Raw genomic sequence first — 57,671 nt, 5'->3', positions numbered from 1 at the left:
CAGGCACTGAACTTACTACAGGTTTCTCCTGATCCTCTACAGTGATATCGAAGCTTATGCTAGTTTGATTACCCGCCGCATCGCTAGCGGTATACGTAACGGTCGTAGTTCCAATAGCGAAGAAATCGCCGGAATTATGACTACTGCTAAAGGTGCTTACCGTACAGTTATCCGTAGCATTAGGAGCGGTCCAATTTACATTGGCCCCACATTGACCGGCATCATTGGCTTGTACAATATCGGCGGGTACATTGCTAAACTGGGGTGCAATCGCATCAGTAACGGTTACATCAAAGCTTACACTACGACTATTACCATCGGCATCGGTGGCGGTGTACACAATTGTTGTGGTACCCACCGGCAAGGTGGCACCCGGAGCATAATTACTCGTAAGGGTAGCGGTTCCGCAATTATCGCTAGCCACCGGAGGAATCCAGTTTACACCAGCGTCACAAGATGCGGCATTAGGTAATACCGTATACACCTGCGGTACATTGCTAATTAGAGGAGCAATGGTATCCAAAACATTAATGCTAAAGCTTCCGCTTTGACTATTGCCATTGGCATCCTGCACCAAGACATTCACGGTTGTTAAACCTTTCGCGAAAAGTCCGCCATTGGTTTGCGAGGTACTTACCGTAGCACTGCCACAATTATCGCTACCCAAAATGGCTGGCCATTGTACAATGGTTCCGCATTGATTGGCATCGGTATAAGCCGTGATATTGGCCGGAAGATTTACAATGCTGGGGCTGATGGTATCCTTAACCGTGATAATCACATTTTGCGAAGCGGCATTGCCATTCACATCCGTGGCGGTAAAGTTCACCAGGTTTTGACCTAAATCAGCACAGTCGAAGGTATCGATATCCAGCACCCGACTGGCAATCGAACAATTGTCGCTGCTGCCATTATCTACTTCCGTGGCGGCCACTGCTCGCATGCCATTGACATTGAGGTAAACAGTAATATTTTGAAGGTTTAAGACCGGAGCTAAAACATCCTCTACCAGAATAGTATAATTGGTAGTTTGGCTGTTGCCTGATGCGTCAGTAGCAGTGAGACTCACTGTATTAGAACCCACATCAGCACAAGAGAAGCTAGTCTGGCTTAGGCTCCAGGATATAACCCCACAATTATCACTGGCATTGCTATTAATGTCAGCTGGACTTAAACTTGCCGCTCCATTGGCATCCAAATTCAAGGTGAAGCTTCCGCCAGGAACAACGGGCGAAACTGTATCCAGAACGGTAATTCCTACCTGGGTACTACGCTGGTTGCCATTTACATCTACGGCCGTGAAAGTAAGGGTCTGATTACCCAAATCACTGCAATCGAAACTGCTTTGGCTGATTTGTAAATCTTGAATCGCGCAATTATCTGTGCTACCATTATCCAAATCAGTAGCACTAATCGTAGCCTGACCATTGGCATCCAAATACACATTAATAGACTGGGTACTTAGTACCGGAGCCATAGTATCTAATACCGCAGCTACAAAATTGGCGCTGGCCATATTGCCACTGGCATCATCCGCCGTAAGGCTGAGGCTGAGGGTACCAATATCGCTGCAGTTGAAAGAACTTTGACTTAAGCTTAGATTTTGAATGCCGCAATTATCATAAGAGCCAGCATCAACCTGGCTGGTGCTTAAGCTAGCATTGCCATTGGCATCCAGATAGAGCGTTTGGTTTTGAGCCAGTACTGTGGGTGCGGCATTATCTACAATGCTAATAGTCCAATCGGCAGATGTACTATTACCCGAAGCATCTGTACCCGTTAAACTAATGGTATTAGAACCCAGGTTGCTGCAATCAAAGCTAGTCTGACTTAGACTCCACTGGCTGATTCCGCAATTATCAGAGCTGCCTGCATTGATATCGCCGGCCGTAAGACTAGCCTGGCCATTGGCATCGAGGTTTAAGCTTAAACTTCCTCCAACTACCTGAGGTGAAATGGTATCCAGAACGGTAATTCCTACTTGGGCACTACGCTGGTTACCATTAACATCTACTGCGGTGAAAGTAAGGGTCTGATTACCCAAATCACTGCAATCGAAACTACTTTGGCTGATTTGTAAATCTTGAATCGCGCAATTATCTGTGCTGCCATTATCCAAATCAGTAGCACTAATCGTAGCCTGACCATTGGCATCTAAGTACACATTGATGGATTGGGTACTCAACACTGGAGCCATAGTATCTAATACGGTAGCTACAAAATTGGTACTGGCCATATTGCCACTGGCGTCATCCGCCGAAAGGCTAAGGTTGAGGGTACCAATATCGCTGCAGTCGAAAGTACTTTGACTTAAGCTTAGATTTTGAATACCGCAATTATCAGAGGAGCCGGCATCAACCTGACTAGCGCTTAAGCTGGCACTGCCATTGGCATCCAGATAAAGTGTTTGGTTTTGAGCTAGTACTGTGGGTGCGGCATTATCTACAATGCTAATAGTCCAATCTGCAGATGTACTATTGCCGGAAGCATCGGTACCGGTTAAACTAATGGTATTAGAACCCAAGTTTGTGCAATCAAAGCTAGTTTGACTTAGACTCCACTGGCTGATTCCGCAATTATCAGAGCTACTTGCATTGATATCAGCAGCGCTAATACTAGCCTGACCAATGGCATCGAGGTTTAAGCTTAAGCTTCCTCCAACTACGATAGGTGAAATGGTATCCAGCACCATCACATTTAGCATTTGGCTGCGGCTATTGCCGGAAGCATCGCTGGCAGTAAATTGAATCGCCACCTGACCTAAATCGCCACAATCAAAGCTTGTTTGACTGATCTGTAAACTTTGGATGGCGCAATTATCGGTACTACCATTATCCAGATCATTGGCTGTAATGCTAGCCTGACCGTTAGCATCGAGATACACATTAATGGATTGGGTATTCAAGACCGGAGCCATGGTATCGATAACCGTAATGATGGCATTGGTACTATTGGAATTTCCACTTTGGTCGAAAGCTTGGAAACTAATGGTATTCTGACCTAAATCTGCACAGTTAAAATCGCTTTGCGAAAGGGCTAAGGAATCGATGCTACAGTTATCAGTGCTGCCATTATCAAGCATGCCGGTTGTGATGCTCGCCATTCCGTTGGCATCCAAATAAAGGCTTAGGTTACGTGAGCGCACGACAGGCAGAATATTGTCTTCTACCAAAATCTGAGCTTGAGCAGTAGTGCTATTACCCTGACCATCGGTAGCGGTTAAGCTTACCGTATTTAGACCCAGATTATTACAATTGAAACTACTCTTACTAATGGAGTAGAACAATTGATTGGAGCAGTTATCATAACTGGCGCTATCTACCTGAGAAGCAGCCACACTAACCTGACCGGTTGCTCCTAATTGAACGGTGATATTACGTGGAATAACCACTGGACTAATGGTATCGCGCACTTCTACCAGGAAGGTCGCAGAATCTTGATTTCCGGCCAAGTCTGTGATATAGAAGGTTTCTAAGTTTAGTCCTTCATCGGCACAAGTGAAGGTCGATTGACTTAGCGCATAGCTCACATTACAATTGGAAACAGAGGCGCGGTTTACCGATTGAGGGTCGAGACTTACGCTTCCATCCGCCCCTAAATACAGGACTCTGTTACGGGCATCTGCCACCGGCTTAATGGTATCGCGAATTTCTACGCTAAAGGAAATGCTGTCCGAATTTCCAGATGCATCACTGGCAATTAGGTAGTAATTCTGAATTCCCAGATCATCACAATCAAACTGGGTTTTGGAAATGCTAATTTGCTGGATAGCGCAGTTATCGGTACTGGCATTATTCACTTCATTAACACTTAAACCTGCCTGTCCAGCATTATCAAGGTATAGGATCTGATTGAGGGCCTGTAATTGAGGGGCAAGAGTATCTAGAACCAGTACTTGAGCGCTAGCACTATCCCGATTCCCTAATCCATCATCGGCGAAAAGCCAAACCGTATTGCTTCCTAGATCAGCGCAACTAAAGTTATTTTGGGAAATATCAAGATTGAGATTCGCACAGAGTTTAGTACTAGCAGAATCAATATCGGCCGGCACTATAGCAGCCTGACCATTGGCATCCAGATAAATTTGAATATCTCGTGTCCGAACATCCGGCTTCACCGTATCCAGAACCGAAATGGCAACCAGGCTACTGTCTTTATTACCCGAATTGTCTATCCCGATAAGGTAAACCGTTGGAGTCCCCAGGTCGGAGCATGTAAATTCCGTCTGGCTCAGATACAAAGTATCCAGGCTGCAATTAGGATCATAGGAATTGGAATCAACTTCGGAGGCTGAAACCGAAGCTTGACCGCTTGCATCTAAAAAAAGATCTATGCCTTTAGCATAAACGGCTGGCGCAATGCTATCCAGTAAAGTTAATTGGGCGACGCTGGTTCGACTGTTTCCATAAATATCGCTCGCCGTGATCTGAATCTCGTTTAAGCCGAGGTCAGCACAGGTTAAAGTATCCGCATTCCAGAATACCGTATCTAGCTCACAAGCTTCCCAAACATTGGAAATCACCGAATTATAATCGACGATAAATTGAGCATTGCTATCTAAATAATAGCCAGCATTCAGCACCTGAATACTAGGTGCTATGGTATCGATAACATCAATAGGAAGATTTACCGGCGTACGGTTTCCGGCCTCATCTTGCACATAAACCAATAAGGTATCGCTCACATTATGCCAGGCTGAATCCACATCGAAGTTGTGCAGCTGCCCATGGTAGGCACCGGGTCCCTGATCAAACAATACTGAATCGCCAGCTTGGTTAAATCCAAAGGATGCGAGAATATGACTGGGATCGGGACTCGTTAAGCCATCGGCAAGGGTATCGTATATGATAAAATCATCCAGGTCTACATTACTTAAAGGACTAAAACTGGGATTCGTAGTCCCTGCCTTTCCCAATACCAGATTTAGGTTTGAAACCTTAGACGAATCGATGGCATAATTTGCAGTGATAATCAAATTATCATCGAGATAGACTTTAAGATCAGGCTTAGCATAACTGAAGGTGAATTTATGCCAAACATTAAAAGGCATATGGGCACTCACTACACCTGCTCCTCTTACAGTAGGTCCAGTGGTCACCAAGGTGAAGAAATTCGAAAAACTATATCCTAATATTTCCTCGGTACCGCTTCGTAAGCTAAAAACTCCGCCAATTAGCTGAGAATAGGGTCTATTGACAATATCTTGCCGGTGGTAATACTGAATGGAGAAGGTATCAATTTGATCAATCACACCATCCAGGTCGATCGTAACCGTATCATTTATTCCATCAAAGCTGAGATAGGAAGCGGTGGCCCCTTCCGAAAAGTAAGAATCCACATCGCGACAAGTAAATACATTGTCGGTCAAAACAATACTGTCGACTAAACCGCAATTATCGGTCGATCCACTATCGAGGCTCCATGAGTCGATAGAGCCCAGTCCATTAGAATCCAGATAAACTTGAACATTGGATACCAATTGCGCATCCGGACTACTTAGATCTTTTACGGTAAGTCGCAGATAGGAAGTATCGGAAACATTACCATAAGTATCATAAACAAGATAGCTATTCACCGTGGTACCTAATGGATAAATGGTATCCAAGGGCAATCCGCTTAATTGAACTACTGTATCCAAATTGCACTCGGTAAAGTAATTCTCAATTGGCCCCCAATTGTATTGCGCATCACAGGTAGTATCGCTGGTAGCCACTTCTCTTGAAATGTCAAAATCAGTTGCAGCAGATGAATCATTGAGCGTGAAGCTATAGGAGCAGCTATCGCGGTTACCACTACCATCTTCTATGTAATAGCCAATATCAGTTTTACCGAAGGGTAAATAAGTCCCTGATTCGGGTCCGGCATATTGAACCGTTTTTAAATTGATATACTCCTCACCTTCCAGGGCAATAATCGGAACAACTCCTGAGCGGTTAGCTGGGTTAATCGTGGCATATCCATCATTTCGGCCCCAATAGCCCGGCACAGTTTGGTTATTTAAGTCGGTATTTCCAGCGAAGGAGCCCGCCACTCCAGGACCTAAAATCTCAACGATGATTTTATCCGAAGGGATTAATTGCAAATCAACAGGCACAGTTTGTAAACCGAAACTTTGATTGTGAGTATAATGATTGGTCCTGATGATGGTCGGGTGATAACGATTTAAATCGATTCGATTCTCGTCAGAGAGGAAGTCAAATACGCTATCACCATGGGTAACTTCGCTGAAACGATAGATACGCACTTCATATACATTTCCATCTGGAACAGCACCTATTCCAAAGGTGATTCCCTTCAAATGATAATTGTTTTGAATACCATCCTGATCTAAATCAAAAAAGCGAACGATCCCGGTTGGCTCTGGACCAAACTTATTGGAGGCATTAAAAGAAAAGGCAGTGGTTAAACTACTTTGGGTAATCTGGTGATCAACCTTAGCTGCGCAGGCTGTATCAAAATTAGGTGCTTGGAATCTTTGCTCAAAATCGCAGGTATGAAAGTAATCATCAAAATTTCGATCTTGAGGACAAGTCAGAAATTGAGGGGCGATAGTATCGGTAACCAAAACTTCAAAACTGCAGGTTTCGGCATTTCCGCTACTATCTCTAAACTCATAGGTTACAATGGTTTTTCCTTCCGGAAATACACTTCCACTGGCATAACCGGAAACAAGGTTTAAACTGGCTAAAGCACAATTATCGCTGGCTTGTGGCAGGCTATAATTTACAATGGCGCCGCAGGAATTACTATCAGCTTGTACTGAAATATTAGCTGGAACAAAGGTAATTTGAGGCTTAATGGTGTCTTTTGCAAAAATCCAGGTGCGAGCAGAATCGATTAAACCATTGTGATCCTCAGCATACACCCACAATTCTTTGGCATTAAATTGACGATCACTAGAGTTCCAATTCACAAAGAGTCCATCGTAAGCATTTGGACCATAATCTTTTAATACCGTGCCTGTTTCTAAAAGAGGATAATAGGCTACTAGGTGAGGGATTTCAGTTAAAGAATCCTGAGCCCATAAGAGGTTCATATCAGAAGGGCTAAGCAGGCTATCATATAGCGCCACATTAGCAATACTTCCTTTAAAGAATTCGCCAAAACTATTGGAGGAGCCTAAGACAAAGTTTTCATTGCTAATATCAAAATTGATGTTAACCGTGAAGCTGCCTATGTTTTCTCCATTTATCCAAACCTCAGGATTAGCGGTAGTGCCCTTAATCACTATTACTATGTGGTACCATTGACCGGCATCAAAGCCTTTGGAATAATCTAAAGTGCTATAGGAAATGTTATTCCACAATCCCAGCTGATTAGCATTCTGATTTAAGTGGAAAGAATAGCGACTGGTATTACCACGCATCGCGATAATTCCGGCATTACTATTATAAGAATCGGGCTTCACCCACAGTGAGATAATCCCTTGATCAAAATTTAAAGAAGGATTATTGCTTACCCAGGCAAAGTCATTAATTCCGTCGAAGTAGGCGGAGGCAGGCACCGGCCCGCTGCTTATCACCGAACAATCGAGGCTATCGATGGAAAGCCAAAGAGAGTCTAATTTGCAATTATCGGAGGCGTAGCTCAGGAAATCAGAACCTTGAATATTCAGCCTTCCCGCGGCATCGAGATACTTAGTTGTAAAGCCCGGTAAATTAAAATTGGGGGCGATACTGTCTGATGCGTTTAGGCTAAAACTTCCATTTAAGGTATCTCCCAGAGCATCGATAGCATGGTAGGAATAGCTTCCAGCCGCTAATCCAGTCCTTTGCAAACTAGTATCTCCATCCCCCCAGCTAAACTGGTAAGGCGCAGCTCCACCATTGATATATGCTTGAATGGATCCGATGCTGTCGCTTGGGCAGAATGGATTTTGATTAGCTAGCACATCGACCGTCAAAGCAGGGTAAAATGCTCTTAAAATGGGAAAGCCATTATTTACCAATGGCGTGATTCCCCATACATTCGAAAAATCCCAATTGTTATAATTGTTAAACTGCTTCATTTGAGCAGTGGTTAATGGCAATCCTTGACTGGAAGATGCTACGCTATCACTATTGTAATAGCTTTCCGTAGCCACTACTCCGCCTGTACCACCGGCTAAGGCCCGGGTTCCGGAAACTGCGCCACTGGCATATACTTGATTCAGGTTGGCACTGCCAATTACATTCCCAATTAGGGCACCGGAGCCATCTGCACTTTGAGTTTGGGCGGTAGAATAAGCATAATTTAGACTAAGGCTCTTGGCTATTTCTACCTCGCCAAATAAGGCTCCTACCGAATTCTGACCTTCAATACTTCCGGTTACAGCTATGATATCGTTGGAGTAGTTACTTGCTGAGCTACCAGCAATGGCACCAACTTTATCTTTCCCCTTAATATCAACCTCTTCCAAGGCTAGATTCCGAACATAAGAAGCGCCTGCTAATTCTTGAAAAATTCCGACTTCATCTTCGTTGGGTCGATTTATATAAAGGCCTTTAATCGTGTGATTTCCACCTTCCAAATAAATTCCAACTTGATCCGGCTTAAAATCCGGACTCATGCCTAGACCATTGAAACGACGGTAAAGAGGCTCCCAGCCTTTGCCATTATTCCAGGTTTGGGTTTCGCTGGCATCTATATCATTCTCTAGGCTTACACTGGATTCTACAACAAAATCCAGGAATTTCAAATCCTTGATATCCTTTATCAGAATGCGATCCAAGGTTCCATCCGCGGTATCAGTTTCTACCTGAAGGAGATGGTTTTTAGTGCTTTCTGAGGTATTCAAAGCGGTAACAATACCAATGGAAGCCAGATTTAATTTAAAGCCTAAAAGAAAGGTATTAACGGTTCCTATCACACTATTACTAGCGGCCATATTATTGAAGTTCAAGGAACTGCAAGTGAATCTAAAATGATCTGGACTTAAACCTGAACCGGGAGGATAGGCCGCGGATCCTTGAACATTTATATAGCCACTTAAATCAACCAATTTCACATGCTGCGAGTCGGTGCTCTTCTTGCTGTAAAAGGACAGATCAAATTTATACACACAGCCAAATCCACTATTGTAATAGCCATAAGCTCTTTGTGATGAATTGGTAGAAAAAGGCTCAATAAAGCCATAGATATATACGTCATCACCATTGGGATAAGCCCCAGACATTTGAGGAATTAATACTCCTAGTGAAGCGGTATTGAGCTGAAAAGGTGCATTAGAAGGAATATCACCCGGACTTAAACGGAAGGCATAAGGGGCTGTCATCCCTGGAGAGCTTAAAAAGAACTCAAGTGGATTATAGACAATCCCATAAGTAGCGGTTCTGATTTCAGCTCCGGTATAATAACCACCTTGAGGAAAAACTCCCAATTGGATAAACTTGGCGGTATCCGCTTCCCGGAGAATATAAGCACTGTCGGTTGCAGTAGAAATAGCAGTGCGTCCGGTTCCACTTTTATCATCGCAAGTGTACCATTGAAAATTAAGATTGTGATTGGTAAGCGCAGTATCCAGAGAACGGAAGAATAAGGTATCTCCTACTTCCAGGGTACCGGTAAAAGCGCAATGGGGTGCATTAACACCCGATGATAATTGTCCAAAAGCCGCACTTGCCCAAATGGCAAAAAGCAGACTCAAAAACAATCGGTAGAGTAAGCGTAGATTCATAGAGTTGGGGGGAGTTTAATTAGCGGATATAAAACTAATCGGGACTCCTGCTCCCACTCTTATATTTTAAGCCTCAAATAGGCCTCAGAGAGGACCTCAAACGGGCCTCAAAAATTATAGAACACTGAAATTCAATAATTAAGAACTAAAGACCTTTAAGAGACCAATTGTAATATTTCCTTCACTCCATCCTGGAAATCGAGCTCCTCTGCCATGTCTAATTTCTTGCGAACCCGGTAGCGAATATTGCGAACGGCCTTTTCAGTTTTCTGTAAAAGTTTAGCAATATCCTCGGTTCGATAATCCATTAAATAGAGCATGGTGGTATACACTTCGGCTTCTTTTTTCTCCCCTAATTTACCCGCTAATTGATCTTGTAAGCCAGGGTAAAAATCATTGATCTTTTGGGCAATTTCTTCCAAAGCCGCTTCGGTCGCTTTGCGGCCCACCAGGTTCTTCATTTGGCGGGTTAACTTTCGATTTTCCGGTTGCTCCAGATTATTGTTAAGGTCGTTCAACAATTGTTTGAGCTCGGCATTAAGCATTTGATGCTCGGTAATTTGCTTTACCCTCTCCTGCAGTTCGGCTTTAAGCTGATTATTCTTTTGCTCGCTTTGTTCTTTCTCTAGGGCGGTGCGTTTCAAATCCGAAGCCATTAAGGCTTCTTTCTGCTCATGCAATATTCTTTCCGCCTTGCGCCTTTTCACAATGGTATTTACCAGAAAAATAAGGAGGATTGCCACCAGGCCTACGGCAATTAAGGCGATCATCGTTCCCTGATTTCGAGCTTCCAAAATTTTATTCTGAGCTTCCTTCTCCTTGGTTTCATATTCTACCAAAAGCTCCTCACGCACCTCCAGCTTATCCTTTTCCAGAACATCTATCCAAAGTGAATCGTAGATTGTTTTGTAGTAATTGAAGGAATCCACATCGGCTCGGCTAACCATGATCTTCATCCCTAAGTTGGCAAGATGCTTTACGCTTTCATCATGGTGCGCATACTCTGGATATAAAGAACTTAATTTCTGATACAGCTCCTCTGCCCGTTTCACGTCCTGAACATCCAACAAGAAATTCCCGTAGGAGGTCATATCCGTTATCCAGCCAAATAAATAGGGATAGTTCTCGTAGATCTTAAAAGTCTTCTCGTAATATTCTCGGGCTACCTCGATTCTATTCAGTTTAGCATAAGTACGAGCCATATTGCGATAGAGGGTGCGCAGTAAAAAGCTATCTCCAGCAGCTTCGGCCTTGCTAATGGCCATTTCTCGGTAATTGATAATACTATCGTTCGAGCTGCCTTTATTTTCATGTAGGAGCGCTAAAGCTTCATAAATACCGGCCAAATTTCGATCATCATTTTCATCTTCGGCATATTCTGCCCCAACATTACATATTTCGATGCCCAGCTGAATTTCACGCACTTTATGGTAAAAACCACATAATTGGCGATAGAGAAAGGATTTCCTTTCGGGCAACATATCCCCTTTTAAGCGAATCATTTCCCTTAAACGAATACTGGTTTCAATCGCCTTTTCCTTTTCTTCCTGATCAGCTTGGAGGAACATCAATTGTGAGAGGGCCACGGCCAACATTTCTTCATGGCCTATTTCTTCCAGAATCTGGATGCGTTTTTCCAGAAAGCCCTCGGCCATATCCAAATTGCCGATTTGCTGGTAGCAGATAATCAACATAGACTCTAAAGCCTCGGCCTGCAGCTTGGGGTCAAGACTATCAATATAATCTTCGTAGGCCGGTAGGAACCAATTCCCCAGGCTATCCCCCTTATTTTGAGCAATACTAAAAATGTGGGTTTCCAATCGAATTAAGCGATCGGTATTGAAGCTGGAATCCGACATCGCCCTTAAAGTTCCCCTAAAGGAATTCGGAAACTCCTGGGCTTTTAATTGGTTCAGCGAAACCATGAATAGCAATAGACAGAAAATAGCTCTGAATTGCCTGGCGCTTTTTTTAACTTCCTCCCCCCGGTTTACTAAATATGAAACCATGAAAGTCAACAAACTCATCCCCCTGTTTTGGTTGTTTAAATACAAAATTCAAGCAAGCACATAATTACTAAATAGTTTTAAAAGGACTAAATAAAATTAACATAAGCTCCTAAAAGCCTGAAAAACATGAATATTAAGTCAAAAAAGTCAATATCCATGCTTCTAATTCTATTCGTATTGGGAATTTATCCCTTAGCAGGATTACAAGCTCAGGCCTATGCCTTGCTTTCAAGGAGTTCGGACAGCGCCAGCATCTTCCAATGTTATCTCCTTGATGAGATGGGCAGTCCGGCTACTCCTCAGGATGATCGGATTATAGATAGCTTACTTATCCCTGCTTCGAAGCTTAATTGTCCTTTCCAGGAGATAGATCTGGTGGTGCATCATCCGGTGCTTACCGGCAATTCCTTAAGCTTAGAAATATCCTTTTTTAAGCGCAATCAGATTCAGGATCCTCGCGACGATCAATGGCTCTACTCTGTAGTTTGGCAAGGCGACAAATCCCAATTCAAACAATTACAAAGGAATCCACCGGAAGAAATTCTGGCTCCCGGTAGCTTTAAGCTGGAGAAGCCCAAAACCTTGCGCATTGATCTTGACTCCCTTTCTAAAGCCAATTAGCAAAATGCGGGTCATCGAATACTTCCATGGCAAACCTTGCTTTGAAGCATAATCGCCGGCCGATTGGAATTTGGGGCAGGAGCAGCTGAGAATGTAAATGTGCGCGCTTAATGCTTTAATATTTTGAAATATGCCATTAGATAGGCATCTTGAAAATCTGATTTCTGCGATCTAAAAAAATGAAGTCCATTCCCAAAGCAAAAGCGCTTTACTCCTATTTTCGAGATTGTTACGAAGCTGATAATCGCAACCTAAACATTCGTTCCGTTTTTCAAAGTCGCTATAAACTGAAGCACTTTGTTGGTGGAACTGAAGAAGTGCTGGAGAAAAAGCAGCGTTTTTCGGCTTTTGACCATCCTAAGATTGATGAGGTTAAAGAACAACTTCTTCTCTACAGTTTGGAAATGGGACTCTATTACGGAGCCTTTTTCCTTTTAGGGATGGACCGAAGTGGCTTCCAGCGTAGTTCTAAAATAGCCAGTCCCCTCTTTTTAATTCCTGCCCATTTAATGGAAGGCGAAGAGGCGGTTTTAGACTTGGGTTGGGATCAGTTGATCATTAATGCTGAAGCCTTGCGTTTGTTGGATTTGAAAAATGAAAGCAAGGGTCATGATGAGTTTCTAGCCAAAGCCGAAATGATTCTATCCCAAGATGGAGGGGTCTATTCTATAAAAGCCTTGTTGGAAGAATTCTACCAAAATCTGGATACTGAAGCCCTGGTAGAATGGCCCGTGCTCTGGAAATCGAGCAAAATTCAAAGCACATTAAAAGAAATCCAGCTTAAGGATCCCTTTAAAGTAGTACCAGCGGCAGCCTATCTTTTATTGGAGAAAAACCAAAACAGTTTGGGGGTGCTACAGGATTTAGAGTTTATGGCTCAAAGCAATGCCTATCCTGAGGTATTAAAGAATCTGCTCGAAGCACAGACCTTGAAAAAGCCTAAGCTTGAGTCCTGGTTTCGTTATCAACTAAACAGAGAACAATACAAGGCATTACAGAATACTTTTCAATATCCAGGTTCAGTGATAATTGGTCCCCCTGGTACCGGCAAATCCTACACCATCGCTGCCATTACGGCCGAGGCCATTGCTCAGGGAAAGAGTATCATGATCGCCTCCAAAACCAAGTCAGCAGTAGAAGTGGTACGAGGCATACTTGAATCGAAATACGACCTCAAAGATTATTTGATCCAGAGCTCGGGGCATGGCTACCGTCGTAGTTTACTTACTCGGGTAAGGCGTTTTCTGCAAGGCATTGAAAGACGGCCTGGCTTGTCAACAAACTTGACCAACCTCACTGAGATCGACAATCAGATGAAGGCTTCGGAAAAAGCCTACCAAAAAGAATTGGAACGTGAATTACGTAGGCTTGAGCTGGAAAAGCCGAAATCTAAAAAGAGCCTAAAAAACAGCATTGAAAAGCTCTGGTTATCGAATGCATTCAGAACATATGACCTTTACCTGCAGCATTATTTAGAAAGCTTGGAAATTCGGAAGGATATCGACAAGCGGATTAAAAAATATTCGGATCAAAAAATTCACTTAAATCGCTTTCAACACCGAAATAGTCATCGCAATGCCATTGCGGCTTATGAGCAAGCCTTGGAAAGTGAAAGCTTCACCGAATCCAAAAAGCGAATGCAGGAGCTCAACTATTCTAAGCTGCTCAATATCTTCCCAATTTGGCTGGTACACCTTCCGGAGCTTAATAATGTGCTGCCCCAACAACTAGAACTATTTGACCTTTTAATTATTGATGAAGCCAGTCAAGTGGATTTAGCCCTAGCCCTGCCAGCAATTTATCGCGCCAAGCACAGTTGCATTGTGGGCGATCCCAATCAATTGCGACATTATTCCTTCCTCTCTCAAAATAAGCAAGCTCAACTCCAAAAGAAATATGGCCTAAGCCCCGATACCAATTTCGACTATCGCAATCGCAGTATTTTGGATTTCTTTCTTAGTCAATTGGCAGAACAAGATCAACTCAGCTTTTTAAGGGAGCATTTTCGATCCAGTCCGGATATAATTGAATTCAGTAATAAAGAGTTTTACGCTGGTCAACTGGAAGTGCTAAAATCGGGTCCTCAACATCAACAGGAAGATGCCATTGAGCTTCATCCTTGCGATGGTGAACGAAATAAGGATGGCGTAAACGAAATAGAAGGTGAAGCCCTTATTTCAAAGCTTAAAGCCCTGAAAAGCGAATACAAATACCAAGCTTTAAAACCCAGCATTGGAGTACTTTCGCCCTTTAGTGCACAGGTTTCCTGGCTCAAGACAAGAGTTGCTGAAGAATTCAATCGAGATTTTATTCAAGGTCATGATTTATGGATCGGCGGCCCCTACCATTTTCAAGGTTCGGAGCGCGAAATAATGCTCATCTCCTTTGCCTTGGATGATAAGGCGCACAGCGCTGCATTCACCCATTTAAATAAAGCGGAAGTCTTTAATGTAAGTGTAACGAGAGCCATCAGTAAGCAAATAGTTTTCCATTCACTAAGTACGGTCCCTAGTAGCAGCGAGCATCTCTTACACCGCTACTTACACTTTTTGAAAAATCGCCACAAAGTAGCTCGGCCTGCCCCTGAACATGACCAATTTTTAGCAGAAATCATTGAGTTTTTGAAAGGACTGGAAACTTGTGAATCCATTCATCCTGCCCACCCCATAGCGGGAATGATTTTAGACCTCATCATCAAGTATAAGGATAAGCACATCTTTATTGATCTTATCGGTTATCCCGGCGATTATGCATTGGGTTTCCACATGGAGCGCTATCAAACCCTTTCCCGCATTGGCATTCAAAGCCTTCCCGTATTTTACAGTCATTGGTCTAGAATGCCCGATGAAGCCCGAAAATCTTTGGTTAAGGCTTTGTACGAATTAAGTAAGTAGATCGATCTCCATCTCCCCTTCTAATACCGTTTCAATCTTCAGGCAAGATTCTGTCATTTGGCTTCGCCAGGCTTGGGCCGAAGCAGGTAAAAGGTCCGAAGCTCTTTCTCTCGTTTCTTGATCAGGCCATTGGGCATAAGCGAAAAAATGACCCTGGCTATCCCAATGAATACGGGAACCCAATCCTCCGCAATGCTCCCGAAAAAGCAAGGTTAACTCTTTCCAAGCTTCCAGAAATCGGGCTTCGGAATCGGCTTTAACTTCAAAACGATAGACTAAACAATAAATAGCAGATTTTGACGGGAAATTAAGACATTTAGAAGCTTCTAAGCAGCCCATATGATTGTTGCCCTTTGGTCCGGACCGCGAAATTTATCTACCGCCTTGATGTATTTCTTTGCGCATCGAGGTGATTTCCAAGTATCAGACGAACCCTTTTTTGGTGCCTTCCTAAAGCAGTATCCAGTCTATCGCCCCTCGCGGGAGCTGGTGCTTCAAAACATGGAATTAGAGCCCTTAAAAGTCTTAGAGTCGCTTCAGGCGAAAGCCGAAAATGGCCCCTTATTCCTAAAGAATATGGCCAATCATATAAGCTTAGTGCCCAAAGATGCCGCCCTTGAATGGAAGGCCGTTTTACTCTTCCGGCATCCGGCAGCAGTTATCGCGAGCTATCGGAAGAATATGGCAGAGATCAGTCTTTTCGATCTGGCTTATCGCGAGCAATGGCAATGGCTGCAAGAATTACAAAAAGCAGGTAAAAGCTATTATCTCCTCGATTCGGATGCCCTAGCACAAAATCCGGAATTGGAGCTTCGAAAACTTTGCGAACACTTGGAAATTCCTTTTTCGAAAAGCATGTTGCAATGGCCAGCTGGTCCCATTAAGGAGGATGGACTTTGGGCCCAATTCTGGTACCAGCGCGTGCATCAAAGTACCGGCTTTGAGGCCCAACAAAAATTAGATCTCCCCGCTATATCTGGTGAAGACCTGGAGCTTTATCAGGAATGTTTAGCCTATTATGAACTATTAAAAAATGCCGCCCATGAGCAAATACAATCTCCCCGACCCGCGTAATGAAAATACCTTGGTATATGTAAATGGGCTGGTGCCAAGGCGCGAGGCGAAGGTCTCCGTGCTCGACTCGGTAGTGCAGGGTGGTGATGCCGTTTGGGAAGGTCTGCGCGTGTATAATTCCAAGATCTACCAATTAGAAGAACATTTGGATCGCCTATTCGATTCAGCGCATGTGCTTCAATTCGAGAATATTCCCAGTCGATCTGAAATCCGCAATGCCATCTTCGGCACCTTAAAAGCGAATAATATGAGTGATGGGGTGCATATCCGTCTCACTCTTAGCCGCGGTGTAAAAAGCACCTCCGGCATGAATCCCCAATTGAATATTTATGGCTGTACCCTAATCATACTGCCCGAATACAAAGGCTTGGTATATGGTGAAGATGGGCTTAAACTCATCACCAGTTCCATACGGCGCAATGCCCCTTATAGCTTGGACTCGAAAATTCACCACAACAATCTGATCAATAATATTTTGGCCAAGATCGAAGCCAATCATGCGGGAGTCGATGATGCGGTAATGCTCGATCAAAATGGCTTTATCGCCGAAACCAATGCTACCAATATCTTCTTGGTACGTAAAGGGGAATTGCTAACTCCATTCGCGGATGCTTGCTTACCGGGATTAACCCGTGAAAGAGTGCTGGAAATCGCCGCCGAATTAGGCATTAAAGCCCGGGAGAAAAATCTGAGCATGACGGAAATGTATACTGCCGATGAGATGTTTACCACTGGCACCATGGGCGCCCTAAGTTGGGTGAAAAATGTAGATGGCCGTCAAATCGGAAAAGCGGAGAAGGGCCCGCTCTGCCAACAAATACAAGCCTATTATCAAGCTAAAATTGATGATCTAGCCGTGGCCATTCCTTAGGGCCTCATATTCATCCAGCGAATATCCACGGATTTTAGATAAATTCAAGCCGCCAAAACACCAAGCATGCGATCTATTACTGCTTTTTACCTGCTGGCTGTCATTTCAGTTTTCAGCCTTCCATTATCGGCACAAGAGGATTCTGCCGAAGCCAAAGACTCCACCAAAAAAGCGACCAAGGAATTACCCTTGGAACCCGAACGGCAAATTCAAATAAAGAACCCGGGCATTACTTGGCTTTCGCTGGATATTAGTCCGGATGGTAAGCAAATTGTTTTCGATGCCATGGGCGACCTCTACCTCATGCCCATTGAAGGTGGTAAAGCCGAGGCCCTAACTCAGGGCATGGCCTATGAAGTGCATCCTCGCTTTTCACCCGATGGTAAAAGTCTGGCCTATATTTCTGATAAAAGCGGCTCCCAAAACCTGTGGGTAATGGACCTTAGCAACAAGAAAGAACGCCAGATAACAGAGGATAAAAATCAGAACTATTTTTCAGCAAGCTGGAGTCCGGATGGACAGTATTTGGTAGCGGCCAAGGGTCGTCGAAACTTAAAATTACACCTCTACCATGTTGAGAAAGGCGGTGGGGCGCAAATCATTAAAAAGCCGGAAAGCCTAAAATGCAGCGACCCCTATTTTAGTCCGGATGGTCGCTACATTTATTTCTCTTCCCGTAGCAGTGCCTGGAATTACAATGCCGGTTTACCGCAATATCAAGTTCGTCGCTATGATATGGAAGAAGGTGAATTGGAAGGCATTACCGCCCGCTATGGATCGGGCTTCACGCCTACTCTTTCTCCCGACGGAAAATACCTGGTTTATGGCAGTCGCTATGAAACGGAGACCGGTTTAGTACTGCGCAATCTCGAAACGGGCGACGAAGAATGGTTGGCCTACCCGGTACAGCGGGATGAGCAAGAGTCTATCGCCACTCTGGGCGTATTGCCAGGCATGGCCTTTAGTCCAGATAGTCGTTACCTCTATTGCAGCTATATGGGTAAAATTCACCGCATTGATATCGCCACCAAGCAGCAAAGTGAGATTCCCATGGAGATTGAAATCAATTTGGATTTAGGTCCTCGCCTGGATTTCAAATTCCCCATTAGCGATGATCCCGAGCAGGCCATTACTCAAATTCGCGATGGTGCCCCCTCTCCTGATGGTAAATGGTTGGCCTTTACCGCTCTAAACCGCTTGTATCTCTACAATTTCGAAAGTGGCAAAACGCAAGCCTTAAGCAAGCATAGCTTTACGGAGGCCATGCCAACCTGGTCGCCCGATGGAAAAAAGATTGCCTATTGCGCCTGGGAAGGCGAAGACGGAGCAATTTATGAATATCTAGTGGGACGAAAATCCCATCAAAAAATCAGCAAATCCAGTGGCCTCTATCATAGCCTTTGCTATAGCCCCGATGGCTCCAAATTGGTGTATATCCAACAGAGCGCTCAATCCTATCGCGATGCTTACAGTCCCTTTGTTTCCGGTGGCAATGCTCAAATCGCCTACCTCGATTTAAAGTCTAAACAAGAACATACCATCGCTCCTGCTAAAGGACGTGGCAATCCGCATTTTAGTAAAGATGGGGAACGCATTTATTTAAACCATGGCTCCAAAGGCCTTATCTCCATTCGTTGGGATGGCAGTGATGAGAAAGAACATTTGAAATTAACCGGGATCACTACTTATGGATCTAACCTCCAAGATTTCCATGATCATGGTTTTGATGAGGATCACACCGCCTCTTTATTACCGCAGGCCTACGACGCTTGGCGCGAAAAGTCAGAGCCTTCTACCCCTTCTGAAATGTTTATTTCCCCAGATGGCAATTCGGTTCTAGCACAAATTAATAATGATCTGTACCTGGTACATTTACCTAAATACGGAAAGAAGGCCGAAATTTCGGTTGCCTCTCCCGAATCAGCGGCTTTCCCGGCCTCTAAACTTACCACTCTGGGAGGTGAATTCCCTGCCTGGTCTGCCGATGGGAAAGATATCCACTGGTCCTTAGGTCCGGCTCATTTCATTTACAATATTGCCGAAGCTGAAGCTTTTGCCGACAGCCTTAAAGCAGCTAAGGAAGCAGAAAAAGAAGCCAAGAAAGCGGAAAAAGCTGCTGAGAAAAATGATAGCACGGAGGCTAAAAGTCCAGTAGATAAATCCAAAAGCAAGGAGAAGGAAAAGGATAAAGAAAAGCCCGTTTATGAAGCGAAGGAAATTCGCATTCCTCTGTCCTATAAAAAGGATATCCCCCAGGGTTATACCCTCTTGCAAAATGCCCGCATCATTACTATGAACGGTCAGGAGGTCATTGAAAATGGAGACCTCTTAATTCACAATAATCGCATTGAAGCCGTGGGCCCCACAGGCACTTTAAATGTGCCGGATGTGGCTAAGGTTCTCGACTGCAGTGGCAAAACCATTACCCCCGGATTTGTAGACACTCATGCTCATATGTGGCCCAATTGGGGCATCCATAAAAACCAAATTTGGATCTATGCGGCCAATTTGGCCTATGGTGTAACTACCACTCGCGACCCTCAAACTGCCACTACTGATGTGCTTACCTATTCGGATATGGTTGAAGCGGGAATGATGCTAGGACCACGCATTTACAGTACTGGTCCCGGAGTTGGATTCTGGTCCTATAAAATTCAATCCTTGGAACATGCTCGCAAAGTTTTAAAGCAGTATTCAGACTATTATCAAACCAAGACCATTAAGATGTACCTCACCGGTAATCGCCAACAACGTCAGTGGATCATAATGGCTTGTAAAGAACTAGGCTTAAAGCCCACTACTGAAGGAGGCTTGGACTATAAACTGAATATGACTCAAATTATGGACGGCTATCCTGGCCATGAGCATGCCCTGCCTATTTATCCTTTACAGGAAGATGTGGTGCAATTTGTAGCCCAGTCGAAAACCACTGTTACTCCTACCCTATTGGTAGCTTATGGCGGACCTTTTGCCGAGAATTATTTCTATGCCACTGAAGAAGTGTACCACGATCCTAAAATGCAATTCTTTACCCCTTATGAAGAATTAGCCTCCAAAAGTCGTCGCGTAAAAGCCGGTTGGTTTATGGAAGAGGAACACATCTTTGCCCGCCATGCCGAATTTATTCGCGACCTAGTAGCGGCGGATGGTATGGCTGGAGTGGGTTCCCATGGACAGTTACAAGGCTTGGGTTATCATTGGGAACTTTGGGCCATGGCTAGTGGGGGTATTCCCAATTTAGATATCCTTAGGGTAGCAACCCTAATTGGTGCGGAATCTTTGGGCCTGGATAAGGATTTAGGAAGTCTGGAAGCCGGAAAACTGGCCGATATTTTAATTATGGATGAAAACCCATTGGAGAACATTCGGGCTACCAATAGCCTTATATGGGTGGTTCGAAACGGTAGGGTTTACAATGCCAATAACCTCAATGAGGTAGCCCCAGAAGAGAAAGCTGCCCCTGAATTTTTATGGCAAAGCCCCTCACCCAGCGAAGCCCTGAAAGCCAAATAAGCCTATGCTCAAAAGCCCTTATTGTATTCTGCTCATAATTTTACTAAGCTATTCCAGCTGGGCTCAGCCAGATAGTTTAGACTTTGATCCCTTAAGGGCAGATATAGCTACAATTAAAGAGGGTTATGCCAGGGGTGCCTGGAGCATTCATGAGGTCACTTCGGTTTATCTGGAGAGGATCGAGCAGATGAATCAGCAAGGTCCAGAGCTAGGAGCTATTCTAAGTGTAAACCCGAATGCTCTTGCCATTGCGGATAGCTTGGATCAATTGTACAGAGCCGGTCGTATCCTGGGCCCCTTGCATGGGATCCCTATTATTTTGAAAGACAATATTGAGTCCCGGGATTCTATGCCTACCACGGCAGGATCGCGCGCTTTGGCCGCTAATTACAGTGGTCGAGATGCAGCACTTACAGCCCGCTTAAGAGCTGCAGGTGCCATCATTTTGGCCAAAGCCAATTTAAGCGAGTGGGCCAATTTTAGAGGCGCGCGCAGCATTAGCGGTTGGAGTGCCATCGGAGGATTTACACGCAATCCCTATATCCTTACTCGCAATCCATGTGGCAGTAGTTCCGGCTCGGCGGTAGCTGTGGCAGCCGGATTAGCACCGGTAGCGATCGGCACCGAAACCAATGGTTCGATTATTTGCCCCAGCCAAAGCAATGGCTTAGTAGGATTGAAACCGAGCGTTGGCCTGGTTCCCGGCAAGGGAATTATCCCCATCGCTCACAGTCAGGATGCCGCCGGTCCCATCGCTAAAACCGTACAAGATGCCGCTTTGATTTTGAGTGTTATTGCGGATCCAGACAGCAACAATCCGGCTCGATTTAGCCAGTGGGATACACATTTATACCTTGAGGAAGGCCTGCAATTTCAAAAGCTGAATATCGACAGCCTCGACCTTTCTACTATGCGAATCGGCATTTACAGTCAAGCTTTAGGTGAAGACCAGAGGGTCGATGAGCTCTTTCAACAGGCTACAACTCTGCTCCAAAATAAGGGCGTTGAATTCGTAGAAGTACCCGATATCCTGCCAGCAGAAACCAATTATGCCTCTTTCGAGGTGATGCTCTATGAATTCCATTTGGGGCTTAATGCCTATTTGGGCAGTTTGGATTCCAGCCTGCCCGTGCACAATCTAGAAGAACTGATTGCTTTCAATAAGGCTGACAGTATAGAGCTGCAATGGTTTGGACAGGAATACCTTGAAATGGCCTTGGAAAAAGATAGTTCGCAAGTAGATAATTACTTCGGTCATTTAGATAAAATGCTGCAAAACAGTCGCGAATTAGGGATTGATCGAGTTATGGACAGCTTAAAGCTGGATGCGATTATTGCTCCCAGCGGTGCCCCTGCCTGGATAACCGATCCAGTAAATGGCGACCACTATATTTTAGGAAGCTCCTCTCCTGCGGCGATTTCCGGCTATCCCAATATTAGCCTGCCTATGGGGATGATTAAAGGCTTACCAGTAGGGCTAAGTATTTTTGGCCGATTGCGCTCCGAATTATTGCTATTACAAATTGCCGCAGCCTACGAAGCTGAACGCAAAGCAATTGAGCCTCCCAAATTCCTTCAAAGCGACCCTTTACCGAAAAATTAAAGCCCGCTCCCCTGATCTGAAGGCTTTTGCTTAATTTCAACCGAAATTTTAACAGCATGCGAAATTGGATCTGGTTAATTGTTGCCGGACTGTGGATAGCCCTTCTTAGTATTCCCTGGCCCGGTCTGCCTAAGCTATTGGAATTTTTCATCTACCCTACTTCAGTTTTACAGGTGAGCCTCGAAGATGAGGATCGCAATTTTAGTGGCAGTGAATACCCCGGTTTACGAATTAGCTATGATGAGCGCGGCGTACCCCACCTATTTGCCGATAGTGAAGCTGAACTAGCTTATGGAATGGGCTTTACCCATGCCAAGGATCGCCAATTTCAATTGGAAATGCTACGCCGCACCGTTAAAGGCCGCTTATGTGAAGTGGCAGGTTGGAGAGCCGTAAAATCAGATCGATTTTGGTTAAAATTTGATTTCGATCAAAAAAGTAAAGAAGCCTTCGAAAAGCTTAAAAATGAAGATCCCGAGCTCGCCTCCGTTTTTGAGGCCTATGCCAAGGGCTTTAACTTTTACCTCCAGCAACAGAAAAGTGGAGAACGTCCACCGGAATTCCATCTCTTAGGGTTCGAGCCTACACCCATGGAGCCCCATGATCCGATCATCCTGATCCGCTACATGGACAAAGTACTGAACTACAGCGAGAATGATCTTAAATTCTCAGCCCTTCAGAAATACCTTCCTCAAAATCTTATTGAATATTATTATCCCTGGAAACGGGATTATATTTTCCCTATTTACCCTGAAATCAGTCAGGTGGATACCATTAATCCTCGTCAGGGTTTGCGAACTTATATTCCAGAATCGGACTTTGATTCGGCTCAGGTACGACGTGCTGCCGACAATGAAGTAGGATCCAATAACTGGTCAGTGGCCGCTTCTAAATCCAGTACCGGCAATGCCTTTTTATGTAATGACACTCACCTCTCCCTAGACCTACCTGGTACCTGGTATGAAGTACATCAGGTTGTTGCGGGTAAGGTAGCGCACGGCTTTAGCATTCCGGGGGCGCCTTTCATTATTTCGGGCTTTACCAATAAGGTAGCCTGGGGTATGACCAATGCCACTTGGGACCTCACAGAGTTCTATAAATTAGAATTAAATGATGACCGCCAGTATAAGTTGGATGGTCAATGGGAAGACTTGATTCCCCGTACGGTAGAGTTCCCGGTTAAGGATCGCGAAAATGCTTCATTCGTTTATTACGATACTTATTTCGGTCCATTAGATAGTGTGGAAGGAGACTTCCTAGCCACGCAATGGGTAGCTCAAAACTTTGAAAGCAGTGAACTGCGTGCCTTCCTGGATGTCCGTCGCTCCAATAATATGGAAGAGGCTTATCAAGCTTTGCAAAACTTTGGTCATCCACCGCAAAACTTTGTATTGGCCGACAATCAAGGTAATATCGGCATGGTAACCTCTGGCTTTGCCTTAATGCATGATCAACCCCGACGTGGTATTGTGAATGCCAACAGAAGTAATGATAAAGCACGCTTTAAACACATGGGGCGTAAACTCTATGTTTTAAATCCTGAAAAAGGCTGGAATCACTCTGCTAATCAACATCAAGTAGTTGGAGAAATTAGTCCCTATTTAAATACCCTCTTCAGCCCTAGTGCTCGTGGTCGACGCATCAGTGAAATGCTGATGGAAAAACCCAAAATTGATCGCGATCATCTCAAGAAAATGCATGGGGATATAATTGATGGCGAATGGCCTCTGCTGAAAGACATCATGATCAATAGCAGTCCGGAAATCTTCCTTCCTTACCTCGAAAACTGGGCAGGAAATTGTGATGAAGAATCCGAAGCGGCCACTATTTACAGCGTATTTAAAACCGCTATTTTGGATACCATCAATTCTCAGCTTTTAGGTGATTTTGACTTCCCACCTCCCGCTGATCGGATGCTTTATCTGCTCTATCAGAACAAGCCTATTCCAATTGGATCGGGTCAAAATTTATCTCGCGATGAACTGGTGGATGCCGCTTGGGCTGGAACAGTTAAATATCTGGGTGACTATTATGGCTATAATCCCAAATTATGGCAGTATGGAAAATACCATAAGATCTATTTCCGTCACCTTTTACGTTTAATGCCCTTTAACCATACTCCTTTCCCAGCTAAAGGCAGCCCCCGCACTGTGAACGTATCCTCTCACTTACCGGGCACCCATGGCCCCTCCATGCGTACTTTGGTAGAACTAACTTCTAGCAACCCCATTGCAGAAACGGTATTGGCTGGTGGTCAGTCTGGTATTCCTGGGCATCAACATTATACCGATCAAATTTCGGATTGGTACAATATCCACTACCATAAGATTAACTGGATAGAAAGCCCGGAACAAAGTCCCTGGTCGGTAACCTATAAATTTGACTAATGAAAGGTTTATTACGCTTTAGCTTTTTGCATCTCAGTTTATTTATTGGTGCCCTTATCCTTTCTGATCTTTGGGTATTTATTGGCCTCTCCTTTTTAGCGGGCTGGGTACCCCGAATGCGAGTCAATTTCTTTTACTACCTCCTACTGGCAACTTTAGCCTTTGTGGTGGCCCTGTTCATTAATCCCATTCCTGATTTCATCAATCAGAGTGTTTCGGATATTATGAAGTTGGATAGTGTTTCCCTTTGGCTTATCATTGCCTTAGTGTCGGTGCTAACCATGAGCTTGATGGCCAAAGCCGCCAATGCTTTGCTCTTAATTTTTAGCCCCGCACCTAAACCTGAAAAGGAAGAAGAGGAAGAAGATTTTATAGATTAGTTCTGAGATGAAAAATAGATTACGCTCAAGCCTTTTGGGCATCCTAATCATTTTAATGGCTGCCGCTTGCCACGATGAAGGCATGACTGAAATCAGCCGCTTTTCACCCCACAACTTAACTTCTGCTAAAGGTGAGTTTTATATTGCTGAGGACACTTTAAATCTGGATGCCAATCAAACCTTAGAAATATGGTCGGATATGGATTACAGCTATAGCGGTGATCAAAATTTGCTCTTTAGAGTAGTGATTTTCGTGGATGGTGAATACCTCCGGGAATTCTATATCAATCCTTCCAGCACCGAAAATCGCGAACATGAATCGCGCAGCCAAGATGGTGATCGCACCAGCGAAAGCTATTACGGCTTTAATGGCCCGATCGAAATCCAAAAAGCCGGCACCTATAATTTCAAGGTTTTATTGATGGGACAAAAGGATCCCAGTCTTGAAATCCGCAAGGCCGATTTAATCTTAAAGGGTAAAAAATAGCCCGCCCCTCCCTTCCATTTTCGGAGCGGGCTATGGATGAATGAATCCTTTTAGAATTGGGCCGTTTCGGTAGAACCCTTCATTGCGGTGGTACTCGTCATACCTGCGGTAACCGTATTCTGCACCTCATCATAATAACCGGTACCCACAAAGCTTTGGTGTTTTACCGCTGCGAAACCATCTTTTTGCAGAGCAAATTCTCTTTCTTGCAGTTCAGAATAGCCTGCCATGCCGCGCTCCTTATAAGCTTTGCTTAACTCGAACATACTAGTATTTAAGGCATGGAAACCAGCGAGGGTAATAAATTGGAACTTAAAGCCCAGCGCGGCTAATTCTTCCCGGAAGCTTTCCATTTCCGCTACCGATAATTTGGAAGCCCAGTTAAAGCTGGGAGAGCAATTATAAGCCAGTAACTTCCCAGGGAATTGGGCATGAATAGCTTCGGCAAAAGCTTTTGCCTCTTCGATACTAGGATGGGAGGTTTCCATCCAAATCAAGTCGGCATAGGGAGCATAGCTCAAGCCACGATCAATGGCCTGCTCTACCCCATTTCTTACATAATAGAAGCCTTCTGCACTGCGCTCACCGAGGATAAACTTACGATCGCGCTCATCAACATCGGAGGTGATTAAATTGGCGGCATCAGCATCCGTGCGCGCAATAATGCAAGTAGGCACTCCCATCACATCTGCCGCTAAGCGCGCGGCTACCAATTTCTGAATTGCCTCTTGGGTTGGTACCAAGACCTTACCGCCTAGGTGACCACATTTTTTTGCGCTACTCAGCTGATCTTCAAAATGTACTCCGGCCGCACCGGCTTTAATCATCTCCTTCATCAATTCGAAGGCATTGAGATTTCCCCCAAATCCCGCTTCAGCATCCGCCACGATGGGCACTAAGAAATCATGCTTGGATTCTCCTTTTACACTTTGAATTTGATCCGCGCGAAGCAAGGCATTGTTGATTTTCTCCACTACCGCTGGAACAGAATTAGCGGGATATAAACTTTGATCGGGGAACATTTGTCCGGCCAAATTAGCATCGGCCGCCACCTGCCATCCACTGAGGTATATAGCTTCCAGGCCCGCCATTACTTCTTGAATGGCCTGATTACCGGTTAAAGCGCCTAAGCCTGCCACCCAATCTTGAGATCTTAATTTATCCCATAGCTTTTCGGCTCCGAGGCGCGCCAAGGTATACTCAATGCGATAGCTACCGCGAAGTTCCACTACTTTCTCTGCGGTATAAGGTCGCTTGATACCGTTCCATCTGGGGTTAACTGCCCAATCTTCTTTGATCTGATTAATTTGTGTTTGCTTGTCCATGAGAGGGTGATTTAAAGGTGAATTTTAGAAATGGAACTCCCTTTCCGAAAGCCCATTTCGGTATAAAAAATTGATATTTAAGAAATTACTAAGTGAGGGTATGGTAGAGTTCGGTGGTGAGGAATTCCTTTAACTCCGGGGCGGTTACCATTTGATGAAAAGATCGGGCTGCAGTACGCAAGCGATCTTTCCACTGTGGATTGATTTCCGTTTCGAGTAGGCTGAGTTCTTCATGGTAGAAGCGCTCAAATAAATCCCGACTTAAATCCCGACCATCCGATAATTGCACCTTGCGATGCAACCAATGCCAAAGCTGAGTGCGGCTAATTTCGGCGGTTGCCGCATCTTCCATTAGATGATTTATAGCCGCCGCGCCCTGACCACTTAACCAAGCCGCGAGGTATTGAATGCCTACTGATATGTTTTTCCGAAGACCTGCTTCGGTTACCTGACCTTGAGGTTTGGCCACCAGGTCTTCCGCCGCAATTTGGTATTCAGGAAATTGCTTGGCTATTTGATTAGATTCAGGCATGCGCTCATTGAATATTTCCAGAGCGATGGGCACCAAGGCGGGATGAGCTACCCAGGTTCCATCATGGCCGTCTTCCACTTCTCGTAATTTATCCGCTCTTACTTTGGCATAAGCGGCTTCGTTCGTAAAAGGATCATTTTTAATCGGAATTTGAGCGGCCATACCTCCCATAGCATGAGCACCGCGTTTATGACACACTTGGATAACACGACGAGAATAGGCCCGCATAAAATCCGTTTCCATGGTTAAAGCATCTCGATCAGGGAAGATATAATCCGGATGTTCTTTATAGCGCTTGATATAGGAGAATAGGTAATCCCAACGACCGCAATTTAATCCGGCAGAATGCTCTCGCAAGGAGTATAGAATCTCATCCAATTGAAAGCTGGCATTGATAGTTTCGATTAGAACCGTGGCTTTAATAGTACCCGGCTTTAAATTGAGATAGGCTTCACTAAAATTGAAAACCTCATTCCACCAAGCAGCCTCTTGATAATACTCGATTTTTGGAAGGTAGAAATAAGGACCTGAACCTTTCTCCACTAAAGCCTGAGCATTATTAAAGAAGTACAAACCAAAGTCGAATAAGGAGGCTGAAACCGCTTGATCATCACAGATAAAATGCTTCTCCTCTAAGTGTAAGCCCCGCGGCCTTACCATTAAGGTGGCAGTTTCAGAATTGAGGCGATACTCCTTTCCACGTTCTTCATCAATCAGTTCGATGGTACCGCGTACGGCCTGGAATAAATTAAGCTGACCAAAAACGATATTGGCCCAGGATGGTGCATTGCTATCCTCAAAATCGGCCATAAAAACCTTGGCACCGGAATTTAGGGCATTGATAATCATCTTACGATCTACCGGACCCGTAATCTCCACTCTGCGATCTTGCAAATCTTCCGGAACCGGAGCCACCTTCCAATCCCCTTCTCGAATCGATTGCGTGAGTTTTGGAAATTCGGGCTTCTGCTGATACCAGTTTTCATTGCGAAGCTTGCGCTCCAATAGTAATTGTTTGCGCTCGGTTCCAAATTTTTGATCTAATACCCGAATGAACTTGAGGGCATCGGTACTGAAAACATCTTCCAATTCAGGTTTCCAGAAACCATCAAATTTTAATCCGTAGGCAAGGTTGACTAATTCTTTATTCATGATTCTCAGTTTGACGAACCAAATATAAAAAGCAAACCAATACATTTTAGCGAACGTTCGCTAAAATTTACATTTTCAATAATTGAGAACCCTTCAGATATTTATGTAGATTTGCTGGAAAAGCAGGCTAGCATGGTTCTTCAGGAAGAACAACTTCGAATAATTTTTGGCTTAAAACTGAAGCAAATTCGTACCGAAAGAGGTTTATCGCTCTTCGGATTATCGAAAAAAACCCAGCTTAGTAAGAGCTACCTCAATGAAATTGAGAAGGGAAAGAAGTATCCCAAACCCGATAAAATCCTGGCCCTAGCCAAAGCTTTAGAGGTAGAATATGATGAAATGGTGAGCATGAAGCTCAGCGGTAGCATGGCTCCCTTAAGTGATATTATTCTTAGTGGAATTCTCAAAGAAATTCCTCTGGAACTCTTTGGTATAGAAGAAAGTAATCTCATCGACATTATTGCGGGTGCCCCCGATAAGGTATCAGCCTTTATTAGTACCCTATTCGAAATGACGCGCCATTATCAGGTTAGTCGGGAGAACTTTTACCTGGCTGCCTTGCGGAGTTATCAGGAAAGTCATCAAAACTACTTCCCGGAATTAGAGCAGGCCGTGCGTGATTTTGCCCGTCTCTACCAATTGGATCTGCAGCAAAAGCTAAGTTCTGCTGAACTAGCCGAAATCTTAAAAGAAGAATTTGGTTATCAGTTGGATGAAGAGCGCCTCGCCAAAGAAGACCTGCCTGGCACCTTGCGTTCTTTATTTATTCCCAAATCCAAAACCCTTTTATTGAGCCCTGGAATTCCCGAAGCGCAAAAGGTTTTTATCCTGGCCAAAGAACTGGGCTATTGCCACCTCCAAATAGAAGATCGCCCTCTAAGTTTTAGCTGGATAAAGTTTGATCGCTTCGAAGAGGTCCTCCATAATTTCCAGGCCTCCTATTTTGCTGGTGCCCTGGTTTTACCCGAAGATCGTATCTGCACCGCCTTGAAAAGCTTTTTCAAAGAAAAGCAATGGGACAGCGCTCGCTTTCATCAGTTAATGAGTGATTTTACAGACTCTGCCGAAACCTTTTTACAACGATTAACCAATATCCTACCCACCCATTTCGGACTCAATCAACTCTTCTTTTTGCGCTTGCAACAGGATAGTCAGTCGGCCCCTGTATTAAGCAAAGAGTTGCACCTCAGTCGTAAACATCAGCCGCAGGCCTTAACAGGCACCATTAACTATTGCCGTCGTTGGTTGAGCACCGATATCCTACTCAACCCAAAAGACTACTATCGCTCCGGAGCCTTAGCGCTTGGCTGCCAGGTAAGTGCCTATCAGGATACTGGAGAAGAGTACCTTATGCTGGGCGCTCGCGAAAATGATCCGGTGAGCCCAAATGCACAGCGCAGCGTGGTAATTGGATTGGAGCTCAATGCTAATTTTAAAAAGCAGGTTCAATTTCATAAAGACCCTAAAATCAGCACTCAGATTGTAGGAACCAGTTGCGAAAGCTGTTCGGTTCAAAACTGTGCGCAAAGGGTTTGTCCCCCCAGTCGACTGATCAAAGAAGAGCAGGAAAAGATCTTACAAGAAAAGCTTAAGCAGATTCTGGAGGAAGATTAATCCGAATAATTAAAGGAAAAGCCTAGACCTAAATAATAACGAGCCTTCCAATCACTGCTATTGGTGCTAAAACCAATGGACATCGGTCCGAAAAAAGTTCGCCAACTAAACTCTGCCCCCATACCCAAAGTATGTTCCAGCGCCCCATAATCTCCTTCGGTCAACATCTCCCCCCATTGCTTTAAGGAGCGATAAGGATGGTAGGCCAAACCATTGATACCGTAGCGCAGGTAGAAATCTTCCCAAAATATTTCCTGAACTTGAAGGCCTATTAAGGCAAAATTGGGGCTTACAACCTCCCCGAACTGAATCCCTAAAACCCGAACATCATTAATAGCAACGCGCTGTAAACCTCCTAGGCGAAAGGCATTTACTACCGAATTTGCCTCCCCAGACCCCAAGCTTAAGCCCACAGCATAATAAGGCACCCACTGTAATTTAGGACGAATGCCTCGATAATAGCGAGCACTCATCAAAACGTCCATATAAACCCCAGGATTTAGATGATCTGCCAGATCCTTTAATTCCTGAGCATTTAAATATTCAGTAACCCCGCCAATCGATTGAGAGCCCAAGGCAATGCTGTCTACCCCGTCTTCCAGGCGAACTGTTTGGGTGGTACCCAGATAGGTATTTAATATTAAGATCGACTCCCCTCCTGATACCGGGAAATTGCGATCATTGAGGTCATTAGCGGTATGCATCAGGCGAAAGCCATAATTCTGCTGAATAGAACTTTCCAGCCCTTCCGGGATATCGGAACCAATGCGAATCCGCGAACGGCTATTCTCATAAAAGATACCCCCGGCATAGCTTTCCTTTAGAGATTGGGTACTCATTAAGATGGCATGCACTTTATGACTAAATGAAATCAAGATATTTCGCAGATCCCCATTGGAATAACTGGGAATTTGGAGGGCTCCGTAATCATAGCGGAAGTTAAAAGCCCAGCGTTTATACTGTTGTAGATATTGATAATGATCGAAGCGAAAACGAGGATTTTTAGAAAGGTCTAGTGCAAAAACGCTACGCGACTCCTCCCCTAATAAATTTCGACTGGTAAAATTAATACTGAGCCCGGCGGAGAAAATATTATCGGCATGCAGTCCAGCATAAAAATAATTTTGCTCCTTTTCTAATAAGCGTAAATGTAAATTATTGGTTCCATCCGGGGCTTTAATGATTTCATAATCAATGCTCTTAAAGCCATTAATGCCGTAAACTCTACGCAGGCCTCTTTGCAGGTCATGGCGTAAAATGGTTTGTCCGGGGGCAATCTGGAGCTTCTTTAAAATCAAGTCATCCGAAAAAATATGATTTCCCTCTATTTTAATCTGCTCAATGGTAATGGCCATTTCCGTTTGCCCCATGTGCAAAGCTTCACGGGGTGTTCCTAGCTTAGCCGCCAATTGTTTCATGGCTGGTAAATACGATTGCCCGGTACTATCTCCCACCGCCATTATTTCTTGGGCATCGCCAAAGCTGGCCGCATCGTATTGATCCAATTCGGGCTGAATATAAATGTCACAAGTTTGGGCCTGTTTCTCCAGTTTCTTGGAAGCTGGGATCATGGAAAGTGTCATCAAAATTTCGGGCATGCTTTCAGGCAAATCGGGATTGAGCTTAGCTCCCACATTAACACCAATGATATAATCTGCCCCCCACTCTTCTGCCAACTCCACCGGGAAATTGTTGAGTACCCCTCCATCTACCAAAAGGGAACTATCTCGGCTCACCGCCGTAAAAGCCGTAGGAATAGCCATGCTGGAACGCAAAGCAGTAGGTAGTGGACCATCTTTAAAAATCTCCGACTCCCCCGTGCCTACATTAGTGGCCACGCAGCGAAAAGGAATGGGGAACTGATCAAAATTATCATACTGAAGGGCCGGCCAGAAATAGAGATGCATTAACTCACTTAATCTTTGCCCACGTATTAAGCCGGTGCCTACTTTAAGCTTTCGATCTACCACCGGAAATTCTACTAAGTAGCGATCGTAATACTCTTTTTCTTCAAAGGCAATATAATTAAGAGGCATTTTATTGGAGAGCACCCGATCCCAATCTACACTGCGCAGAATACTGTCAATTTCGGTAGCTGAATAACCAATGGCATATAGCCCACCTACTATGGAGCCCATACTGGTTCCGGCAATAAAATCTGGGCGCAAACCCGCTTCTTCCATAGCCTTTAAGACTCCCACATGGGCCAGTCCTTTAGCCCCGCCGCCACTAAGCACCAAGCCCAATTTCGGCTGTTCCTGGGCAGAAAGTGAAAAGGAAAAAAGGAGCAAAAAAGAGATCAGGTAGCGCGGCATAAAAGAATACTTATTCAAAAGTATCAAATTCGAAGGCGCTCAAGCAGAGCTTCCTTAATTTCGCAGCAAATACCCGGTATGAAAAAATTCCTTTGGCCATTATTGGTCTTCCCCCTGTTCCTAAGTGCCCAAAAGAGTCCTTTTAATTCTGAAGCCGTATTTCCGGCCAGACATACTTATTCTACGGGCGACACCCTGCGCATCATGACCTGGAATGTGGAGCATTTGGTAGATGAACTGGATGATCCTTATGTAAATAATGGTCGGGAGAACAATGGCGAAATCAAGCCCGAAAAAATGAAGCTTCTTGCTGAGGCTTTAAAAATGGCTGAGGCCGATGTGATTGTCTTTGAAGAAGCGGAAAGTGCCAATGTAGTGGAAGCATTACGCGATAGCTTTTTTCCGGATTTGGGCTATCAATATGTGGCCGATACCCGCAGTCGAAACTGGTATCAAAATGTGGTTATCCTGAGCAAGCTACCCATTGGCAAAATGATTAGCTATGGAAATGTGCATACTCCAGTGGTATTTGAAGAAGATGGAGAAAGCAAATACCAAACCCAGAACTACATCAATACCCGGATGTGGACCTGCGAGCTTTTGGTAGACAGTACCTATGGACTGTACCTCAGCGGGGCCCATCTTAAAGCGGGGGGCGGCAGCAGAAATGAAGCCATGCGAATGGGGCAATTACGTTACTGGCAAAAGGAAATGGAACTATTGCTAAAAGCTGATCCCGAAGCTGATATTATCCTTTTAGGGGATCTCAACTCTTATCGCAATGGCAATGAGATTAAGATGTTATTGGAAGATGCACGTCCATTGGTAAAACTCCAGGACCCTATAGCTGCTGAAGTGAATAGTCATCCTGCCGACGCACCTAGCCACCGATTGGATTATATCCTCTACAATCAAAATTTAGCCGATCAGATCGTTCCCAAATCTGCTCAGGTACTGACGCCCTTCAGCCCGGCAGAAATGCGCACGATTAGCGATCACTTACCCTTGGTTTTAGATTTAATCGTTCACTAAGCTCTAACAGCACAGCAATCTAACATCCAACAGCACAGCAATCTAACATCCAACAGCACAGCAATCTAACATCCAACAGCACAGCAATCTAACATCCAACAGCACAGCGATCTAACATCTAACAGCGAAGCGGTCTAACTTCTAACAGCGCAGCGATCTAACATCCAACAGCGCAGCGATCTATATATACAGATATATCCCCACAAAATGACAAATACTCCCCGCCAGCACCAAGAGGTGCCAAATGCTATGGGCGTATTTTAATTTGCGGAGACTAAAGAAAACGGTGCCCAGAGTATAGGCCGCACCGCCAGCTAAAATCCAAATGATCAGTTCTTTGGGAGCCGATTCATACAAAGGCTTGAAGGCGAATATTATCAACCAGCCCATGAGCAGATAAATAGCCAGCGATAGCTTTTTGAAGCGCCCCAAAAAGAAAAGTTTATACACCAAGCCAATTATGGCCAGGGACCAGACCGAGATCAAAATCACGCTGCTCCACCAACCGGGCAAGGCAAAAAGGGCAATAGGAGTATAAGTACCAGCAATGAAGAAATAAATGGAGGTGTGATCAAGCAGATGCAATACATAGCGCGTTTGATCATTAGCCCGATGGGACACATGGTAAATAGTGGAGGCCACATAAGTCCACAGCATACTTAATCCGTACACCAAAGCTGCCACCCAATAACTGGTAGTTCCGCGATCGATAGCATTCAGAACCAAAAGCACAATACTGGCAATGGCAACGGGAATACCAATACCATGGGTGATGCTGTTCCAAAGCTCTTCTTTGGGTGTACTTACGGGGGTTGCGGGACGGGGGCTCTTCATACTCATAAAACGAAATAGCAGCCAAATTGATTGGGTTTAGGCCACACTTTTTTTGATGGCCTCCCAATGGTGAATGGTGTGATAATGCATGAAGTAAAACAATTCGCGCATCAGCAATTTTCCGAGTAGCGGATGAGGCAGAAGGGTGCGATCCAATTTTGCTTCTTTCACCTTCCCTAAATACTGTAAAAGGCGCTGTACCTCTTGATCATATTCTTTGAGAACATCCTGTCGATTCAATTGACGAGAATCCGCAGCCTCATATTGTTTAGGGGCTTTAGCTTCGGCCCCTTGCAAACGCTCCTGATAACGCTGCACCAAACCCTCATAACTGCGTGCCTCCCGATTGGGTCTACCAAAAGCCTGACGCAGTAAAAAGCCGGGTTTACGAACGGCTGGGTTTACCACTTGAATAGACTTCAATAGGTGATCCATATTCTGTAAAGCCGACCATTTCCCCTCCTTTTGCTGATGGATTTGATCATCATCAAGCTTACTTAAATAAGCCATTAAATCCTGATGTTGAGCACTAAGCTTATCGAGAATTTCCGCTCTGTTCATAGAAGCAAATCTTTGTTGAGCAAGGTAGAACTTTCATGGCATAAGCAGAGTAAAATCGCTACAGAGCTTATTGCCAGAATTTTCTAAATTGGGATCGTGAAAAAATGGCTGGCCATAGTGATGCTCTTTAGCCTGTTCCTATCGATTACAGGAATAGATATTGGCGTGCATTCTTGTGGTGGTGAAATTCACTCTTTGGCTTTCTATCAAAAGGCTGAGGCCTGCGAGCATGTAAAGCCCAAAATCGAAGAGCCTAAAGATTGCTGCAGTAAAGAAGGTCATTGCAAACGAAAGGCAAAACCCTCGGAATCAAAAGAAGAAAAAGGCAAATGCTGCGATGATGAGCTCATCGACCTAGAGATTTTAGAGGTAGAGCTTATTCAAAGTTCTCAGGACTTCGTTTTTCAATCCGATCAAACAATTCATAGCAGCGATAGCTTCGAGCTCTCCATTCCGCTTCATTCCCATCAGCAAAAAGACCCCCATTACTATCAATATAAGCCTCCCCTCATACGGGTGCAGCATATCATCGATTATCAAGTGTTTTTGATTTAGACCCGGATATAAAAATGTCAGGCTACTAGGCCTGCCAATCATTTTATATCTATCATTTAATCAAAACACTATGAAAAAACAATTAAGCATTTTGTTATTCACCTGCTTGATGAGTCCTTTAGCTTGGGCTCAATCGGAGGTTCATTTTCAAATCAATCATAAATTAGGTAGCACTACCTACAGTCCCAGTCAAAGCGCTTCCAACAATTTGGGAGATCCTTTTAAAATCCAAAGATTGGACTATTACATTTCCGAAATCACCCTCTATCACGACGGCGGACAGGTAACGGATATTACCGATCATTACATTTTAGTGAAGGCTGCTCGCGATGGTATGCTAACAAGCGATGTTTTGGGTAATTACACCATCAGTCAATTGGATAGTGTACGTTTCGGAATTGGTGTGGATGGCAGTAAAAATCACTCTGATATTTCTGCTTATGCCTCCAATCATCCGCTATCCTTCCAAAGCCCATCTATGCATTGGGGCTGGAGCGCTGGTTATCGTTTTGTAGCCATTGAAGGTATGGGGGGCGCCTCCATGAATCAAGGCTGGCAGCTGCACGGATTGGGTGATGCCAATTATGGCTATGCCACCGTGGTAAGTTCCGGAACTTGGGATGGCTCGAAATTAATCATCGCCATTGATGCCGATTATGAGATGGCCCTGAAGGATATCACCGTAAACGGAAGCTTAAATTACCATGGCTCTTCTTCACATGCCGTAAGCCTGCTCAATAATTTCAAGAATGAAGTTTTTAGCGCCGGTGCAGCCAATGTGAGTTTAGAAGAAACAGAGTCGGTAAACTGGGCGGTTTACCCAAATCCCAGTAGCAGCGAATTTGCGGTAAGCCTTTCGCAGGCAGATGAGGCCGATCATGTAGAAATTCGCGACCTCAGCGGTAAGCTTATCGAAACTCAGGCCTTTAATTATCAAAATGAACTGAACTTAGAGCTAAACCTTCCGGGGGTTTACCTGATCAGCCTAATTAAAGATAATGCGGTAGTAGCCAGTCAAAAGCTACTTATCCAATAGGATTAGATGACATTGAAATCTTATCTAAGCCCTGCGATTATCGTGGTGGCCGCCCTGTTGGGTTCATGTAAAGAAGACCCAACAGATCCCGGAACTACGGCCACTTACGATAATACCCCCTATGTTTTGGATTATGGTGATTTAGACGCTCCAACCTCTATCAATCCCGATAATCCCCTTACCGAACAAGGAGTTCAACTTGGTAGAATGCTGTTTTACGATACCCGCCTATCGAAGGATGGCAGTATGTCCTGTGCCAGCTGTCATCGCCAGGAACATGCCTTTACCGACACTGCCCGTTTTTCAATCGGGGTAGAAGGACTTCCCGGAAAACGTCAGGCCATGAGCGTGTTTAATACTGCCTGGCATCAAAATGAATTTTTCTGGGACGGACGTGCACATTTATTGCGAGATCAATCCTTGCTTCCTATTCAGGATCCCTTGGAAATGAATGAAAGCCTCGAAAATGTGATTAGTAAACTCAGCGCCAGCGAAGGCTATCGCAATCAGTTTATCCGGGCCTTTGGCTCTAATGAGATAACTGAAGAGCGTATTTCCTGGGCCCTGGAGCAGTTTATGAATTCCATTGTTTCGCATAACAGTAAATACGATCAATACCTGCGAGGTGAGGTCAGCTTTAGTGATAGCGAAGAACGCGGTCGGGAACTTTTCTTTGCCGAGTTTAACCCTGGCTTCCCAGCTACTTCAGGAGCGGATTGCGCACACTGCCATGCTGGTCGGACTTTCGAGAATGACCTGTATATGAACAATGGTTTGGATGGCGATGGCAGCTTTATTGACAGTGGTCGTTATAAAGCCACTCAGGACCTGGCCGATTTAGGCAAGTTTAAAGTTACCTCCCTGCGTAATATTGAGCTTACCGCTCCCTATATGCACGATGGGCGCTTTGAAAATCTTGAAGAGGTACTCGATCATTACAACAATGGACTGGAAGCCTCGGCTACCCTAGACCCAGCCCTGGAATACACCCGGGTTTCGGGAGGTCTGCAATTATCGGCACAGGATAAGGCTGATATTATCGCCTTCCTTAAAACCCTTACTGATCAGGATATGATTAGCGACCCACGTTACAGCAGTCCTTTCTAGTGCTTAAATTAAAGCTAAATACCACTCTTGTCTTTTTGCTGGGAGGCCTCCTTCTTTTAGGGTCCTGCCGAAAAGATCAAGAACAAAATTCGGAACCGGAGGGCTTTGTTTTACAGATCCCTCCGGGTTTTCCGGATATGGTCTTCCCCGAAGACAATCAATACAGCTATGCCCGCTGGCAACTGGGCAAAAAGCTTTTTTACGATCCGGTGCTTTCGCGTGATAGCAGCCTGAGCTGTGCCTCTTGCCATAAATTGGAATTGGCTTTCGCCGATGATCGAGCCTTTAGCCCCGGCATTCAAAATCGACCCGGAACTCGCAATGCCACCTCCCTTACTAATATTGGCTATCACCCCTATTTCTTACGAGAAGGCAGTGTTCCTACCTTAGAAATGCAGGCCTTGGTTCCTGTTCAGGAGCATAATGAATTTGACCATTCCATGCCGGAAATTGCGGCCAAACTGCAAGCCAATGCCCGCTACCGACAAATGAGTGAGGAAGCCTATGAGAGAGAACCGGATCCCTGGGTGATCACCCGAGCCCTGGGCGTTTTCCAAAGGAGCCTTATCAGTGGCAACAGCCCCTACGATCGTTATCAGTACCAAGGGGAATCCCAAGCTTTAAATAAGGCCGAAATTCGCGGAATGGCCCTTTTCTTTTCTTCCCGCACCCAATGTGCCAGCTGCCATTCAGGCTTCAATTTCAGCAATTATGCTTTCGAGAATAATGGCCTCGATTCGGTCTATCAAGATCCCTTGCGCATGCGCCTCACCAATGACCCCGCCGATGAAGGTCGGGCCAAAGTACCTTCCTTGCGAAACCTGGCTTTTAGCGCTCCCTATATGCACGACGGACGCTTCCAAAACTTGGCGGAAGTAATTCAGCATTATCAAAAAGGGGGAGCCGGACATCCCAATCAATCCGAACTAATTCGCCCCTTTAGCCTCAGCAATCAAGAGCAAGATGACCTCATTGCTTTCCTACTGGCTTTAAGCGATCCTACCTTTACTCAGAATCAAAGTTTCTCCGAAGCCGGCCACTGAGCCGCAGCTCTAAAGCACTTCTATTCAAACCCTTAAGAGGTTCAGGATTACCATTATCCTATTAGCTCTTAGCAATAGTCATTTTTTGATACGACTATTTCAGGCTCTAAAAATTTTAAGTCCTCGAAACCAATTATTTGATCTTTCAGCTTTTCAAAACTTGATTTTCGAAACTTAGAATTTTCTAATTTCGCTATCATTCTAAAATTAATAGCAAGATGATTTCCGGAGCTTCCAAAACCATTGTTCACCTCGACCTGGATAGTTTCTTCGTTTCGGTAGAGCGCTTGCATAATAGTGCCTTAAACAATTTACCGGTATTGGTGGGCGGAACCAGTAGTCGTGGTGTAGTCGCTTCCTGCAGTTATGAAGCGCGACGCTTTGGTATTCACTCTGGCATGCCGATGCGCATGGCCATGCAGCTTTGCCCGGAAGCGATTGTGATTAAAGGAGATAGCAGTCGCTACAGTAAGTATTCGGATATCATCACCGAAATCATCAAAGAGGAGGTTCCGCTTTTTGAGAAAACCAGCATAGACGAATTTTATGCCGATCTCAGTGGTATGGATCGCTTTTTTGGCTGCTATAAAATGGCGACAGAAATGCGGGATAAGATCATTCGCGAAACCGGCCTGCCTATTTCCTTTGGTCTCTCTACCAATAAAACGGTGGCTAAAGTAGCTACCGGAGAGGCCAAGCCTAATAATCGCCTCGAAGTACCCCGCGGCACTGAAAAGCCCTTTCTGGCGCCCTTGCTGGTGCGGAAAATCCCCATGGTGGGCGACAAAACCGGGCTTTTGCTTAATCGCATGGGCATTCGTCATATCCACACCTTGCAGCAAATGCCCCTTCCGGTGATGGAAAAGGCCATGGGTAAAAACGGCATCAGCCTCTGGCATAAAGCCAATGGTGTAGACCCTTCTCCCATTGTTCCCTATCAGGAGCGCAAGTCTATCTCTCTGGAACGCACCTTCCAAAAAGACACCACCGATGTACTAAAGCTCGACACTCTTATTGTGGCTATGGCCGAAAGCCTGGCCTTCCAATTACGCCAGGGCAATAAGCTTAGCGCCTGCGTAACCGTAAAAATTCGCTATTCAGATTTCAATACCTATACCCTGCAAAAGCGGATTCCCTATACCAGCAACGATGATAAGCTGATCGACATCAGCAAGGAGCTTTTCAAGAAACTCTACGAAAGACGCTTATTGGTACGCCTGATCGGCCTGAAGTTTAGCCATCTGGTGGGAGGTGGTCATCAAATTAATCTCTTTGAAGACAGTGCTGAGAAAATCCGCCTCTATCAGGCCATGGACCGCATGCGACAGCGCTTTGGCTCCGATGCGGTAAAACGCGCCAAAACCCTCGAATCTAAAAGTCTGGATCGCGCCAATCCCTTTAATGGCATGGCTCCCGCAATTATGGCCCATCGCCGACAATAAGCCCCAAATCTATTAGCCCCATGCTTAATCATCATAGTTATTACAGTTTTAAATACGGCGTGCTCTCTCCTGCTGAGTGGATAGAATGGGCTCTCGAGGAAGGCGAGGAAGTACTAGCTTTAACCGACATCAACACCTCAGCGGCCTGCATAGAATTTAGTCGGCGGGCACGAGAGGCCGGCATTAAAGCGGTAGCGGGAATCGACTTTTGTAAGGCTAGCGAAAGACAGTTTATCGCCCTGGCCCGAGATGAAGAAGCTTTTGCTGAGATGAACCACTACCTCTCCACTCGCCTGCATCAGGATTTAGAAGCCGAAGCCGAGGCACCCCTCGAAAAGGCCTATGTTATTTATCCCTTCGATCGGGCCCCCAAACGCAATCTTCGCGAAAATGAATACATCGGCCTGGAGCCTAAGGATCTCAACAAACTGCGCTTCTCCCCTCTAAAGAATCAAAGCAGTAAAATGGTGATCCTACACCCGAATAGCTTCCGCCATAAAGGCGATTACAATACCCATCGCCTCTTGCGTTCCATTGGCGAAAACTGCCTGCTTAGCAAGCTCCCCGCCGAAAAGCAAGCTCCCGCACAATGGGGTTTACTCAATTCACGAAAATTAAAAGCCCTCTTTAGCGAGTACCCGGAAATCATCAGCAATAGCGAGCGAATTTTAGCCAATTGCAATTTGGATTTTGAGTTTAAAAACTATTCGAAAAGCCTTAACCGTATCCATTATACCGACAGCCTCACCGGCGATCGCGAGATTATCCGCTCCCTATGTTATAATGGCCTCGAATACCGCTATCCCAATGCCGGTCCTGAGGTGTATCAACGCCTGGAAAAAGAGCTGGATGTAATCGAAAAGCGGGGCTATTACAGCTACTTCCTCATTAACTGGGACATTGTAAACTATGCCCGTCGTAAAAACTACTTTTATGTAGGTCGGGGCAGTGGCGCCAACAGCCTGGTGGCCTATCTCCTGCGTATTACTGATGTAGACCCCATTGAGCTCGATCTCTACTTTGAGCGCTTCATCAACCTTTCCCGGCGTCAGCCCCCAGATTTTGATGTAGATTTTTCCTGGCGCGATCGAGCCGATGTTACCCGCTATATTTTTGAGCGCTTCCCCAAAGCCAGCCTCCTGGGTTCCTATACCACCTTTAAGTACCGCGCCATAGTGCGAGAACTGGGCAAGGTATTAGGTCTGCCCGGCAGAGATATTGATGAACTTAGTCGCGCACGGCGTCAGGGGGGCAAAGACTGGGACGATATGCAAAAGCTGGTACTCCGCTATGGTAAGCGCATTGAAGATTTCCCCAACCACCTTACCGTACACGCCAGTGGTATCCTCATCCCCGAAAAAGATATTTCCTATTATGGCAGCACCTTTTTACCCCCTAAGGGCTTCCCTACCACGCATTTCGATATGTATACCGCTGAGGATATTGGCCTGCATAAATTCGATATTCTGGGGCAGCGGGGATTGGCCAAAATCAAGGAGGCAGTTCAATTAGTCAAGCAAAACCGCCCCGAAGCTAAGGAACTAGATATCCATCAGGTGCAAAACTTTTACAAGGACCCTAAGATTAAAGACATGCTACGCGAAGGTCAGACCATGGCCTGCTTTTATGTAGAATCGCCCGCCATGCGGGCTTTACTGCGAAAATTACGCGCCGATACCTATTTGGGCCTGGTCGCTGCCAGCTCAATTATTCGCCCGGGAGTTTCGGCCAGTGGCATGATGGCCGAATACATCCGTCGTTACCGTGAACCCGAAAGACGACAGTATATCCATCCCAAGATTGGTGAAATACTGGAAGAAACTTATGGGGTGATGGTTTACCAGGAAGATGTATTAAAGGTTGCCCACTTCTTTGCTGGCCTCAGCTTGGAAGAAGCCGATGTACTGCGAAGAGGCATGAGTTGGAAGTTCCGAGAGCGCAATGAATTTGATACTATTAAGGACAAGTTCTTCCAAAACTGCGCAGAAAGGGGCTATAGTGAAGCGGTGAGTACCGAGGTGTGGCGGCAAATCGAAAGCTTTGGGAATTATGCTTTTGCCAAAGGCCATTCGGCCAGCTATGCCGTAGAGAGCTATCAAAGTCTTTACCTGAAAGCTTATTATCCACTCGAATACCTGCTGGCCACCATCAATAATGGCGGAGGCTTTTATTCGGTAGAAACCTACCTCAACGAAGCTCGTCTCGCGGGAGGTATTGTAGAAGCTCCTTGCATCAATCGCTCCGAAATGGAGGCGGTGCTGATTCATCCTCAAATTTTCCTGGGCCTGCAAATGCTTAAGGAATTGGAAGAAAAAACAGCCATGAACATCCTCCGGGAACGGCATATGAACGGACCTTTCGAAAACCTGAATGAGTTTTTAGAGCGGGTGGAAATTTCGCTGGAGCAATGCATTCTTCTTATTCGCATCAATGCATTTCGGGCAATGGAAATTGACAAAAAGAAACTGCTTTGGGAAGCGCATTTTATTTTGGGCAATGCTAAAAAATCAGCCCCCGTAAATGAGCTCTTCCGGAATACCCGCGAAAAATTGGTGCTCCCCGAATTGGAAAGTGGCGAGCATGAACAGGCCGTAGATGAAATAGAGCTCCTGGGCTTTCCGCTCAGCTCCCCCTTTCAATTGGTTCCCGAATTACCGGAAGGCTGTATTGCCGCCCAGGATATTGCGCAACATATTGGCGAGGAAATACGACTCTGTGGTTATTTAATTCACGTAAAAAATGTGACCACTCGGGGACAGCAAGCTCGCCATATGATGTTTGGCACCTTCCTCGATCAGGCAGGGCATTTTATTGATACCGTTCACTTCCCGCCGGTCGCCGAGCGCTATCCTTTTCAGGGGAAAGGCATTTACCTGATTCGGGGAATTGTAATCGAAGAATACGATTTTGTAAGCGTTGAAGCCAAGTATATTGAGCGCCTGCCTTATGTGAATTTTGAGCATGCATAGGGAAAGATATCCATACCATAAATGAATGATATCGCTTTACTAAAGCCTCTTCTCTATTTTCGCAGCTCCACTTGAAAACACATTTTGAAAAAACTAGTTTCTACCTCCATCGGCCGTCTGCGTTTAGTTTCCATTATTGAAGGAATATCACTCATCCTGCTGGTGCTTATCGGCGTACCCCTAAAATATTACTTCGATAATCCCACTTGGGTAAAAAGCATCGGCCCTGTGCACGGCGGCCTTTTCATCCTTTTTGTTTTGCTGGCGCTAATGGTAGCTAACAGTCAGAAATGGAAGTTTAAAACCACTGCTCTGGTAATTCTGGTGGCGAGCTTTATTCCCTTTGGCTGCTTTTATGTGGATGCCAAGATTTTAAAGCCCATGGAAGGCCCGAATTAAAGGAGCTAAATCCTTAGCTTTATTCCATGTGTTACGACTCCCTATCTCTAACCAAAAGGGCCTTAGATTATGCCCAACGGATTGGTTACAGCGACGAAACTATTCAGGAATTAGAGGAGCATTTTTTACGTATTCGCGAAACTCAGGGCCCCGTTTTTCATGCCAGTGGCTATGCTCACCCCAGTTTCCCGATAGTAAGCGATGTCCACAAACTAGAAGTGGACACCCATCTTTGGGGATTAATTCCCTCTTGGGTAAAAGATAAAGAGCAAGCCACCAGCATTTGGAATAATACCCTTAATGCCCGTAGCGAAAGCTTATTGGAAAAGCCCTCTTTTCGGGGCGCGGTAAAAAAGGGACGCTGTCTGGTGGTTACCGATGGTTTCTTTGAGCATCATCATAAAGCCGGAAAAAACATCCCCTACCTCATCCGTCATCGCGATGAAGGGCCCATGATTTTAGCCGGTTTAAAAGAAGAATGGACCGATCCTGAAAGTCAGAAAATCTGGCGCAGCTTCACCATTGTTACTACCGTGGGGAATGAGCTTTTAAGTCAGATCCATAATAATCCCAAGCTCAAAGGCCCACGAATGCCAGTTATCTTAGATCGCGAAGCACAGCGGTTATGGCTGGAAGACTGGCAAGAACAAAATCCAGAAGAACGCATCAACTACCTCTGCAAAGCCTATCCGGATGATGACCTAAAGGCCCATACGGTTCAAGCCCTGCGAGGCAAAAAAGCCTTGGGAAATGTAGCCGAGGCTTTGGAAGAAGTGACTTATCCCGAATTAGTGGAGAATGACGCGAACGATACTGGTCAAATGGAGTTATTTTAAAAAATCCCTATATGAATTCATTAGAAGGCAAAGTAGCCTTTATTACGGGCGGCAACAAAGGCATTGGCTTTGGAATTGCCCAGGCCCTATTGGAGCAAGGCATGAAAGTAGCCATCAGCTCCCGCAATCTCGAAACTGCCCAATCGGCTGCTCAGGAACTGGAAGACAGCACCGGAGGCAAGGTGCTTCCTTTAGCCGTTAATGTGCGCGAATACGATCATCTGGAAAGTGCTTGTGGAAATATCATTGCCAAATTTGGTCGTTTGGATGTTTTGGTTGCTAATGCTGGAATCGGTCATTTCGCTCCCATCGACGAAATGGAACCGGCTAAATGGGAAGAGCTGATCGACACCAATGTAAACGGTGTTTTTTACAGCATCAAAGCTTGTGTAGATGCCCTTAAGAAAACCAAGGGTTATATCTTTACCATTAGCAGTCTGGCGGGCACCAATTTCTTCCCCACGGCCAGCGCTTACAATGCCAGTAAGTTTGCCGTTACCGGGATGACGCAATCTATAATGTTAGACCTGCGGAAATATGATATTCGCGTAAGCACCATTATGCCCGGCTCGGTAACCAGTCACTTTAATGGCCACACTCCAACGGCGGAGGATGCCTGGAAAATTCAGCCAGAAGATATCGGTGAATTGCTGGTAGACCTATTAAAGATCAATCCCCGAACTCTGCCCAGCAAGGTAGAAGTTCGACCTAGCCGACCTCCCGGCGCCTAGTAAATTTTAGGATTATAATTCTCAGGAAACTTTGGACCTATATCGCGGTATTGTGCCTCGATATGGGCCATATCCTGATCAAAATCGCCACTGGGCCAAAACACCCCTCTGATGCCGGCTTCTTTTTTGGCATAGTCTAGATAACCCAGACTAATAGGCACCTTAGCTTCGATGGCAATGCGGTAAAAACCGGTCCGCCATTTATCTACTTTTTTACGAGTTCCTTCTGCGGGCACTAAGACTACCATTTTACGCTCCTTCAACAAACGGATAGCATAATCCGTAAGGTTGCCGTGCTTCTTCTGGTTTACGCCAATGGCACCCGTCCAACGAAAAAACAATCCATGCAAACCGCGGGTATAGGCGTTTTTAATGAAGTACTTTAGATCGATTCCCATCATCCAGAAAGCGGCCAAGGCAAAGGGAAAATCCCAATTGGAAGTATGGGGAGCCGCTACCATTACCGAATGCTTGATTTCATCGGTAATATTGGCTTTCAACTTCCAGCCGGCCAGGTAAAAGAAGAATTTTCCGAGGGAGCGTTTCATGGCGGTAAATTACATAAAGTCCCAATGAAGCTCTTATTTTTGAAACCTAAAATCTATTTCAATTAAACCTATGAATCTGCAACGCATTCCACTTTTACTTCTGTTATTGTTTTTTAGCAGCACCATGTATGGCCAGCGAGAAAAGCTCAAAAACAAACTTAAAGAGCAATATCAAGAAGGAGAATACCGACACAATCGCATTCAAACCAGCATTAGTAGCATTGTGACCGGAGAATACAATTTAGCTTGGGAACATGCCCTTAGCAGACAGTATTCTATACTACTTGATCTCAGAGCCCGTAATGATGTAAAGGATTTCTTCAAGTCTGATGCCACGGCCTATACAGACCTACTCGAATCTGGCGATTACAACTTTTCAGGATGGGGAACCGGAATATATTTCAGACAATACCTTAATCCCAGCCGGGAAGGCATGGACAATTTTTACTATGACCTAGGTTTAAAATATAAAGATCAACAAACTAAGTCTGACTATTTCGGAGGAGGCACAAACTCCGGTCCTTTTTCCTCTTTAAACGGAAACAGTTTTGGTATCAAAGCGCAGGCCTTTGGACTGGAGGGCGGCTTTGGCTGGATGATCGACTGGGAACCTTTTGAATCTAGTTTTCAAGTGGGCTTAGAATATTATCCCGTCCAAAATTTCAGTTACCTAAGCGACCAACCGATCAGAACCAACTTTGATACCTTTCAACAAAAAAATCGATTGAAGTTTTTACTAGGTGTAACGTTAGCTTACCGTATTAATTAACAAAGGGTAGGTTTATCAATCTACCTAAGGCAAATTTATTCTTCTTACTAATAAAGGTTTTGATCGGCTCTTCTCCCTGAAGGGACTGAAAACGCGAGGTTGCCAGATAATAATCCTCAAGAAATAATTGAGAGCCATACACTTTGTTTTCCAAAGACTTTAATTCAGGATTGTAGGTCACTACCTTTAACTGAGCTTTTTCAAGATACTTTTCATCCTCAAAGTTATCTCGTCCACTTTGCAAGGCGATATTACTACCTGTTTTTTCGTCTTCGGGCAATTCATAATAACCGATATATAGCATGCCTTTCTCTTCCCGATAGAAATAGGATCCTCCATTTTGAGTAAAGTTCATTGCAATTTGACGCTTCGAAATTTTTTGGGAGTCCATTAGATTGCCATTTAGATCAAAGACAGACAGATACAAATCACTAAACATATTATAAGCCAACCACCGGTTTTCCCCTAATTCTTGTTGAATTTCCTCCGTAATCCTATAAATGCGCTTTCCATCTTCACTTCGAAAAACGATGGGTCTCATCTGCTTAAGCCCAGGTCTTTCTTTATCTCCGTACCAAGAAGTTTTAAATCCTTTTTGCGCATCATTTACTGTTTTCATTTCTTTTAAGGACAGTAATTGAGTTCGACTATCTATTTGTACCGCTACCAATCCAGACCGAATGGTTTTCATTGCCCAGAATGTAGGTCGTTTAACATAACCTTGATAGTCTAGTATTTCCGCTGTATAGAGGAGAGTAGTATCATTTAATACGCTCAATTCAGATCCGGCCAAAAGCTTGAAAGCACTCAAATCTTTTGGTCTCATATTTAATTGCCACAAGTTGAAATTTTGCTCGCGCAAGAAGCAATATAAAAGTCCATTGTCACTACATAAATAAACATCTCCGTTCTCAGCGACAAGCAGCTCGGACATGTTCCGATTTCGGTACCTAAAAAAGTCAAAGTCATTCCAGGACCTACGATAGGTATTGCTAAATAGCATCTTCTGATCCGCAAGTGAAACCAAGGATACAGTTTCAAAAGTCTTTCTACCAGCGCCAATGCTATTTAATTGCGTAATTACAATATACTTTTTCGACTTATCCACCTTGGCCCTAACACTCTGCGGGCCAATCAAGTTGACCCAAGAGTGAATTGTCTTTTTATCAATTTCTTCAAGTTTGGAATTAAAGCGCCACAGGCGAATTTGATACTCTTTAGAATCCCTCATATAATCATTTGAGACCATATAGAGGGTATCATTCTTAACGAAGTCCATCAATATAATTCCGCACTCAGGCTCAAATGACTTCAATACTTCTTGGGTCGATTCATTGTAAATACGATACACTGCATAGTTGAACTTTTCTTCACTATGGAAATAACCATCATAAATTCGATATAAATGATTGCCACTTAATTCACCTAAATAGTCAATATAAGACTCATCTTCTTCTGTTTCCTCCCATAGTACCTGTGCTTTGACCGAATTAAACCCGATAAAAACAAGGGGCAACAAGGACAGCTTTAACAAATTCCGAATCATAATTAAGGGTAACTAAATTCGTTAATTTCCTGAACCAAATTGTCCATATTCTCAGGGTCCAGACTACGAAGCTTCTCGAAAAATCGTTTTTGAATCAAACCTTTGTTCAAGTCACTGATTTCCATAATATAATACTCAGAGCTTGAGGAGATGTATCCCAGGAGTGACCCATAATAAGTGTCATTCAATTCCCAAGCTTGCGTAAAATCCATTTCAGGAGCTGGTAATGCCAGATAATGATAGAATCTTATTTCACGCAGTCTTTCTAAGATTGCTACATACTGATTATAGCTTAAACCTTCATAGCTTCTATAATGTGGATAATACAGATCATAGGCCTTTAATTTGAGATTTGTTCCATTCTTAATCGATTTTAAGATGCCTTCTTCCATAAAGGCAGCATCTATCTTTTGAGAAAATTGCTGTTCAGGATCTGAAGAAGTATAAATCTGCGGACTGAGGATACAAACTTCCTTCTCAAGAGGCGACTCCACTCGAAAAGTCATCTCATCTCTTAACTTGTCTTCTGAGGTAAAACCTAATCCGCTATTTAGCATATATTCATCTGTACTGGAAATCTCTAGTTTAACAACACTGAATCTAATCCTTCTTGCCTTCTGAAAATAATCTTGCAGCCATTTGGAATTTGATTGAACCAAGGATTGCAATTGTGTTGCTGGCATTAGTTTCTTGAGTTCTGGAATAGCCGATTTCTCAACCAAAGTTTTTAACTCTTGATCGATATAATTAATGGTATCGGAGATATTCAAACGCCTCCCCGAATAGAGTAAACGATTCCAGGATTCAATATCGCTGTAGAAGTACAATCCAATATATTCTCGGCTCCAGTTTTTCAAAAATTCATTTGTAGGAAATTCAATTTCAATCCGTTTAGACTCATTCAAGGCAATAAGTAAACAGTCCTCCGTATTTAATTGCTTCAATTGAAAATTCAAACTTTGCAGTGGTCCTTCTGTGCCCGAAATATCAAGGAGATTATCACTTAAGCTTTGAGAACTTTTCAAAAGCAACAAAGTGTGTAATGCTTTCAATTTCAAATAAGCCCAATATGGACTCTTGCCATGGCTCTCCTGTATTGCCGCTAAATGGTAAAGTGCGAGATCAATCCTACGGTTATCAATTTCAGATGAAATTAAATCCAGACGTGCTAATTCCTGTATAGCCCGAAAAGCTTTCTCATTCGACTTAAAACCAACCTCTCCTCCTGAGGCCTGTTCAATTTTGGCAATCCCCTTAATTCGTTCACCGATGCTGGGGTGCGTTAATTCTTTATAGGGATAGTCAAGATTCTCAGAATAGGCAGGTGTATCTGCTAAATAATAGGATGCTGGTAAACTAAGATTTAAATCCCCAAATAATGGATGCTGCTTAAGAGCTTCTCTTTGAAATGGGTATTGGGAATAGTGTAAATCCTTTAAGGCTTGTTCTGCATGCTTTTTAGAGAAAAGCTTGGTAACCAAGGAGCTGGCCCATAAATCTGCCGCCGACTCTTGTTCTTGACTCCTTTCCAGTGCTTGTAGGTAGTAATCGATCGCATCAGCAGATGTTAACCAATCAATATCCTGAAGACTACTGCGCTGTTTAAACTCTTCATAAGAATGCTCCAGCGCAAAGTGAGCAGCTTCATGCGCCATAATAAATGCCAACTCTTCTTCACCAGAACATCTGGCAATAAGTGCAGTATTAATAAAGATCATCCCATCGGCAATACAAAAGGCATTGCTTTCATCACTCCGATAAGTATAAAAACGAAGTTTCTTTCTTAAATCAGGCTCATTGACAAAAACACGATCTGCCAATCCATTTAAATAATGGGTAATACTATCATCAAAGACCATATTCCCATTGGATAGCATATGTTGAATGAATGAAAACTGGAGTAACCAGAAGTCATCATACGAAGCGGCATCCGATTCATCAATATGAATCTGTCCATCCTCTCCAACTTTTTCACCAATCTTAGCGAGCCAGTCCTTTTTCAGATCCTCCGGCCAATTTTCCCCTGCGAATAAGGGGCTATGCACAGTTTTTAAATCGTCATTTTGGGCATGGACCCTCGGACTCAGGCATGCGAATACCAGCCCAAGTAGTAATGGATACATTTTCATAGAAATCGAAAGCTTTTTCAGATTTTTGAAAAGAATAGAATCAGGTTTATAGCAGATATTGAACGAGGCCAAATATATAAAAACCCGCATCGCTCCTACTCCCTCCGGTTATTTGCATCAGGGGAACCTCTTTGCCTTTGCCCTAACTTGGTTGATGGCACGCAAGGAAGGGCTCTCCATCCTGCTTCGCATTGATGACCTCGATCGTGTACGCTATCGAGTGGAGTATTTGGAAGATGTATTCCGCAGCCTGGAAATACTGGGTATCGACTATGATGAAGGGCCCTCCGGAATTGAGGATTTTGAAAAAAACTGGTCGCAAGAGCTGCGTTTGGATCTTTATCACAGGGCCTTAAATCAGCTCAAAGATCAAAATCAGGTTTTTGCCTGTGATTGTTCTCGCAAAGACATTTTGGAGCTAAACTCTGAAGGCATTTATCCAGGTACTTGCTTGAATCGAAATTTGAGTTTGGATAATCCTGATTTCGCTTGGCGCTGGAAGAAAAACTCTGCCCAGCTTGAAATTAAAAATTGGTCAGGAAATTCCTGTTCTGAAGACTTTCCTCAAGCCATGCGTTATACGGTACTTAAAAGCAAAGCCGGACATCCTGCCTATCAAATGGCCTCTCTGATCGATGATGTACATTTTAAGATCAGCCATATTGTGCGCGGTGCCGATCTTAGGGATTCCAGTCTTTTCCAAATCGCCCTGGCCCAAGAACTTAATTTAAAAAGCTTTGAAGCGGTTCACTTCTATCACCATCCTTTGATTTTAGAGCGGGGCGAAAAACTATCGAAAAGTCAATCTGCACCTGCCGCTAAGATTTACCAAAATCCCCAAGCGCAAAAAGAGCTCTTTAAAAATCTAAGTAGGTATTTAAGCTTAAAGGAAAGTCCGGATTCTTTAACTGAGCTTCTAGCGCTCTATTCCCAATCCGGCTCCGAAGCCTGAGTGAAATAATGATCCGGGAAGCCCAATAAATAAACCTCCTCCCGCGCCCGGGTGATGGCCGTATACAACCAGCGTAAATAATCTAAAGTGATTTCTTCTTCCGGCCGCCAGGGGTGTTCTACAAATACCCTCTTCCACTGTCCACCCTGAGCCTTATGACCGGTTATAGCATAGGCAAATTTTACCTGCAAGGCATTGAGGTAGGGATTCTCCTTAAGCTCCTTCATTATAGCTGCCTTAGTAGGCAAATCCTGATAATCCAAGGCCACCTCATCGGCGAAAGCCCTTTGCTCCTCCCAACTTAAAGATGCACCCGGATGATCCAATACATCCAATAAGATAATGCTTTCGAAGGGCTCCGCATCGACATAATCGGTGAAGCGCAATTTCACCCGAGCAAAGCGCTTTCCATAAAGCTCGATCAATTGATAGATCTCCAATAATTCCAATATATCCCCATTGGCAATAAAGCTGGCCTTATGGCCATCGGGTAACCAGTGGTAATTGTTTTTTACCACCATCAGATAATCACCGGTCGAAATCTCATCTTCCTGCCAAAGCACCCGCCGTCGTAATTGCTGATTGTAAAGATTGGCGCGTTTATTCGATCGAACGATAATGCACATCTCCTCCTTACCCACTTCCGAAATGGCCTGATTCAAGGCATCTTCCACCTCAAAGCCCTCTTGCAAACGCAATACATCTGGACCTAATTTAAACTGTGGTTGATCAAAAGGGGGCTCAATCTGAAGCTTACGTAAAAAGGTGGCATTCGCTAAAAGCTGCGACTCTTGTTCTTGCCGCATTACTTCTTTAAGCTCCACTCCATAATTTTCCAATCCATACAAACGGGCTAGATAATCGCCATTCAAGGCCGGACTTTCATCACTCCCCACCGGGGGTAGCTGAGCGGTATCTCCTACCAATAAGAGTTGGCAACGCACACCACTATTCACAAATTCGAGCAAATCAGCTAATACCGATCCCGACCAATCACTGCGATCATCATTGATCATTGAAGCCTCATCAATAATAAAAACGGTGTCGCGAGCCTTATTGGGTCGCAAGCGGAAAATGGAAAACCCACGTCCATCCGTTTGCAATCGGTACACATATTTATGAATGGTAAATGCCGGTCGACCGGAATACAGACTCATAACCTTAGCCGCTCGCCCGGTAGGCGCCAATAAGACGGCCTTCTTTTGAAAAGCTTCCAGACTGGGAACCAGGGCTTGAATAAGGCTGGTTTTACCGGTTCCAGCATAACCGCGCAGTAAAAAAACCAGGTCGGCACGCGGTTCTGCAAAAAAGAGCGTTAACTGTTTAAATGCTTCAAGCTGCCCCTGTGTTGGCTGATGGGGAAAAGCCTTTTTCAGATGTGTATAAAAAGCTCTTTTCCATTCCTTATTCATCCTTCAAAAGTAGGGTTGAAAAAACAAGTTTGCCAACTAAAAAAAATTGTAGTTTTGTCGCAAGCACGAACACCAAACGTCCGTAAATAGAATGAATTCCACGACTTCAACGCTAATTAAGATTGGTCTTTTCTTACTGATTGTTTTCTTGGGTTATCGCCTATACTCGATCATCCTTGATCCGATCAACTATGAAAAATTAAAAGAGCGTCGCTATACAGCGGTGAAATCTAAACTGGAGCAAATTCGAGATATTCAAAAAGCCTACCGTACTGAGTACAGCGAGTTCGCTGCCGACTTAAATGCGGTAATTGCTTTTGTTGATACCGGTAAAATTGCCCGTGTAGAGCGTAAAGACTCTACCTTTATGTATTACAATGAGACCTACCAACAAGAAATGGAAAAGGATACCATTGTAAAGAAAATTTTGGGCTACGAATCCGTAAAGCTTAAACTCTTTAATGCTGATTTTGATCCGGAAAGCTTACGCTACATTCCTTTCAGCAACAATAAAGAATTCGATCTGAAAGCCGGAAAGCTGGAAGTTAATGATGTGGTAGTTCCTGTATTTGAAGCCAAAGCTTCTAATACCGCGATCTTCCACGATGTATTGAACAAATATGGCCAGTACATTGATGAGGAGTATGCCTTACAAGTAGGCGACATGAACGAACCTACATTAAGTGGTAACTGGAGATAATATAGCCGAGCTTTCGCTCAAAGTCGACCCAGGCTTAAACCGCGATACGCTCAAAGATTGTCATACCGTGTTAAGCCTGTCCAAGACAGGCTTTTCCATTCTGGTAGCTGGGGAAAACAAGCGTCGTATTCTCCTCAGTGCCCAAAGATTTTGGAAAGAAGAAAAATCGGAAACTAAGCTAATTGAACTCTATGAAAAGAGTTTGGATCAATTGCCTGTTAATCCCGATCTCTCGGCCAGCCTAAAGTGCCTGGTCAATTTTCAAAAATTCAGCCTGGTTCCCGAACATTTTTACCAAAAAGGCAAAGGCCAGCAAATCCTATCCTATACCGCCAAACTCCAAAAAGGTGATCGCATTTACACCGATCACTGGACCCATAGCGAAGCCTTAATGGTGCATGCTATTCCCGAAAGCATTAGCGATTGGATCAACAAGCGCTTTATGCAAGCGCAAATCCAGCATCAGGCCAGTGCCATTGAAAACCTGTATCAGGCCACTAAAAGCGAAAGCTTTACCGGCATCCTTTATGTAAATCCGGGCGAAGCTGATTTTTATTTAGCTCAAAAAGGTAAGGTGCAGTGGTATAATAAATTCCAGTTCCAAACGGAAGAAGACCTATTGTACTTCATATTATACAGCCTGGAACAAAATCGATTCTTACCTACCGAATTGCACCTTAAAGTGGGCGGCTTAAGCCTGAAAGGTGACAAGCTTCGTAGCCTACTCGAACGCTACATTGGAGAGGTTAAAGACATTTCGGTTCCCAACAATTACCAGCTCTCGCCGATGATCAGTGAGAAAGATCTGCGCGAGAACATCAATTTATTAGGCGTTTTATGACCCGTATTATCAGTGGGAAATTTCGTGGTAAGCTTATTAAAGCACCACTCAATTTACCCGTTCGACCTACAACCGACTTCGCTAAAGAAGGTTTGTTCAATATCTTGAATAATCATTTCTACTTTGAAGAAATCACGGTTCTGGATCTCTTCGCCGGTACGGGTAATCTATCCTACGAATTAGCCAGTAGAGGTTGCGAGCAAATTACGGCGGTAGACCAAAACCCAAAATGCTGCAGCTTTATTGAGAGAACAGCTCAAAGTATTGGCTTTGCCGACATCCTGCAGGTTCAGAGAGCGGAAGTTCTGGATTTTGTAAAACGCGATTACCGCACTTACGATCTGATTCTAGCCGATCCTCCTTATGATTATACTCAATACGAGGAATTAATAGAGCAGATCATTTTCAAGAAACTCCTGGCGGAGGATGGCTTTCTGGTACTGGAACATGATCGCGAAACCGATCTCTCCCACTTAGAGCACTTTTATGAAGTCCGTAATTACGGTAAGGTAGCCTTCAGTTTTTTCAGCTTGGCTGAAGAAAGCGAATAAAGGCTTCTAATGCTCTACCCCGGTGGCTAATGGCATTCTTGGCAGCCGGGCTCATCTCGGCAAAACTTAAACTTTCCCCTTCGGCACAAAAAACAGGATCATAGCCAAATCCCTGTTCGCCCTGTTGCTGCTCGAGAATCCGACCTTTTACCTTACCACTAAAAAAGTGCTTTTCACCTTGGGCATCTATATAGCAGATTACTGTTTCGAAATAGGCATAGCGATTTTCTTCACCTTCTAATTCTCTAAGCAGTTTAGCCATATTAGCCTGAGCATTGGCTTCCGGGCCGGCATAACGCGCTGAGAAAACGCCAGGGGCCCCATCCAAAGCGGGAACGATTAAGCCTGTATCATCTGCAAATACCGGTTTTTGATACTCTTTAAAAATGCGCTCGGCCTTAATCGCTGCATTAACATCAAGACTATTTCCAGTCTCCGGGATATCTTCAGTAAAACCCAAATCCTTTAAAGAAGCTATCTGATAATCGGGAAGCAATTGACGGATTTCCCGACTCTTATTGTCATTGTGGGAGGCAAAAATTAAATCGGCCATGAGAATGCATTTTTCTGGAGGCCAAAGAAAGGCTTTTAAGAAAAATTGAGGGCCAAAAAAGTTGAAATTCCAAATTGGATTTTTCTGAATCCTGCCTAAATCTACTTTGTCGAAAAAGCGCGTATCTCAAGCTAGGACTGGGTTTAAGTGTAAAAATGACACAAACTAGACTAGCAAAGGGATACAGAGCGAGAACCCCTTTTGATCAATACAATTTTTATGTATTTTGCAGAGTAAATTTTATACTACTATGGACTTTAAGATTACTAAGCTTTGGATGCTGATACTGCTCCCCTTTGTCATCCCGGCACAGGTGGTATCCGTAGACCCGGCCTTTCCAACTCAAAATGACACGGTAACTATCACCTTCGATGCAACTGAAGGGAATGGTGCCTTAGTGGGATTTGTACCCGTATATGCTCACACCGGAATTATTACTCAAGCCGGTGGCCCCGGAAACTGGCAAAATGTACAGGGCAACTGGGGAACCGCAGATCCGAATGTAGTAATGACTCCCCTTGGGAACAATAAACACAGCATTACCTACCACATCCCTACCTTCTATAATGTAAGTGCGGGTACGGTGGTAACCGAATTATCCTTCGTATTTAGAGATCAAGCTGGAAATAATGTGGGCCGTGCCGCCGATGGCAGCGATATTTTCTACCCTATTTATCCTGCGAATGCCGGACTTTTAGCCGCATTCTTAAGTCCTGCTACTACTCAAATCGCCACTACTGGTCAAAACCTCAGCTTCAGCGGAGCTACCAGTAAAGATGCGGATATCGACATTTATGATAATGGTGTTTTAAAAAGCTCGGTTAGCAATGCCCGCAGCATTAATAGCAGCTTTGCGGCTGGCGCTGCAGGTATGCACTTAGTGGAACTGGTTGCCGATGATGGCAGCACTATTGAGCGCGACACCGTATACTATGTGGTAAATAGTGCTGTGCAAACTCAGGCCGTTCCTTCTGGCACCGAGTATGGTATCAATTACGATAGCCCCTCCAAAATCACCTTGAAGCTTCATGCTCCTTTTAAAAATTACGTTTATGTAATTGGTGATTTCAACAATTGGCAACCTCATCCGGATTACTTCATGAAGAAAGATCCGAATGGTAGTGATTGGTGGTTAAGCATCGATAACTTGAATCCTGGTGATTTCTATGCCTTCCAATATTGGGTGGATGGCGACCTCAAAGTTGCGGATCCCTATTCAGAATTAATTCTCGATCCTTGGAACGACTCCTATATCGGTGCTACTACCTGGCCTAATTTACCTGACTATCCTACCGGGAAAACCACGGGTATCACCAGCTTAATCCAGATGGATCGTCCGGCTTATAATTGGCAAAATCCAAATTTCACGCCTCCCGGCAAGGATGAGCTGATCATATACGAATTACATATCCGCGATTTCATCGCCACCCACAATTACCAAACTCTAATTGACACTTTAGACTACCTGGATCGCCTTGGTGTTAATGCCATCGAATTGATGCCGGTTAATGAATTTGAAGGCAATGAAAGTTGGGGCTATAACCCAAGCTTCCACATGGCTTTGGATAAATATTATGGCACACCAGAGAAGTTTAAAGAGTTTGTAGACATCTGCCATGGTCGCGGTATTGCCGTTATTATTGATGTCGTACTTAACCATGCCTTTGGTCAGAGTCCTTTAGTGCAATTGTATTTTGATCCGACTGCGGGTCAATATGGTAAGCCTTCCCCCCAAAACCCTTGGTTAAACGTAGACGCCAAACATGATTTCAATGTAGGCTACGACTTCAACCACGAATCACAGGCTACCAAAGATTTTGCCGAGCGCATTATGAAATATTGGGTAAGCGAGTACAAGGTGGATGGTTATCGAATGGACCTCTCCAAAGGCTTTACTCAAAACAATACTTTAGGGAATACCGGTGCCTGGGGTCAGTACGACCAAAGCCGTATCGACATCCTAAATCGCCTAAAAGGCCAGATGGAATCTGCTAAATCTTCAGCCGTGATGATTCTGGAGCATTTTGCGGATAATTCTGAAGAAAAGGCCCTTTCGGATCAAGGCTTCTTGCTTTGGGGAAATCACAATCACGATTATGGCGAAGCAGCCATGGGCTGGTTATCCGGTTCTAACTTCTCTGGTGCATTCCATTCGCAACGCGGTTGGACCTATAAGCATTTGGTTGCCTATCAAGAAAGTCATGATGAGGAGCGCATTATGTACAAATTGCTGAACTATGGTAATTCCTCCGGCGGTTACGACACTCAAGTTTTGGCAACTGCTCTGGCGCGTAAAGAATTAACTTCTTTATTCCTCTACACTATCCCCGGACCTAAAATGCTCTGGCAATTTGGCGAATTGGGTTATGATGTAGGAATTAATGATCCTTGTCGCGTATGTAATAAGCCCATTCGCTGGAACTATCAAAATGATGCCAACCGGGCCCGACTTTTCGAGGTGGTTTCAGATATCATCAACCTAAGAGTTCAGAATCCTACCTTTAATAGTAATAACTACCGCTATGACTTAAGTGGTGCTACCAAGCGAATTAATCTGGATCACAGCAATTTCAATGCGACCATCCTCGGTAACTTCGATGTTGTGGCTCAAAATGCAGATCCTAACTTCCAAAATACCGGATGGTGGTACGAGTACTTTAGTGGAGATAGCATTAATGTGAGCAATGTAAATG

General features: G+C 44.4%; 39 protein-coding genes (2 of these 39 cut by a window edge). 26 read left to right on the top strand and 13 right to left on the bottom strand.

From position 1 onward, the window contains the following. Both H4K34_RS13840 and H4K34_RS13835 read right to left on the bottom strand, forming a co-directional pair. Window positions 1-9,655 carry the 5' portion of an HYR domain-containing protein gene (locus H4K34_RS13840; protein ID WP_210757982.1) on the bottom strand. 926 nt of this gene lie to the left of the window's left edge, so only the first 9,655 of its 10,581 coding nucleotides appear in the window; the start codon lies at window positions 9,653-9,655; the stop codon falls past the left edge of the window. 155 nt (window positions 9,656-9,810) lie between these two features. After that, window positions 9,811-11,580, bottom strand: coding sequence for a tetratricopeptide repeat protein (locus tag H4K34_RS13835; RefSeq protein WP_210757981.1), 1,770 nt, complete (start codon window positions 11,578-11,580; stop codon window positions 9,811-9,813). 240 nt (window positions 11,581-11,820) lie between these two features. On the opposite strand from H4K34_RS13835, the gene H4K34_RS13830 reads away from it, so the two are divergent. Further along, window positions 11,821-12,285 carry a hypothetical protein gene (locus H4K34_RS13830; RefSeq protein WP_210757980.1) on the top strand — a complete coding sequence of 155 codons (465 nt, stop codon included), beginning with the start codon at window positions 11,821-11,823 and terminating at the stop codon, window positions 12,283-12,285. Between the two features lie 179 nt (window positions 12,286-12,464). Continuing rightward, complete coding sequence (locus H4K34_RS13825; protein ID WP_210757979.1) at window positions 12,465-15,179, top strand: DEAD/DEAH box helicase; 2,715 nt, start codon at window positions 12,465-12,467, stop codon at window positions 15,177-15,179. On the opposite strand, the gene H4K34_RS13820 is transcribed toward H4K34_RS13825, so the two are convergent. Next, entirely contained in the window at window positions 15,168-15,518 is a 351-nt protein-coding gene (locus tag H4K34_RS13820) for an antibiotic biosynthesis monooxygenase (RefSeq protein ID WP_210757978.1), read from the bottom strand. The genes H4K34_RS13825 and H4K34_RS13820 overlap by 12 nt on opposite strands. Between H4K34_RS13820 and H4K34_RS13815 the strand changes: the two genes are divergently transcribed. From H4K34_RS13815 to H4K34_RS13785, 7 genes are all read left to right on the top strand, one after another. Beyond that, window positions 15,519-16,253 carry a sulfotransferase-like domain-containing protein gene (locus H4K34_RS13815; RefSeq protein WP_210757977.1) on the top strand — a complete coding sequence of 245 codons (735 nt, stop codon included), beginning with the start codon at window positions 15,519-15,521 and terminating at the stop codon, window positions 16,251-16,253. Continuing rightward, complete coding sequence (locus H4K34_RS13810; RefSeq protein ID WP_210757976.1) at window positions 16,222-17,124, top strand: aminotransferase class IV; 903 nt, start codon at window positions 16,222-16,224, stop codon at window positions 17,122-17,124. The genes H4K34_RS13815 and H4K34_RS13810 overlap by 32 nt, the downstream gene beginning before the upstream one ends. A gap of 66 nt (window positions 17,125-17,190) precedes the next feature. Then, window positions 17,191-20,637: a DPP IV N-terminal domain-containing protein gene (locus tag H4K34_RS13805; protein ID WP_210757975.1), complete on the top strand. Its 3,447-nt coding sequence runs from the start codon at window positions 17,191-17,193 to the stop codon at window positions 20,635-20,637. Between the two features lie 4 nt (window positions 20,638-20,641). Beyond that, window positions 20,642-22,240 (top strand): amidase, encoded by a 1,599-nt coding sequence (locus H4K34_RS13800; protein ID WP_210757974.1) that lies wholly within the window; start codon window positions 20,642-20,644, stop codon window positions 22,238-22,240. Window positions 22,241-22,296: 56 nt separating this feature from the next. After that, the gene (locus H4K34_RS13795) at window positions 22,297-24,627 is read left to right on the top strand and encodes a penicillin acylase family protein (RefSeq protein ID WP_210757973.1); all 2,331 of its coding nucleotides are present in this window, start codon (window positions 22,297-22,299) and stop codon (window positions 24,625-24,627) included. Next, on the top strand, window positions 24,627-25,007 hold the full coding sequence (locus H4K34_RS13790; RefSeq protein WP_210757972.1) for a hypothetical protein: 381 nt from the start codon (window positions 24,627-24,629) through the stop codon (window positions 25,005-25,007). The genes H4K34_RS13795 and H4K34_RS13790 overlap by 1 nt, the downstream gene beginning before the upstream one ends. A gap of 7 nt (window positions 25,008-25,014) precedes the next feature. Next, window positions 25,015-25,494 carry a hypothetical protein gene (locus H4K34_RS13785; protein WP_210757971.1) on the top strand — a complete coding sequence of 160 codons (480 nt, stop codon included), beginning with the start codon at window positions 25,015-25,017 and terminating at the stop codon, window positions 25,492-25,494. Window positions 25,495-25,544: 50 nt separating this feature from the next. Here the strand turns inward: H4K34_RS13785 and aceA are convergent, their stop codons facing one another. Beyond that, a complete protein-coding gene (gene aceA / locus H4K34_RS13780; RefSeq protein WP_210757970.1) occupies window positions 25,545-26,819 on the bottom strand; it encodes an isocitrate lyase in 1,275 nt (424 codons plus the stop codon). Window positions 26,820-26,907: 88 nt separating this feature from the next. Continuing rightward, complete coding sequence (gene aceB / locus H4K34_RS13775) at window positions 26,908-28,503, bottom strand: malate synthase A (RefSeq protein ID WP_210757969.1); 1,596 nt, start codon at window positions 28,501-28,503, stop codon at window positions 26,908-26,910. Between the two features lie 132 nt (window positions 28,504-28,635). Here aceB and H4K34_RS13770 point away from each other — a divergent pair, with 132 nt between their 5' ends. After that, a complete protein-coding gene (locus H4K34_RS13770; RefSeq protein ID WP_210757968.1) occupies window positions 28,636-30,117 on the top strand; it encodes a helix-turn-helix domain-containing protein in 1,482 nt (493 codons plus the stop codon). On the opposite strand, the gene H4K34_RS13765 is transcribed toward H4K34_RS13770, so the two are convergent. Beyond that, window positions 30,114-32,450 (bottom strand): patatin-like phospholipase family protein, encoded by a 2,337-nt coding sequence (locus tag H4K34_RS13765; protein WP_210757967.1) that lies wholly within the window; start codon window positions 32,448-32,450, stop codon window positions 30,114-30,116. The genes H4K34_RS13770 and H4K34_RS13765 overlap by 4 nt on opposite strands. 60 nt (window positions 32,451-32,510) lie before the next feature. Between H4K34_RS13765 and H4K34_RS13760 the strand changes: the two genes are divergently transcribed. Then, window positions 32,511-33,464 carry an endonuclease/exonuclease/phosphatase family protein gene (locus H4K34_RS13760; RefSeq protein WP_210757966.1) on the top strand — a complete coding sequence of 318 codons (954 nt, stop codon included), beginning with the start codon at window positions 32,511-32,513 and terminating at the stop codon, window positions 33,462-33,464. A 180-nt stretch (window positions 33,465-33,644) separates the two neighbouring features. On the opposite strand, the gene trhA is transcribed toward H4K34_RS13760, so the two are convergent. Together trhA and H4K34_RS13750 are read right to left on the bottom strand one after the other, a co-directional pair. Further along, window positions 33,645-34,304, bottom strand: a complete 660-nt coding sequence (trhA, locus tag H4K34_RS13755) for a PAQR family membrane homeostasis protein TrhA (RefSeq protein WP_210757965.1) — start codon at window positions 34,302-34,304, stop codon at window positions 33,645-33,647. A 30-nt stretch (window positions 34,305-34,334) separates the two neighbouring features. Further along, the gene (locus tag H4K34_RS13750) at window positions 34,335-34,859 is read right to left on the bottom strand and encodes a DinB family protein (protein ID WP_210757964.1); all 525 of its coding nucleotides are present in this window, start codon (window positions 34,857-34,859) and stop codon (window positions 34,335-34,337) included. 96 nt (window positions 34,860-34,955) lie between these two features. On the opposite strand from H4K34_RS13750, the gene H4K34_RS13745 reads away from it, so the two are divergent. The 9 genes from H4K34_RS13745 to H4K34_RS13705 all read left to right on the top strand — a co-directional run bounded on the left by H4K34_RS13745 (window position 34,956) and on the right by H4K34_RS13705 (window position 44,977). Beyond that, on the top strand, window positions 34,956-35,414 hold the full coding sequence (locus H4K34_RS13745) for an HYC_CC_PP family protein (RefSeq protein WP_210757963.1): 459 nt from the start codon (window positions 34,956-34,958) through the stop codon (window positions 35,412-35,414). A gap of 70 nt (window positions 35,415-35,484) precedes the next feature. After that, window positions 35,485-36,450, top strand: coding sequence for an MbnP family protein (locus H4K34_RS13740; RefSeq protein WP_210757962.1), 966 nt, complete (start codon window positions 35,485-35,487; stop codon window positions 36,448-36,450). A 6-nt stretch (window positions 36,451-36,456) separates the two neighbouring features. Further along, window positions 36,457-37,557 (top strand): cytochrome-c peroxidase, encoded by a 1,101-nt coding sequence (locus H4K34_RS13735; RefSeq protein ID WP_210757961.1) that lies wholly within the window; start codon window positions 36,457-36,459, stop codon window positions 37,555-37,557. After that, window positions 37,557-38,600: a cytochrome-c peroxidase gene (locus H4K34_RS13730; RefSeq protein WP_246452124.1), complete on the top strand. Its 1,044-nt coding sequence runs from the start codon at window positions 37,557-37,559 to the stop codon at window positions 38,598-38,600. Before H4K34_RS13735 ends, H4K34_RS13730 begins: the two co-directional genes overlap by 1 nt. Before the next feature lie 218 nt (window positions 38,601-38,818). After that, entirely contained in the window at window positions 38,819-40,042 is a 1,224-nt protein-coding gene (gene dinB / locus H4K34_RS13725; RefSeq protein ID WP_210757960.1) for a DNA polymerase IV, read from the top strand. Window positions 40,043-40,062: 20 nt separating this feature from the next. Continuing rightward, complete coding sequence (locus H4K34_RS13720) at window positions 40,063-43,011, top strand: DNA polymerase III subunit alpha (protein ID WP_210757959.1); 2,949 nt, start codon at window positions 40,063-40,065, stop codon at window positions 43,009-43,011. 84 nt (window positions 43,012-43,095) lie between these two features. Next, window positions 43,096-43,410, top strand: a complete 315-nt coding sequence (locus H4K34_RS13715) for a DUF3817 domain-containing protein (RefSeq protein WP_210757958.1) — start codon at window positions 43,096-43,098, stop codon at window positions 43,408-43,410. Between the two features lie 26 nt (window positions 43,411-43,436). Then, complete coding sequence (locus H4K34_RS13710; protein ID WP_210757957.1) at window positions 43,437-44,246, top strand: SOS response-associated peptidase; 810 nt, start codon at window positions 43,437-43,439, stop codon at window positions 44,244-44,246. Between the two features lie 11 nt (window positions 44,247-44,257). Further along, a complete protein-coding gene (locus H4K34_RS13705; protein ID WP_210757956.1) occupies window positions 44,258-44,977 on the top strand; it encodes an SDR family oxidoreductase in 720 nt (239 codons plus the stop codon). Here H4K34_RS13705 and H4K34_RS13700 read toward each other — a convergent pair. Then, a complete protein-coding gene (locus tag H4K34_RS13700) occupies window positions 44,974-45,525 on the bottom strand; it encodes a 1-acyl-sn-glycerol-3-phosphate acyltransferase (protein WP_210757955.1) in 552 nt (183 codons plus the stop codon). The genes H4K34_RS13705 and H4K34_RS13700 overlap by 4 nt on opposite strands. 70 nt (window positions 45,526-45,595) lie before the next feature. On the opposite strand from H4K34_RS13700, the gene H4K34_RS13695 reads away from it, so the two are divergent. After that, window positions 45,596-46,294: a hypothetical protein gene (locus tag H4K34_RS13695; protein ID WP_210757954.1), complete on the top strand. Its 699-nt coding sequence runs from the start codon at window positions 45,596-45,598 to the stop codon at window positions 46,292-46,294. On the opposite strand, the gene H4K34_RS13690 is transcribed toward H4K34_RS13695, so the two are convergent. Together H4K34_RS13690 and H4K34_RS13685 are read right to left on the bottom strand one after the other, a co-directional pair. Beyond that, window positions 46,287-47,810, bottom strand: coding sequence for a hypothetical protein (locus tag H4K34_RS13690; RefSeq protein WP_210757953.1), 1,524 nt, complete (start codon window positions 47,808-47,810; stop codon window positions 46,287-46,289). The genes H4K34_RS13695 and H4K34_RS13690 overlap by 8 nt on opposite strands. A 32-nt stretch (window positions 47,811-47,842) precedes the next feature. Continuing rightward, complete coding sequence (locus H4K34_RS13685; protein ID WP_210757952.1) at window positions 47,843-49,963, bottom strand: M48 family metallopeptidase; 2,121 nt, start codon at window positions 49,961-49,963, stop codon at window positions 47,843-47,845. 64 nt (window positions 49,964-50,027) lie between these two features. Here H4K34_RS13685 and H4K34_RS13680 point away from each other — a divergent pair, with 64 nt between their 5' ends. Continuing rightward, entirely contained in the window at window positions 50,028-50,921 is an 894-nt protein-coding gene (locus H4K34_RS13680; RefSeq protein ID WP_210757951.1) for a glutamate--tRNA ligase family protein, read from the top strand. On the opposite strand, the gene H4K34_RS13675 is transcribed toward H4K34_RS13680, so the two are convergent. Beyond that, window positions 50,894-52,333: an ATP-dependent DNA helicase gene (locus tag H4K34_RS13675; protein WP_210757950.1), complete on the bottom strand. Its 1,440-nt coding sequence runs from the start codon at window positions 52,331-52,333 to the stop codon at window positions 50,894-50,896. The genes H4K34_RS13680 and H4K34_RS13675 overlap by 28 nt on opposite strands. A gap of 91 nt (window positions 52,334-52,424) precedes the next feature. Between H4K34_RS13675 and H4K34_RS13670 the strand changes: the two genes are divergently transcribed. Genes H4K34_RS13670 through rsmD form a run of 3 tightly spaced genes read left to right on the top strand, consistent with a single transcriptional unit; the run spans window position 52,425 to window position 54,425 of the window. Next, window positions 52,425-53,033: a hypothetical protein gene (locus H4K34_RS13670; RefSeq protein ID WP_210757949.1), complete on the top strand. Its 609-nt coding sequence runs from the start codon at window positions 52,425-52,427 to the stop codon at window positions 53,031-53,033. Next, window positions 53,017-53,874: a DUF3822 family protein gene (locus tag H4K34_RS13665; RefSeq protein WP_210757948.1), complete on the top strand. Its 858-nt coding sequence runs from the start codon at window positions 53,017-53,019 to the stop codon at window positions 53,872-53,874. Before H4K34_RS13670 ends, H4K34_RS13665 begins: the two co-directional genes overlap by 17 nt. After that, a complete protein-coding gene (rsmD, locus tag H4K34_RS13660) occupies window positions 53,871-54,425 on the top strand; it encodes a 16S rRNA (guanine(966)-N(2))-methyltransferase RsmD (RefSeq protein ID WP_210757947.1) in 555 nt (184 codons plus the stop codon). The genes H4K34_RS13665 and rsmD overlap by 4 nt, the downstream gene beginning before the upstream one ends. Here the strand turns inward: rsmD and rdgB are convergent. Beyond that, window positions 54,400-54,978, bottom strand: a complete 579-nt coding sequence (gene rdgB, locus H4K34_RS13655; RefSeq protein ID WP_210757946.1) for an RdgB/HAM1 family non-canonical purine NTP pyrophosphatase — start codon at window positions 54,976-54,978, stop codon at window positions 54,400-54,402. The two genes, rsmD and rdgB, sit on opposite strands and share 26 nt — an antisense overlap. Window positions 54,979-55,228: 250 nt before the next feature. On the opposite strand from rdgB, the gene H4K34_RS13650 reads away from it, so the two are divergent. Then, window positions 55,229-57,671: the 5' portion of a DUF4961 domain-containing protein gene (locus tag H4K34_RS13650; protein ID WP_210757945.1), read on the top strand. The gene runs 347 nt beyond the window's last position; 2,443 of the gene's 2,790 nt are visible here — the first part of the coding sequence; it begins with the start codon at window positions 55,229-55,231; the stop codon falls past the right edge of the window.

It is taken from the genome of Croceimicrobium hydrocarbonivorans, assembly GCF_014524565.1.
GTDB lineage: Bacteria > Bacteroidota > Bacteroidia > Flavobacteriales > Schleiferiaceae > Croceimicrobium > Croceimicrobium hydrocarbonivorans.
The sequence above is the reverse complement of the archived record's forward strand: the minus strand, read 5'-3'. Positions and strand labels throughout refer to the sequence as shown.

What these genes read in the sequence shown, in the direction of transcription:
- H4K34_RS13835 (WP_210757981.1), bottom strand. Translation starts at nt 11,580, where the DNA reads ATGGTTTCGCTGAACCAATTAAAAGCCCAGGAGTTTCCGAATTCCTTT.
- H4K34_RS13830 (WP_210757980.1), top strand. Translation starts at nt 11,821, where the DNA reads ATGCTTCTAATTCTATTCGTATTGGGAATTTATCCCTTAGCAGGATTA.
- H4K34_RS13825 (WP_210757979.1), top strand. Translation starts at nt 12,465, where the DNA reads ATGAAGTCCATTCCCAAAGCAAAAGCGCTTTACTCCTATTTTCGAGAT.
- H4K34_RS13820 (WP_210757978.1), bottom strand. Translation starts at nt 15,518, where the DNA reads ATGGGCTGCTTAGAAGCTTCTAAATGTCTTAATTTCCCGTCAAAATCT.
- H4K34_RS13815 (WP_210757977.1), top strand. Translation starts at nt 15,519, where the DNA reads ATGATTGTTGCCCTTTGGTCCGGACCGCGAAATTTATCTACCGCCTTG.
- H4K34_RS13810 (WP_210757976.1), top strand. Translation starts at nt 16,222, where the DNA reads ATGAGCAAATACAATCTCCCCGACCCGCGTAATGAAAATACCTTGGTA.
- H4K34_RS13805 (WP_210757975.1), top strand. Translation starts at nt 17,191, where the DNA reads ATGCGATCTATTACTGCTTTTTACCTGCTGGCTGTCATTTCAGTTTTC.
- H4K34_RS13800 (WP_210757974.1), top strand. Translation starts at nt 20,642, where the DNA reads ATGCTCAAAAGCCCTTATTGTATTCTGCTCATAATTTTACTAAGCTAT.
- H4K34_RS13795 (WP_210757973.1), top strand. Translation starts at nt 22,297, where the DNA reads ATGCGAAATTGGATCTGGTTAATTGTTGCCGGACTGTGGATAGCCCTT.
- H4K34_RS13790 (WP_210757972.1), top strand. Translation starts at nt 24,627, where the DNA reads ATGAAAGGTTTATTACGCTTTAGCTTTTTGCATCTCAGTTTATTTATT.
- H4K34_RS13785 (WP_210757971.1), top strand. Translation starts at nt 25,015, where the DNA reads ATGAAAAATAGATTACGCTCAAGCCTTTTGGGCATCCTAATCATTTTA.
- aceA (WP_210757970.1), bottom strand. Translation starts at nt 26,819, where the DNA reads ATGGACAAGCAAACACAAATTAATCAGATCAAAGAAGATTGGGCAGTT.
- aceB (WP_210757969.1), bottom strand. Translation starts at nt 28,503, where the DNA reads ATGAATAAAGAATTAGTCAACCTTGCCTACGGATTAAAATTTGATGGT.
- H4K34_RS13770 (WP_210757968.1), top strand. Translation starts at nt 28,636, where the DNA reads ATGGTTCTTCAGGAAGAACAACTTCGAATAATTTTTGGCTTAAAACTG.
- H4K34_RS13760 (WP_210757966.1), top strand. Translation starts at nt 32,511, where the DNA reads ATGAAAAAATTCCTTTGGCCATTATTGGTCTTCCCCCTGTTCCTAAGT.
- trhA (WP_210757965.1), bottom strand. Translation starts at nt 34,304, where the DNA reads ATGAGTATGAAGAGCCCCCGTCCCGCAACCCCCGTAAGTACACCCAAA.
- H4K34_RS13750 (WP_210757964.1), bottom strand. Translation starts at nt 34,859, where the DNA reads ATGAACAGAGCGGAAATTCTCGATAAGCTTAGTGCTCAACATCAGGAT.
- H4K34_RS13740 (WP_210757962.1), top strand. Translation starts at nt 35,485, where the DNA reads ATGAAAAAACAATTAAGCATTTTGTTATTCACCTGCTTGATGAGTCCT.
- H4K34_RS13735 (WP_210757961.1), top strand. Translation starts at nt 36,457, where the DNA reads ATGACATTGAAATCTTATCTAAGCCCTGCGATTATCGTGGTGGCCGCC.
- dinB (WP_210757960.1), top strand. Translation starts at nt 38,819, where the DNA reads ATGATTTCCGGAGCTTCCAAAACCATTGTTCACCTCGACCTGGATAGT.
- H4K34_RS13720 (WP_210757959.1), top strand. Translation starts at nt 40,063, where the DNA reads ATGCTTAATCATCATAGTTATTACAGTTTTAAATACGGCGTGCTCTCT.
- H4K34_RS13710 (WP_210757957.1), top strand. Translation starts at nt 43,437, where the DNA reads ATGTGTTACGACTCCCTATCTCTAACCAAAAGGGCCTTAGATTATGCC.
- H4K34_RS13705 (WP_210757956.1), top strand. Translation starts at nt 44,258, where the DNA reads ATGAATTCATTAGAAGGCAAAGTAGCCTTTATTACGGGCGGCAACAAA.
- H4K34_RS13700 (WP_210757955.1), bottom strand. Translation starts at nt 45,525, where the DNA reads ATGAAACGCTCCCTCGGAAAATTCTTCTTTTACCTGGCCGGCTGGAAG.
- H4K34_RS13695 (WP_210757954.1), top strand. Translation starts at nt 45,596, where the DNA reads ATGAATCTGCAACGCATTCCACTTTTACTTCTGTTATTGTTTTTTAGC.
- H4K34_RS13685 (WP_210757952.1), bottom strand. Translation starts at nt 49,963, where the DNA reads ATGTATCCATTACTACTTGGGCTGGTATTCGCATGCCTGAGTCCGAGG.
- H4K34_RS13675 (WP_210757950.1), bottom strand. Translation starts at nt 52,333, where the DNA reads ATGAATAAGGAATGGAAAAGAGCTTTTTATACACATCTGAAAAAGGCT.
- H4K34_RS13670 (WP_210757949.1), top strand. Translation starts at nt 52,425, where the DNA reads ATGAATTCCACGACTTCAACGCTAATTAAGATTGGTCTTTTCTTACTG.
- rsmD (WP_210757947.1), top strand. Translation starts at nt 53,871, where the DNA reads ATGACCCGTATTATCAGTGGGAAATTTCGTGGTAAGCTTATTAAAGCA.
- rdgB (WP_210757946.1), bottom strand. Translation starts at nt 54,978, where the DNA reads ATGGCCGATTTAATTTTTGCCTCCCACAATGACAATAAGAGTCGGGAA.